The 57,671-nt window shown below is 39.5% G+C and carries 59 protein-coding genes and 2 other annotated features (2 of these 61 cut by a window edge); of the genes, 40 read left to right on the forward strand and 19 right to left on the reverse strand.

Annotated features, from left to right (window positions below; genetic code table 11):
* From F0342_RS09305 to F0342_RS09315, 3 genes are all read right to left on the reverse strand, one after another.
* On the reverse strand, window positions 1–292 hold the start of the coding sequence (locus tag F0342_RS09305) for an aromatic amino acid hydroxylase (protein ID WP_149155679.1). The gene continues 1,436 nt to the left of window position 1, outside the view; 292 of the gene's 1,728 nt are visible here — the first part of the coding sequence; it begins with the start codon at window positions 290–292; its stop codon lies off the left edge, out of view.
* 93 nt (window positions 293–385) lie between these two features.
* Window positions 386–595 (reverse strand) — a binding site (T-box leader).
* A gap of 211 nt (window positions 596–806) precedes the next feature.
* A complete protein-coding gene (locus tag F0342_RS09310; RefSeq protein ID WP_148969181.1) occupies window positions 807–1,031 on the reverse strand; it encodes a hypothetical protein in 225 nt (74 codons plus the stop codon).
* Between the two features lie 234 nt (window positions 1,032–1,265).
* A complete protein-coding gene (locus F0342_RS09315) occupies window positions 1,266–1,733 on the reverse strand; it encodes a DUF2062 domain-containing protein (protein WP_149155680.1) in 468 nt (155 codons plus the stop codon).
* 178 nt (window positions 1,734–1,911) lie between these two features.
* On the opposite strand from F0342_RS09315, the gene pssA reads away from it, so the two are divergent.
* On the forward strand, window positions 1,912–2,586 hold the full coding sequence (gene pssA / locus F0342_RS09320) for a CDP-diacylglycerol--serine O-phosphatidyltransferase (RefSeq protein ID WP_149155681.1): 675 nt from the start codon (window positions 1,912–1,914) through the stop codon (window positions 2,584–2,586).
* Between the two features lie 102 nt (window positions 2,587–2,688).
* Here the strand turns inward: pssA and F0342_RS09325 are convergent, their stop codons facing one another.
* From F0342_RS09325 to F0342_RS09335, 3 genes are all read right to left on the reverse strand, one after another.
* Window positions 2,689–3,873, reverse strand: coding sequence for a chromate transporter (locus tag F0342_RS09325; RefSeq protein WP_395940671.1), 1,185 nt, complete (start codon window positions 3,871–3,873; stop codon window positions 2,689–2,691).
* A 19-nt stretch (window positions 3,874–3,892) separates the two neighbouring features.
* A complete protein-coding gene (locus tag F0342_RS09330; protein ID WP_149155683.1) occupies window positions 3,893–4,201 on the reverse strand; it encodes a PadR family transcriptional regulator in 309 nt (102 codons plus the stop codon).
* A gap of 203 nt (window positions 4,202–4,404) precedes the next feature.
* The gene (locus F0342_RS09335; protein WP_316252595.1) at window positions 4,405–6,123 is read right to left on the reverse strand and encodes a dihydroorotate dehydrogenase; all 1,719 of its coding nucleotides are present in this window, start codon (window positions 6,121–6,123) and stop codon (window positions 4,405–4,407) included.
* 298 nt (window positions 6,124–6,421) lie between these two features.
* Here F0342_RS09335 and F0342_RS09340 point away from each other — a divergent pair, with 298 nt between their 5' ends.
* A complete protein-coding gene (locus F0342_RS09340; protein WP_262481684.1) occupies window positions 6,422–7,903 on the forward strand; it encodes an esterase/lipase family protein in 1,482 nt (493 codons plus the stop codon).
* Window positions 7,904–8,261: 358 nt separating this feature from the next.
* Here the strand turns inward: F0342_RS09340 and F0342_RS09345 are convergent, their stop codons facing one another.
* Window positions 8,262–8,678 carry a universal stress protein gene (locus F0342_RS09345; protein WP_149155685.1) on the reverse strand — a complete coding sequence of 139 codons (417 nt, stop codon included), beginning with the start codon at window positions 8,676–8,678 and terminating at the stop codon, window positions 8,262–8,264.
* Window positions 8,679–8,945: 267 nt separating this feature from the next.
* On the opposite strand from F0342_RS09345, the gene F0342_RS09350 reads away from it, so the two are divergent.
* From F0342_RS09350 to F0342_RS09385, 8 genes are all read left to right on the forward strand, one after another.
* A complete protein-coding gene (locus tag F0342_RS09350; protein ID WP_149155686.1) occupies window positions 8,946–10,427 on the forward strand; it encodes a SulP family inorganic anion transporter in 1,482 nt (493 codons plus the stop codon).
* A gap of 234 nt (window positions 10,428–10,661) precedes the next feature.
* Window positions 10,662–11,006 (forward strand): ArsR/SmtB family transcription factor, encoded by a 345-nt coding sequence (locus F0342_RS09355; RefSeq protein WP_148969171.1) that lies wholly within the window; start codon window positions 10,662–10,664, stop codon window positions 11,004–11,006.
* Between the two features lie 14 nt (window positions 11,007–11,020).
* Window positions 11,021–12,319, forward strand: a complete 1,299-nt coding sequence (locus tag F0342_RS09360) for an arsenic transporter (RefSeq protein WP_149155687.1) — start codon at window positions 11,021–11,023, stop codon at window positions 12,317–12,319.
* 28 nt (window positions 12,320–12,347) lie between these two features.
* Window positions 12,348–12,767, forward strand: a complete 420-nt coding sequence (arsC, locus tag F0342_RS09365; RefSeq protein ID WP_149155688.1) for an arsenate reductase (thioredoxin) — start codon at window positions 12,348–12,350, stop codon at window positions 12,765–12,767.
* Window positions 12,768–12,901: 134 nt separating this feature from the next.
* Window positions 12,902–13,264, forward strand: a complete 363-nt coding sequence (arsD, locus tag F0342_RS09370; protein WP_149155689.1) for an arsenite efflux transporter metallochaperone ArsD — start codon at window positions 12,902–12,904, stop codon at window positions 13,262–13,264.
* 15 nt (window positions 13,265–13,279) lie between these two features.
* A complete protein-coding gene (gene arsA, locus F0342_RS09375) occupies window positions 13,280–15,052 on the forward strand; it encodes an arsenical pump-driving ATPase (protein WP_149155690.1) in 1,773 nt (590 codons plus the stop codon).
* An 11-nt stretch (window positions 15,053–15,063) separates the two neighbouring features.
* A complete protein-coding gene (locus F0342_RS09380; RefSeq protein WP_316252596.1) occupies window positions 15,064–15,480 on the forward strand; it encodes a protein-tyrosine phosphatase family protein in 417 nt (138 codons plus the stop codon).
* 36 nt (window positions 15,481–15,516) lie between these two features.
* The gene (locus F0342_RS09385) at window positions 15,517–15,792 is read left to right on the forward strand and encodes an adhesin (protein ID WP_149155692.1); all 276 of its coding nucleotides are present in this window, start codon (window positions 15,517–15,519) and stop codon (window positions 15,790–15,792) included.
* Between the two features lie 135 nt (window positions 15,793–15,927).
* On the opposite strand, the gene F0342_RS09390 is transcribed toward F0342_RS09385, so the two are convergent.
* The 3 genes from F0342_RS09390 to F0342_RS09400 all read right to left on the reverse strand — a co-directional run bounded on the left by F0342_RS09390 (window position 15,928) and on the right by F0342_RS09400 (window position 21,098).
* Window positions 15,928–17,505 carry a M4 family metallopeptidase gene (locus F0342_RS09390; RefSeq protein ID WP_149156067.1) on the reverse strand — a complete coding sequence of 526 codons (1,578 nt, stop codon included), beginning with the start codon at window positions 17,503–17,505 and terminating at the stop codon, window positions 15,928–15,930.
* Window positions 17,506–18,442: 937 nt separating this feature from the next.
* Window positions 18,443–19,657 (reverse strand): S8 family serine peptidase, encoded by a 1,215-nt coding sequence (locus F0342_RS09395; RefSeq protein ID WP_149155693.1) that lies wholly within the window; start codon window positions 19,655–19,657, stop codon window positions 18,443–18,445.
* A gap of 610 nt (window positions 19,658–20,267) precedes the next feature.
* Window positions 20,268–21,098 (reverse strand): STAS domain-containing protein, encoded by an 831-nt coding sequence (locus F0342_RS09400; RefSeq protein WP_149155694.1) that lies wholly within the window; start codon window positions 21,096–21,098, stop codon window positions 20,268–20,270.
* A gap of 138 nt (window positions 21,099–21,236) precedes the next feature.
* On the opposite strand from F0342_RS09400, the gene F0342_RS09405 reads away from it, so the two are divergent.
* Window positions 21,237–21,794, forward strand: coding sequence for a GNAT family N-acetyltransferase (locus tag F0342_RS09405; protein WP_149155695.1), 558 nt, complete (start codon window positions 21,237–21,239; stop codon window positions 21,792–21,794).
* A 72-nt stretch (window positions 21,795–21,866) separates the two neighbouring features.
* On the opposite strand, the gene F0342_RS09410 is transcribed toward F0342_RS09405, so the two are convergent.
* The gene (locus F0342_RS09410; RefSeq protein WP_149155696.1) at window positions 21,867–23,435 is read right to left on the reverse strand and encodes a sodium/solute symporter; all 1,569 of its coding nucleotides are present in this window, start codon (window positions 23,433–23,435) and stop codon (window positions 21,867–21,869) included.
* Entirely contained in the window at window positions 23,432–23,800 is a 369-nt protein-coding gene (locus F0342_RS09415; RefSeq protein ID WP_149155697.1) for a hypothetical protein, read from the reverse strand. The genes F0342_RS09410 and F0342_RS09415 overlap by 4 nt, the downstream gene beginning before the upstream one ends.
* Before the next feature lie 216 nt (window positions 23,801–24,016).
* Between F0342_RS09415 and F0342_RS09420 the strand changes: the two genes are divergently transcribed.
* Window positions 24,017–25,267, forward strand: coding sequence for a helix-turn-helix transcriptional regulator (locus F0342_RS09420; protein ID WP_149155698.1), 1,251 nt, complete (start codon window positions 24,017–24,019; stop codon window positions 25,265–25,267).
* Between the two features lie 138 nt (window positions 25,268–25,405).
* Here the strand turns inward: F0342_RS09420 and F0342_RS09425 are convergent, their stop codons facing one another.
* A complete protein-coding gene (locus F0342_RS09425; RefSeq protein WP_149155699.1) occupies window positions 25,406–25,951 on the reverse strand; it encodes a GNAT family N-acetyltransferase in 546 nt (181 codons plus the stop codon).
* Window positions 25,952–26,288: 337 nt separating this feature from the next.
* Between F0342_RS09425 and F0342_RS09430 the strand changes: the two genes are divergently transcribed.
* The 14 genes from F0342_RS09430 (at window position 26,289) to F0342_RS09495 (ending at window position 36,663) form a co-directional block, all read left to right on the forward strand.
* Complete coding sequence (locus F0342_RS09430) at window positions 26,289–26,555, forward strand: CD3324 family protein (RefSeq protein WP_149155700.1); 267 nt, start codon at window positions 26,289–26,291, stop codon at window positions 26,553–26,555.
* Window positions 26,556–26,735: 180 nt separating this feature from the next.
* Complete coding sequence (locus tag F0342_RS09435) at window positions 26,736–27,374, forward strand: FusB/FusC family EF-G-binding protein (RefSeq protein ID WP_149155701.1); 639 nt, start codon at window positions 26,736–26,738, stop codon at window positions 27,372–27,374.
* 160 nt (window positions 27,375–27,534) lie between these two features.
* The gene (gene rlmN / locus F0342_RS09440; protein WP_044337210.1) at window positions 27,535–28,605 is read left to right on the forward strand and encodes a dual-specificity RNA methyltransferase RlmN; all 1,071 of its coding nucleotides are present in this window, start codon (window positions 27,535–27,537) and stop codon (window positions 28,603–28,605) included.
* A 167-nt stretch (window positions 28,606–28,772) separates the two neighbouring features.
* Window positions 28,773–29,819, forward strand: coding sequence for an ArsR/SmtB family transcription factor (locus tag F0342_RS09445; protein ID WP_149155702.1), 1,047 nt, complete (start codon window positions 28,773–28,775; stop codon window positions 29,817–29,819).
* Window positions 29,820–29,833: 14 nt separating this feature from the next.
* Window positions 29,834–31,060, forward strand: a complete 1,227-nt coding sequence (locus F0342_RS09450) for an MFS transporter (protein WP_149155703.1) — start codon at window positions 29,834–29,836, stop codon at window positions 31,058–31,060.
* A 180-nt stretch (window positions 31,061–31,240) separates the two neighbouring features.
* Window positions 31,241–32,590 carry an NAD(FAD)-utilizing dehydrogenase gene (locus F0342_RS09455; RefSeq protein WP_149155704.1) on the forward strand — a complete coding sequence of 450 codons (1,350 nt, stop codon included), beginning with the start codon at window positions 31,241–31,243 and terminating at the stop codon, window positions 32,588–32,590.
* A gap of 94 nt (window positions 32,591–32,684) precedes the next feature.
* Entirely contained in the window at window positions 32,685–33,050 is a 366-nt protein-coding gene (locus F0342_RS09460) for a hypothetical protein (RefSeq protein WP_149155705.1), read from the forward strand.
* Window positions 33,051–33,100: 50 nt separating this feature from the next.
* Window positions 33,101–33,535 carry a hypothetical protein gene (locus F0342_RS09465; protein WP_149155706.1) on the forward strand — a complete coding sequence of 145 codons (435 nt, stop codon included), beginning with the start codon at window positions 33,101–33,103 and terminating at the stop codon, window positions 33,533–33,535.
* A gap of 53 nt (window positions 33,536–33,588) precedes the next feature.
* On the forward strand, window positions 33,589–33,831 hold the full coding sequence (locus F0342_RS09470; RefSeq protein ID WP_149155707.1) for a hypothetical protein: 243 nt from the start codon (window positions 33,589–33,591) through the stop codon (window positions 33,829–33,831).
* A 94-nt stretch (window positions 33,832–33,925) separates the two neighbouring features.
* On the forward strand, window positions 33,926–34,660 hold the full coding sequence (locus F0342_RS09475) for a GNAT family N-acetyltransferase (RefSeq protein ID WP_149155708.1): 735 nt from the start codon (window positions 33,926–33,928) through the stop codon (window positions 34,658–34,660).
* A gap of 63 nt (window positions 34,661–34,723) precedes the next feature.
* The gene (locus F0342_RS09480; protein ID WP_149155709.1) at window positions 34,724–34,915 is read left to right on the forward strand and encodes a hypothetical protein; all 192 of its coding nucleotides are present in this window, start codon (window positions 34,724–34,726) and stop codon (window positions 34,913–34,915) included.
* 318 nt (window positions 34,916–35,233) lie between these two features.
* Window positions 35,234–35,668, forward strand: a complete 435-nt coding sequence (locus F0342_RS09485; RefSeq protein ID WP_188048467.1) for a MarR family winged helix-turn-helix transcriptional regulator — start codon at window positions 35,234–35,236, stop codon at window positions 35,666–35,668.
* Window positions 35,669–35,706: 38 nt separating this feature from the next.
* Window positions 35,707–36,342, forward strand: a complete 636-nt coding sequence (locus F0342_RS09490; protein ID WP_149155710.1) for a nitroreductase family protein — start codon at window positions 35,707–35,709, stop codon at window positions 36,340–36,342.
* Between the two features lie 24 nt (window positions 36,343–36,366).
* Window positions 36,367–36,663, forward strand: a complete 297-nt coding sequence (locus F0342_RS09495; protein ID WP_149155711.1) for a putative quinol monooxygenase — start codon at window positions 36,367–36,369, stop codon at window positions 36,661–36,663.
* 83 nt (window positions 36,664–36,746) lie between these two features.
* On the opposite strand, the gene F0342_RS09500 is transcribed toward F0342_RS09495, so the two are convergent.
* Entirely contained in the window at window positions 36,747–38,420 is a 1,674-nt protein-coding gene (locus F0342_RS09500) for a ribonuclease J (RefSeq protein WP_149155712.1), read from the reverse strand.
* Window positions 38,421–38,585: 165 nt separating this feature from the next.
* Between F0342_RS09500 and F0342_RS09505 the strand changes: the two genes are divergently transcribed.
* The 4 genes from F0342_RS09505 to F0342_RS09520 all read left to right on the forward strand — a co-directional run bounded on the left by F0342_RS09505 (window position 38,586) and on the right by F0342_RS09520 (window position 42,474).
* On the forward strand, window positions 38,586–39,245 hold the full coding sequence (locus tag F0342_RS09505; RefSeq protein WP_149155713.1) for an O-methyltransferase: 660 nt from the start codon (window positions 38,586–38,588) through the stop codon (window positions 39,243–39,245).
* A gap of 58 nt (window positions 39,246–39,303) precedes the next feature.
* Window positions 39,304–39,511, forward strand: a binding site (T-box leader).
* Between the two features lie 268 nt (window positions 39,512–39,779).
* Window positions 39,780–41,027 (forward strand): tyrosine--tRNA ligase, encoded by a 1,248-nt coding sequence (tyrS, locus tag F0342_RS09510; RefSeq protein WP_149155714.1) that lies wholly within the window; start codon window positions 39,780–39,782, stop codon window positions 41,025–41,027.
* 154 nt (window positions 41,028–41,181) lie between these two features.
* Window positions 41,182–41,502: an ArsR/SmtB family transcription factor gene (locus tag F0342_RS09515; protein ID WP_149156069.1), complete on the forward strand. Its 321-nt coding sequence runs from the start codon at window positions 41,182–41,184 to the stop codon at window positions 41,500–41,502.
* 111 nt (window positions 41,503–41,613) lie between these two features.
* A complete protein-coding gene (locus tag F0342_RS09520) occupies window positions 41,614–42,474 on the forward strand; it encodes a permease (protein ID WP_149155715.1) in 861 nt (286 codons plus the stop codon).
* Between the two features lie 213 nt (window positions 42,475–42,687).
* On the opposite strand, the gene F0342_RS09525 is transcribed toward F0342_RS09520, so the two are convergent.
* Complete coding sequence (locus tag F0342_RS09525; protein ID WP_149155716.1) at window positions 42,688–42,942, reverse strand: STAS domain-containing protein; 255 nt, start codon at window positions 42,940–42,942, stop codon at window positions 42,688–42,690.
* A gap of 124 nt (window positions 42,943–43,066) precedes the next feature.
* Here F0342_RS09525 and F0342_RS09530 point away from each other — a divergent pair, with 124 nt between their 5' ends.
* From F0342_RS09530 to F0342_RS09545, 3 genes are all read left to right on the forward strand, one after another.
* Window positions 43,067–43,342: a GNAT family N-acetyltransferase gene (locus tag F0342_RS09530; protein WP_188048469.1), complete on the forward strand. Its 276-nt coding sequence runs from the start codon at window positions 43,067–43,069 to the stop codon at window positions 43,340–43,342.
* Between the two features lie 113 nt (window positions 43,343–43,455).
* Window positions 43,456–43,632 carry a pentapeptide repeat-containing protein gene (locus F0342_RS25700; protein ID WP_426892923.1) on the forward strand — a complete coding sequence of 59 codons (177 nt, stop codon included), beginning with the start codon at window positions 43,456–43,458 and terminating at the stop codon, window positions 43,630–43,632.
* 340 nt (window positions 43,633–43,972) lie between these two features.
* Window positions 43,973–44,461 carry a GyrI-like domain-containing protein gene (locus tag F0342_RS09545; protein ID WP_149155720.1) on the forward strand — a complete coding sequence of 163 codons (489 nt, stop codon included), beginning with the start codon at window positions 43,973–43,975 and terminating at the stop codon, window positions 44,459–44,461.
* 46 nt (window positions 44,462–44,507) lie between these two features.
* Here the strand turns inward: F0342_RS09545 and F0342_RS09550 are convergent, their stop codons facing one another.
* Window positions 44,508–45,125, reverse strand: coding sequence for an acetate uptake transporter (locus tag F0342_RS09550; RefSeq protein ID WP_395940672.1), 618 nt, complete (start codon window positions 45,123–45,125; stop codon window positions 44,508–44,510).
* 485 nt (window positions 45,126–45,610) lie between these two features.
* Here F0342_RS09550 and F0342_RS25815 point away from each other — a divergent pair, with 485 nt between their 5' ends.
* From F0342_RS25815 to F0342_RS09580, 7 genes are all read left to right on the forward strand, one after another.
* The gene (locus F0342_RS25815) at window positions 45,611–45,691 is read left to right on the forward strand and encodes a putative holin-like toxin (protein WP_482632549.1); all 81 of its coding nucleotides are present in this window, start codon (window positions 45,611–45,613) and stop codon (window positions 45,689–45,691) included.
* A 237-nt stretch (window positions 45,692–45,928) separates the two neighbouring features.
* Window positions 45,929–49,093 (forward strand): DEAD/DEAH box helicase, encoded by a 3,165-nt coding sequence (locus tag F0342_RS09555; protein ID WP_149155722.1) that lies wholly within the window; start codon window positions 45,929–45,931, stop codon window positions 49,091–49,093.
* Between the two features lie 492 nt (window positions 49,094–49,585).
* Window positions 49,586–50,944, forward strand: a complete 1,359-nt coding sequence (gene mgtE, locus F0342_RS09560; protein WP_149155723.1) for a magnesium transporter — start codon at window positions 49,586–49,588, stop codon at window positions 50,942–50,944.
* A gap of 296 nt (window positions 50,945–51,240) precedes the next feature.
* Entirely contained in the window at window positions 51,241–51,861 is a 621-nt protein-coding gene (locus F0342_RS09565; RefSeq protein ID WP_262481686.1) for a TetR/AcrR family transcriptional regulator, read from the forward strand.
* A gap of 27 nt (window positions 51,862–51,888) precedes the next feature.
* Window positions 51,889–52,773: an ABC transporter ATP-binding protein gene (locus F0342_RS09570; protein WP_149155724.1), complete on the forward strand. Its 885-nt coding sequence runs from the start codon at window positions 51,889–51,891 to the stop codon at window positions 52,771–52,773.
* A gap of 6 nt (window positions 52,774–52,779) precedes the next feature.
* Complete coding sequence (locus F0342_RS09575) at window positions 52,780–53,571, forward strand: ABC transporter permease subunit (protein ID WP_149155725.1); 792 nt, start codon at window positions 52,780–52,782, stop codon at window positions 53,569–53,571.
* A 15-nt stretch (window positions 53,572–53,586) separates the two neighbouring features.
* Window positions 53,587–54,381 carry an ABC transporter permease subunit gene (locus F0342_RS09580; RefSeq protein ID WP_149155726.1) on the forward strand — a complete coding sequence of 265 codons (795 nt, stop codon included), beginning with the start codon at window positions 53,587–53,589 and terminating at the stop codon, window positions 54,379–54,381.
* A gap of 364 nt (window positions 54,382–54,745) precedes the next feature.
* On the opposite strand, the gene F0342_RS09585 is transcribed toward F0342_RS09580, so the two are convergent.
* The 3 genes from F0342_RS09585 to F0342_RS09595 all read right to left on the reverse strand — a co-directional run.
* Window positions 54,746–55,240, reverse strand: coding sequence for a DinB family protein (locus F0342_RS09585; protein ID WP_149155727.1), 495 nt, complete (start codon window positions 55,238–55,240; stop codon window positions 54,746–54,748).
* 126 nt (window positions 55,241–55,366) lie between these two features.
* On the reverse strand, window positions 55,367–56,818 hold the full coding sequence (locus F0342_RS09590) for an MDR family MFS transporter (protein ID WP_149155728.1): 1,452 nt from the start codon (window positions 56,816–56,818) through the stop codon (window positions 55,367–55,369).
* Window positions 56,819–56,947: 129 nt separating this feature from the next.
* A protein-coding gene (locus F0342_RS09595) for an efflux RND transporter permease subunit (protein ID WP_149155729.1) crosses the window boundary here: on the reverse strand, window positions 56,948–57,671 show its final stretch. 2,336 nt of this gene lie beyond the right edge of the window; 724 of the gene's 3,060 nt are visible here — the last part of the coding sequence; its start codon lies off the right edge, out of view; it ends in the stop codon at window positions 56,948–56,950.

The following is a 57,671-nucleotide window of genomic DNA, read 5'->3' on the forward strand; positions in this document are numbered from 1 at the left end:
CGTGAGCTTGGAAATCAAAGAACGCTGTACCGGGGATCAAGCCGTCTACAATTGCTGCCCCCCAGCCAATTTTCGCTAAGTGCCGGTGCATATCACTCACCTTAGGAATTTCGTGTATGTTAATTCCGGAGGCTTTTAATCCTTCAGTGAATGATTCATGCGCAGTATCTTCCAGGAAGTGATGATTCTGTCTCATCACATAACGCCACACGGCATGATCGATAGGGGTGTATGAATGGTAATGCTGTTCAGCTACAAATGGGCGTAAATGACTCGGAATGGTTTGTTTCATATTAAATTCTCCTTATTTCAAGAAATTATTTAGCGCTTAAACGCTTTTGTGCACGAAAGCAGATACATACAAAAAATCCCTGCTGAATAAATCAGCAGGGACGAAAAAGATCGCGGTACCACCCTTGTTGTAAGCAAATAGCTTACCACTCAAATTGATAACGGACAATAACCGTCTTGTTCGACTATAGAACAAGAAGCTCAAGAAACGTAATTCATGATTTTCCTATGTACTAGTTCCCAGCACCACTAGCTCTCTATAACAGGGAGGAGATCACTACTTCAAATCCATCACAGCTCTTCACAAATATGTATGATCAAGATGCTTTATATCTTAAACGCTTTTAAGCGTTAAAGTCAAGTGGATTTTTTACGGGGAATATGATGCTTATCTAAAAATGAATAAAGGTGTTGGTAATTTCACTTAAAGGAATATGTCAGAAATAAAACTGAAGTGAACGTGCATAATAATAGCTTCACAGATAAAAAACGCCAGGAAATCCTGGCGCTATTCGTTATAAAATTTGTGTTTTTTCCTGATGATCCTGAAGTTTCATCTGTTCTAATTCTAGTCTCATTTTCTGGGTTTCGATCACAAAATTTTCGTGTTTCAGTTTTTCCAGTTCGAGTTGGTCTTCTATCATTTTTTGTTTTAGCTTGGATTGTTTTTGGAAATGGTCCGTTATGATTCCGAGGATGGGTATTGAAAAGATCATGATAACAGCAATGGTTCCAGTCATGACAATCCTCCTTTTTCTCCAAATCGTATTCGTTACTTAATAGTTAAATTATAACAAAACACGCGGTGGATTAGTATATAGTGTGGTAATGTTAAGATAGAATCTTCATAGAAGAATATACGAATAAAAACATAAAAGAGTTTCATGTTTTCAAAAAAAGGGGAGTTACAGGATTAAGCATTTTTTTCGCGGAGAATTCCACGACCTCCGATGTTAAAGACAGAATGGAATAGACTATAAGTTCCACTTCTTATGCACATACATAAGCATCGTCTCCCGGTATTTTCTAACAAAGGAATTCATGATGAAGTATGTGAGGATGCCGAATAAGGGGATATTGATGAACATCCCAATAAAGAATGCTTTTCCCAATTGCAGCCCTACATCTACTGCTTCACTGGTGTAGTACGTGGACGGATCGATTACATCAATGGGGTAGAAGAGATATCCTACAACAAGATTCAAGTAGAAGAAAAAAGGGAAAGCCCAAATCAAGGAGACGCCACCTACTAATCCAGCAAAAGAGTTCCCTTTAAACACCTTTGCAATTGCTGTGGAAATGAATGGACCTATGCCAAAAGAGGGGACAAAGTTGATTAATAATCCAACTGTGAATCCTAATGCAATACTGTGGGAGTTATCTTTGAGACGCAATAGTTTAAGAGTAAGACATTTACATTCTCGAAGCTTTTTTCTAATCATGAGATCAACACCAATTATCGTTTACTTTCATACTCAGTAAATAGTATGGTCAAGTTTCAGTATTCTAAATAAAATAATTAATAAGATTTCATGAAGTTTTTTCACAACATTTCTTTAAGAAAATCTGTAACATGGTATCCTAGTAGTAACAGAATTTTTGGTAGAGTGAGGATAAAAGATGAAACTAACGAAAAAAATACCCAATATGGTTACGTTGGGAAATCTGTATTGCGGTTTCTTATCAATTGGGTTTGCCGCTAGCGGACAATTTAAAAACGCAGCAATTCTAATTATTATTGGCATGATGCTTGATAGCATGGACGGCAGACTGGCAAGGATGCTTCAAGCAGATAGTGTATTAGGAAAGGAATTGGATTCATTAGCCGATATTGTTACGTTTGGGGTCGCACCTTCCTTTCTAGTGTATTATACATACTTCTTTCAATTTGGATTATTAGGGTTTATCGTTGCGGGGTTATTTCCATTATTCGGAGCTTATCGCCTCGCGAGATTTAATACCAGTCCACCGAAATCATCCCTTCATTATTTCGTTGGCGTCCCGATTACGGCAGCAGGTGGGATCCTTGCGATTCTCACTCTGTTTGGAAACTTTATACCAAACATCGTGACAACGGTCATCTTCACAGCAATGTGTTTTCTAATGGTGAGCCGTATACGAATCCCTAGCCTCAAGGAAGTGCCTTTACCGAAATACGGAACGATTGTGACGCTCTTCATTGGAGCATTACTATTTGTCATCTATAAAGGGACTTATGAGCAGTTTCCCTATTTGATATACATTGCTACACCTATGTATATCGCATATCTGGCGTATCGATTTATAAAAAGATAAAATGTAAAAAGATCCAGGCATTCACTGCCTGGATCTTTATCATTTTTCGGCACTATGATACATGGTTTACTGCCATTTAAGATAACGTAAATAACAAATGAATTAAATGAAACCCATAACGAGTCCACCGACTGCTCCGGTGACCACGACGATCCAAGGTGGAAGTTTCCAGAAGACCAGCATGCTAAACAAAACCGCAGCAAAGGCAAAATCCAGTGGAGCAAGGATGGATGAAGTCCATATCGGGTGGTAGAATGCTGCAATCAGAATTCCAACCACAGCGGCATTGACTCCCATCAGCGCACCTTTTATTTTAGGATTCCGACGGAGGGACTCCCAGAATGGAAGCGTCCCTGAAAGGAGTAGAAAGGCTGGTAGGAAAATCGCGAAAGTCGCAAGCAATCCGCCTTGCCACCCATTAATCACAGCACCAATATACGCTGCAAAAGTGAAGAGAGGACCTGGAACCGCCTGGGCTGCACCATATCCTGCTAAAAAGGCTTCTTCTGTTAACCATCCTGTAGGAACAAACTCTCTTTCAAGGAGTGGTAGTACAACATGGCCACCACCAAAAACCAATGAACCAGAACGGTAGAAGCTATCGAATAACGCGACCCACTCGAGAGATGTCAATTCCCTCAAGAACGGAAGAAGAAACAGTAATCCGAAGAAAAGAACTAAACAGATCACTGCAAATCTACGAGAAATCGGGAAGTCAATTCGGGCTTCATCGTCGGTGTTATGGTGTTTAAAGAGCAAGAATCCGATGACAGCTGAAAGAAGAATGACCCCAACTTGTGAAAAGGCCGTTTGCCATAATAGAATGACCACTAAAGCCAACAGTGCAATCGCTTTTCGTGCTAAATCAGGCGTCAGCTTTTTGGCCATCCCTAAGATCGCATGAGCAACCACGGCAACAGCGACAATCTTTAACCCATGTATCCACCCGGCATCTGCTACATCCAGTCCTTGCAGAATGATGGCGAAAAGTATCAATGCAATGACTGAAGGTAAGGTAAAGCCTATAAATGAGACAATTCCACCTAACACTCCAGCCCGCATTATTCCAATGCCCATTCCGACTTGGCTGCTGGCCGGCCCAGGCAGGAATTGACAAAGAGCTACGAGATCCGCGTAACTTTTCTCATCCATCCATTTTCTTCTGCGAATATATTCTTCATGAAAGTATCCCAAATGGGCAACTGGCCCACCAAACGATGTAAGACCCAGCCTTGTTGAAATAATCAGTATTTCAATCAAGTACTTTAATCGGCTTGATGTTTTCATCATAATTTCCCCTTCTTTGTTACTCTTTGATTTCTTTAAATAGCTCATAAGCTTTATCGCGTGCTTCACTCAGAACTACACTACCTTTATCAGTGGTGGTATAATATTTTCTTATTTTGCCGTCAACGTTTTTATCCTCTTTTGTCAGGAGACCATCCATCTCCATTGAGTGAAGAATAGGGTACAGTGTACCGGAGCTTATGCTATACCCATGCTCTCTTAATTCTTCTAACATCCACGTACCGTAAATGGGCTCTTCTTTGGCATGGTGGAGAATATGGATTTGAATAAACCCGAGAAAGAGTTTCCGTAATACTTTGTCTTCCAATGTAAGTAACCCCTCCTTATCTATAAGTCGAAAGCCGATATCGAAAGTCGATATCGGTATTTTATACACAGACTATAACATGAAAAATGTACTGATTCAATGATCTTACGGTAAATTTACAAACTCTTAACACGAGGGACTTACGGATGGTTTTCTTAGTAGATAAAGTCCCATCAAAAAAGCCATATCCACTATGGAAACAGCTAAAGTTCATCATTATCCCTATCACTATGGAAAAAAGAATAGGTTTTGACTATTCCATTCAAAAATAAGCTAATGGCAAAGTAGGCAGGCAGAAGATGGGTAAACGAGGTGTACCCGATAGCAAAATGAATATATATCCCTGAAATAAAGGCGGGAATGCCCCCGATCAATAACGTCCACCAAACCCACTTATTTCCTTGCTGAAAGCCCCAAAGCGAAAGAGTTAAGACTAGTAATCCGACACTTAATAAAGCACTGCCGAACCCTGCTCGATCATGTGCAATAACGGGAATGAGGTTCTGATTGAACTCATGAAGAATCTCCGGTGGCATACAGAGGTAAAGGAGGTCCGTCGGAACAAAAACAGAAGTAACCCCAAAGTAAGAAATGACAAGACCTCCAAGAACAAAAGAAATTCCAAGTACGACAAATGCAAGCTGACCATACAGGGATTGTAACCATATATTATGATTTCCTCGATTTCCAGATGAAGGAGTTCCTTTTATTCCCTTTGTATGAATCCAGCCATAAACGTAAAAGGGTAGCAAAACGAGCCAAAATATAAGATGAAGCCAGTCAAAATAACCATACCCAATAAATAAGAAAATTCCCAGAAATCCTGTAATGGCGGCAATGTCTATTGATTGTTTTGCCCATAGGAGACCTCTCCTGACACCATGGAAGGAGAGCTGCATATACACTATTCCACCAGAAATCATTGTACCTGCCAATGTCATCCGGTCATGAGCCATAAATTTTACAATCCGGTCGTTGAAGCCAGCAATCGATTCCCTTTTCATCCCCAAGTAATGTTCATCATAGGGCAGAATCACCGACGTTAGACTAAAAAGGAGGGCTAAGAGTCCCCCTATAAAAATAAATAAACCAAAATACCAGTAAGATTGCCACCCCTTTTGAGGAGGTAGCTGATCGTTCAAATCATCCAGTAATGCTTCGTTAATGCGTTTGGATAAACCAGGACCCGAAAAGACATACCCATCTGAAAGAAGAAGTAGGTCTGCACCCGCATTAAGTAGAGATAGTGCCTGACTTGGTTCACGAACTCCACCTGAAGTGATGATTGTTAGAGCAGGTATTGCTTTTTTGTATGAACGAACAGTTGAAATGAGAGGGTTGAATTCATCCTCTTCCAATACGATTCCTGAAATATTTTCAACGTTCAATTTGTAGAGGAGTTCTAAAGTCGGATTTGAGATGAAAATCGGTTTGTCACTATGTAACGTAGGATGTATTTCATCACCTTCGACAATATAACCATCTGCAAATCCATCTAATCTATTCATCATCATAGATAATTCTTGCGGTGTCCCTGACAAGCGTATGATGAAAGGCTGTTTTTTTCTAATCTTCTTTAATTTCTCTAGAGTCCTGTCTAATCCAATAGATTCAAGGGGATCCGAGAACTTTATACGCTGCTCATAATGATCCGAATCAGGGTAAGTGGATTCTGATGAAGTCTGTAAAGTCACCGGACCAATTTCAATAAAGCCAAAGCCCAAATGAACAAAGGCAGATGTACCTGTAAGTAAGGGATCAATTTTACCGGAAAGACCAACAGGATTTGTAAAGTTCATCCGTTTGATTTGTTGATACAGGAGAGGGGAGCACTCTTCCCTTCCTAGGAAATGGATGATGTTAGGACCCAGGGGGAGATAAGCGATCGTACTCATTCCTCTATGGATAAACTCTCTCGACATGTAAGCAGGGAGTTTGGATAAAACTGGTTTGAATATTCCGTGGTAGGACCAATCAGGCATAGCACATTCCTCGCAATTTATTGTAATACCATTATTTTAACAGGGATTTTATAAGATCGGGTGGTGAATTTTGAGCAGAAGTTAGTATGTGAAAATTAAATGGAAGTAAGAAATACAAAAATGGCACATTGTGAACTTTTTATAGTTCATTCCTCTCATATTCTGTTTTGCCAGTTATATATCATAAAATAAGTCGATATACTTTACAGGTTTATTTCAACGGAAAAGGAGAGAGTGTATGATTAAAAAGATTTGTATGACCGTTTTTGCACTATTTCTATTGCTGCCGTCCTGGAGCCAGGCCGGTTCATTTGGTAAGGATGATCCCTCTGGAGTTCCCGGACAGTGGTATGTAGGTACAACTCCCTCGTATGTAGCCCCTTCCAAGCATCCGCTCCTCTTTGTTCATGGATTAAATAGCTCTTCTAACACATGGTGGAATGAAAATAATATGTATGACACAGCCTATCAAAATGGTTATGAAACCGCTTTTATCGATCTTTATCCAACAAAGAATATGTGGGATAACGGAGCCCTCCTGGCCCAGAAAATTCGTGACATACACAATTACTACGGTGAAAAGGTAGTGGTTGTGGCCCATAGTAAAGGTGGCATCGATACTCAATCAGCTCTTGTACACTATGGTGCTTTTCCATATGTCGCAAGGGTGATCACCCTTTCCACTCCCCATTATGGTTCTCAATTGGCAGATCTTGCTTATAGCAGCTGGGCAGGATGGTTGACAGGCATTCTCGGAAGTAAGAATGATGCCACCTATTCATTGCAAACAGGGTATATGAGTTATTTCCGCTCTGAAACGGATCATCATCAGAATGTTAATAGAAATCCAGTCTATACATTTGGCGGCACAACATGGGGAAGCTTTGGAAGCTCTCTTTATTGGGGTGGTTTGTATCTTAGTGCTTATAATAGCAACGATGGAGCCGTTACAGTCAATAGTTCGAGACTTCCCTATGGGACAGAACTGAGAGTGGGGGATTGGAATCATTCGACTATCAAAGAAGGTTCCTCTACCTTTAATTTGTTCGAAAATTATTTGAATGAAGCGACCAATACTTCGGGTTTTAATTCTCATAGTGTGGTCGAGTCAAAAGAAGCAGATAATGCTGCCTCTTTTATTAGAGGAGGAGAATATAGTGGAAAGAAACAAGAAGTGGTCTTAGTAGAACAGGGGGCTCAGTCCGTAACATTTGATTGGATTAGCAATAGCCCTTCGTCACAATTAATCCTAAAAGATCCTGGTCAGAAAGCAGATTCAATATTCAAGGTGGAAAAGGATGAAAGTGAATATTTTAACGGTGCGTATCACCATACGGTCACCGTCAAAGATCCGGCACCAGGGGAGTGGAAAGTTGAAGCATCGTCGTCTTCAGCAGAAAAGTATCTCTTACATGTGTCTTTTGAAAGTGCGATGAATGATGCAATGAGAATTCATTTAGCACAGAATGGAATCAGCTTGAAAACCAACAGCAGTAACCTGAAATTCAAACAGAACATGACAATTGAATATTACAAGGATGGTAAGTTGAAGAAGAGTAAAGTGAAAACAAAGAACGACTCATTAAAACTTCCAAAGCTTGGAGAAGGAGTCTACAACGTTACGGTTGACATAGAAGGAAGCAAGGACAAAAATGCTTTCAAAAGATCTTTCATTAAATCTGTTTATATTGATGATTCAGGGAAGGTTTATGGGCAGTAGGATAGGTTGGAGTACATTGGGTGAGGAGCTAATATTTTATTAGCTTCTCATTTTGATAAATAAAAAGAACTGAACATTTAGAAGCTACTGTAAAGCCATTAATGATGAGGAGGTAATGTACTTTTAGAATGTTTAGGTAATAATCTTTAAATGCATCATGATCTTTTGCAACTGGCCGGGACTGAACCTTTAACAGTTTGGAGTATACATCGTTTACGCCGATCCAGAGGAATGTAAGATTTGAGCTTCTAGAAGGTGCTGTTCATAATAAATTTGCTTGGAGAGAGAGGGTACCGATGATTTTTAAATAGTTGTATAAGGATGAAATGGAGAAAGACTTCCAATTGGGAAGTCTTTCTTATTTCACGATCATCACGGGACATTTAGCCCTCTTTGCGACTTTATGGCTAACACTTCCTAAGACCATTTCTTGAAATGCATTTAATCCCCGGCTTCCAATGACTACTGCATCGAAGTTGTTTTTGTTCGCATGCTCAACAATCGTCGGCCCCGGTTCTCCGTGTAAAAAGATAATCTCATAGTCGATGCCTTCATGCCTGGCTTTTTGTTCTATCATTTGCAGTTTCTGCTTCCGTTTATCTGTTGCATCCAGTCCCCAATGATGCAGAACATCTTCCTTGGATTGCTTCCCGTCTACTACATAAACAATATCTATTTTAGAGCCTTCATTGCATCTCGCGAGAGCGATCGCTTTTTCTCCTGCCCTTAGAGAGTGTTCAGATCCATCTGTTGCGAGAAGAATGTGTTTGAACATTGCTTTTCCTCCATCCAATGAAAGCGTTTAGTATTTAGTTCTATATTATTATTCAATATCCTCTAAAGAAATTTAAGATTTTTTACATGTGTTTGAACTGAAGTAGATTAACAGTGAAATTAAGAGTAAATGAAAGATAATACGTTATGTTCGCGCTTTCATAACTGTTTCACAAATTGAATCATCCATTATATAATGTCCCTTGTGTTAAACGGCCCCGACTTTCATGAGAGTTGAAAGTCATAAATAAACAGGAAGAGGTGCATTATGAGTTTAAGTCAAAAAATTAAATATGAGTGGTTTGGTAATATTCGTGGAGATGTATTAGCCGGTTTAGTCGTGGCTATGGCATTGATCCCGGAAGCGATTGCGTTTTCTATTATCGCAGGTGTCGATCCAATGGTCGGGTTATATGCTTCCTTCTGTATTGCAGTAGTGATTGCATTTGTAGGCGGTCGTCCGGGGATGATTTCTGCCGCAACGGGTGCTACAGCCCTGGTCATGGTGACGTTAGTTGCGGATCATGGTTTACAGTATCTGTTAGCAGCGACCATCTTAACAGGTGTGATTCAAATTATCATGGGTGTCCTTAAACTAGGCCGCTTAATGAAATTTGTCCCACGTTCCGTTATGGTTGGATTTGTGAACTCACTTGCCATCTTGATTTTCACTTCACAGTTACCACACTTTGTTGGTGAATCGTGGATCATGTATGCTATGGTGGCTGGTGCATTGGGGATCATATATATTTTACCCCGCTTTACAAAAGCAGTTCCATCACCATTAGTGGCAATTATCGCTGTTACTATTTTCGCGGTGCTGACAGGAAGTGGAGTACGTACAGTTGGAGATATGGGTGAGCTTACTCAAGCATTACCAATCTTCTTGATTCCTGATATTCCATTTAACTTCGAGACATTGCAAATCATTTTCCCATATTCTTTATCAATTGCAATTGTAGGGTTAGTTGAGTCTCTATTAACTGCGTCTATTGTTGATGATATGACAGATACCACAAGTGATAAAAATAAAGAAGCAAAAGGTCAAGGGATTGCGAATATCGTATCTGGTCTTTTCGGTGGAATGGCTGGTTGTGCGATGATCGGACAATCTGTTATTAATGTTAAGTCAGGTGGACGAGGACGTTTATCAGCTTTTGTGGCTGGTACATTCTTGATGATTTTAATCTTATTGCTCAATGATTTCTTGGTTCAAATTCCAATGGCGGCTTTGGTTGGAGTTATGATCATGGTATCCGTTGGGACCTTTGATTGGTCTTCAGTGAAGAACTTACACAAAACGCCGATTACAGACTCTCTTGTTATGATAGCAACAGTTGTCACTGTATTGTTTACTCATGATTTATCTAAAGGTGTTCTTGTCGGGATTATCTTAAGCGCTATATTCTTCGCTTCAAAAATATCAAAAGTGAAGATTACCACGATGGCGTCTGAAGAAACTCATAAGAAGGTATACCGTGTGTCAGGTCAATTGTTCTTTGCTTCTGTTACGGAATTTGTTGAAAGCTTTAATTTCAATGAAGATGTGAAGGAAGTAACGCTGGATTTAACTCACACACATTTATGGGATGATTCTGCCGTGGGAGCGATTGATAAAATCGTTATTAAGTACCATCAGAATGGTGTGAAAGTAAATCTGATTGGTCTGAACACTGAAAGTAATAAATTAATTGACAAATTGGCTGTGCATAATAAGCCCGGTGGATTAGATAAAGCCGTTAACCATTAAGTAAGATCTGAAAAGTCCTTGGTCAAGTGATCAAGGACTTTTCTATATATACTTATTTATACCATTTGCGCCCAAAAACCAAAGAATTATGAAAAAAGGTTGAAATAAGCATATAAGTATTTTATTATATAAGCAAGATCTTATATAAGAGCCTTTAGAAAGGTTCTTATTTTTTCTTATTATATAAGTAAATAATAATATGCTAATAATATAAGTGATTGAGGAGGTGTTTACATGCTTAAATCAAAAGTTGATATTGAAAGGGCGGCAACAATGTTAAAGCTTTTAGGGGATAAAACCCGTCTTACCATGGTGAAACTATTAGAATCCAATGACTGCTGTGTGTGTGAATTTGTCGAGATTTTCAAAATGAGTCAGCCTGCCATCTCACAGCATGTTCGTAAATTGAAAGATGCAGGACTTGTGAGGGAATTAAGAAGGGGTCAATGGGTCTTTTACTCTCTTAACAAAGAAAGTGATGCGTATCCGTTTGTTCAAAGCTTGATGGAACACTTGCCTAATCAGGATGATCGATTAACAGCATTAGAAAAGCAAGGATTACGCATTTCTTGTAATTAGGAGGAGGGTTTCCCGTGTTATCAGTTATTTTAGCTACCATGATTTTTGTGGCCACATTGGTACTTGTGATTTGGCAGCCTAAAGGATTGTCTATAGGCTGGTCTGCTTGTGGAGGAGCGGTTCTTGCCTTAATGGTAGGGGTTGTCGACTTCCAGGATGTTGTGGCAGTGACAGGAATAGTATGGAATGCGACTTTAGCATTCATTGCTATTATCATTATCTCTTTAATCCTGGATGAAATTGGATTTTTTGAATGGTCCGCTCTACATATGGCGAGAGCAGCAAAGGGGAATGGCGTTAAAATGTTTGTTTACGTTTCCCTATTAGGAGCAGTTGTCGCAGCATTTTTTGCGAATGATGGAGCAGCGTTGATATTGACTCCGATTGTTTTAGCAATGGTGAGAAACTTGAATTTTGAAGAAAAAATGGTTTTTCCATTTATCATGGCAAGTGGATTCATTGCCGATACGACTTCATTGCCGCTTGTCGTCAGTAACCTTGTGAACATCGTGTCAGCCGATTTCTTTGATATCGGGTTTGTAGAATATGCATCACGAATGATTATCCCAAACTTCTTCTCACTGTTCGCAAGCATTCTGGTACTGTATCTGTTCTTTAGAAAAAGCATTCCAAAGAATTATGATGCCAGCCAGCTAAAGAAACCGGTTGAAGCAATTAAAGATCAGCGTATGTTCAAGCTATCATGGATTGTACTGGGTATCTTACTTGTTGGTTATTTTATCAGTGAATCACTGCACATCCCTGTATCGATTATCGCTGGAATTGTGTCGATCTTCTTCTTATTAATGGCTAGAAGAAGCTCAGCCGTCAACACTAAAACTGTCATTAAAGGTGCTCCCTGGGCGATTGTATTCTTTTCGATCGGTATGTACGTAGTGGTGTATGGCTTACGTAACGTAGGACTGACCAATGTGTTAACAGATGTTATCCAAGTGGCCGCTGATCAGGGGTTGTTTGTCGCTACGATTTCCATGGGATTCATTGCAGCGATACTGTCTTCGGTCATGAACAATATGCCGACCGTTATGATCGATGCGATTGCGATCATGGATACGAATACTACTGGTGTTATTCGTGAGTCACTTATTTATTCCAATGTCATCGGTTCTGATTTGGGTCCGAAGATCACCCCGATTGGTTCACTGGCAACCCTCTTATGGTTACACGTTTTATCATTAAAAGGCGTGAAAATTTCATGGGGGCAATATTTTAAAACAGGAATCATTTTAACCGTACCAACATTACTCATTACCCTTACTGGTTTATATATCTGGTTAATGATCATATCTTAAAACTTACAACAAAAGGAGCTCGATTATTATGTCTAAAAAAACACTATACTTCTTATGTACAGGTAACTCATGCCGCAGCCAAATGGCAGAAGGTTGGGCAAAGCATCATTTAGGAGAAGATTGGGATGTGAAAAGTGCAGGTATTGAAGCACATGGATTAAATCCCAACGCAGTAAAAGCAATGAAAGAAGCGGGAATAGATATTTCAAACCAAACTTCTGACATCATCGATCCAGACATTTTGAACAATGCAGATTTAGTCGTAACGCTTTGTGGCGATGCAGCTGATAAATGCCCAATGACCCCTCCGCATGTCAAGCGTGAGCACTGGGGCTTTGATGACCCGGCGAAAGCCGAAGGAACGGATGAAGAAAAATGGGCATTCTTCCAACGCGTACGTGATGAAATCAGCGATCGCATCAAAACGTTTGCTGAGACCGGGAAGTAAAGTATAAATAGAGGGACGGACCTCACGGCAATATTAAAAAAACCCTGCACAATAGGTCCGTCCCTCTTTTATAATGCCGAGAGAAGCTTCTCGGCTATTTTTTATATAAATTTATGAATGGGAGTGGGATTTTGATGGCAAAGGTTGAAATTTTTGATCCGGCTATGTGTTGTTCGACGGGGGTTTGTGGTCCTAGTATTGATCCTGAGCTTACTCGCGTCGCGAATGCTGTATATTCACTTGAAAAACGAGGGTTTGATATTAGCCGATACAATTTAGCGAATGATCCAGGGGCATTTGCTAACCATGAGGTGATCAACCGTATTTTACACGATGAAGGTCCGGATGTTTTACCTGTCACGCTTGTTGATGGGAAACAAGCCGCTGTTGGAAAATATCCTTCAAATGAAGAGTTTTCACAATGGTTTGAAGTACCAGCTGAGGAATTGAATGAGAAAAGAAAAGTACGAATGACATTGGATATTAATAAAAAATAAGAAAGTTGGGGTACAATGTTCACATCGTTTCAATTAGATGCTGTCTATCATACACCATTCCTCTTTTTTACAGGAAAAGGTGGAGTGGGGAAAACGTCTACGGCGAGTGCAACAGCCATTGCCCTTGCAGATGAAGGAAAAAGGGTGCTGATCGTCAGTACGGATCCAGCTTCCAATTTACAGGATGTATTAGAAATCGATCTAACCAACAATCCTAAACAAGTTCCGGGATTACCGACATTGTTCGCTTGTAATCTTGACCCGGAAGAAGCAGCCGCTTCATACCGTGAAAAAGTCATTGGACCATATAGAGGGAAGCTTCCAGAATCTGTAGTGAGTAATATGGAGGAACAACTGTCCGGTGCTTGTACAGTTGAAATTGCCGCTTTTGATGAGTTTACAAGCTTGCTTTCGGACCCTGCCATTGTAGATCAGTTTGATCATATTGTATTTGATACGGCACCGACAGGTCATACACTCCGTTTATTGCAGCTTCCAACAGCTTGGACGGGGTTTTTAGAAGAGAGTACACATGGAGCGTCATGTTTGGGACCTCTTTCAGGGCTTGGAGATAAAAAAGATCTGTATTCTTTGACTGTTAACGTATTATCCGATAATGAAAAGACGAAGCTTGTACTTGTTGCCCGGCCGGATTCTTCATCGTTAACGGAAGCCGACCGGGCATCTACAGAACTCCAGGACATCGGAATAAAGAATCAGATGTTGATTGTGAATGGATTCATGGGTAGGCATCAATCGGATGACCCGATTGCATCGGCCTTTTACAACCGTCAGCAAGAAGCATTACGTTCAATGCCGATTGCTCTTAAGGAAATTCAAACTTATTCGCTGCCTTATGTAGCGTATTCCTTAACGGGAACGACTTCCTTGAGGCAATTATTCTCTCATGTAGAGGTTAGCCCGAATGCCGTAACTGTTGATGACGAGAAATCAATAGAAATCCCAGGTTTAAAAGAAGTGATAGATGATTTCTCCAAGAACAACACCCGTGTCATTTTCACAATGGGAAAAGGTGGAGTAGGGAAAACCACTATTGCATCTGCCATTGCTGTTGGATTGGTTGACAGGGGACATAAAGTACATTTAACTACAACAGATCCCGCAGCCCACTTAACTCATATGTTTCAAGAAGAACCTGGGAAGGTCGACTTAAGAATCAGTAGGATCGATCCGAAAGAAACGGTTGAGTCGTATAAAAAGTCCGTTCTTTCTAAAGCTGCAGAGGGTCTCGATGAAGAAGGAATGGCGTACTTGGAGGAAGATTTAAACTCCCCTTGTACCGAAGAAATCGCCATCTTCCAATCTTTTGCTGAGATCGTAGGGAAAGCGGATGAAGAAATAGTCGTGATCGATACTGCTCCAACAGGACACACTCTGCTTTTACTGGATGCGACTGAATCTTATACGAAAGAAGTATCGCGTTCAAAAGGAGAGGTGGAAGCCCACGTGAAAAATCTACTGCCACGTCTTCGTAATCCAAACGAAACGAGTGTAGTGATAGTGACATTGCCTGAGGCTACCCCTGTTTTCGAAGCGAAACGACTTCAGGAAGATTTGAATCGAGCGGAGATTCACCCAAAATGGTGGGTCATCAATCAAAGTTTATCTGCAACGGACACAACAGATCCACTGTTAAGAGGCAGGTCTGTCTCAGAGCGGGAATGGATACAAAAAGTGCATAACGACTACGCAGACAAAACAGCTCTAATTCCATGGATGAGTGAAGAAAAGATAGGCTACAAAAAACTGATGGACTTCTCTAAGTAAAGGTGGATACAATGAATTATAATGAACTATTGAAAGATCGAATTTATATCGGGGGTTTCGAAGATGCAGACTCAGTTCGTGATAAAGTGGATATAATCGTCGACTTGCGAGCTGAAGCACCTGAAGTGGAATTTGATGATGTGACCCGTGTGCATCGCCCGATCGTAGAGGATGCTGATCAACAAGAAGCGTCCGTAAGACGTGCAATCAATGAAGTGGTAACAGCCTATCAAAATGGCAAAAACGTCTACTTCCACTGTAACGGAGGAAGTAACCGAACAGGCACAGTGGCAGCAGGAACTCTCCTGTCACTGGGAGAAGCATCCACACTTGAAGAAGCCGAAACGAAAGCCAAAAACGTCCGACCAAAAATCAACATCAAACCAGAACTGAAAAATGTATTAAAAGTACTATATTCAAACAATTGAGGGACGGACCTCAAAAAGAAAAGGGGATTGTATACAATGAATATTACGAATGAAGCAAAAGAAGTACTGTTGAATGCAATGGCAGAGAACAATTCGGAAGGTATCAGATTTTTTCTTAATCAAGGTGGATGCTGTGGACCACAAATTGGAGTTTCTTTAGATTCAGCTCAAGCAATGGATAAAGTGGAAGAAATTAATGGCGTTTCGGTTGCATTTGATACGAATGTGATTTCTATGACTGATGAAATCACACTTGATGTGCAAGATGGGGGATTAGTATTAGTGGGTGTCCCGGATAGCGGCTGCTGTTAAAATCATTTTAAATAGAATAAGCCTGTTCTGGATACTTTTCGACCTTAAGAAACAGGCTTTTTTTGATGATGAATGAAGAAATTACAACGTAGAAAACCAGCAAAGGACATAATCCCTGCTGGTCTGGCAAACTCTTTAGTTAATTCCAACTGCATCAAATGATAGTTTGACAGCATTAACTTCTGCTGAAGTGCTTCCATATAAATCGGTTGCAGACTGTACAGCTGCAGCTCTTGCCTGACTGAAGGTTGAGGAAGCTGTCAGATACACTGTATTCATACGATAATAAATATCCCCAAGCTTTTCACGGCCAATTCCGGGAACGGTTATTCCATAATGACTACCGCCTTCACTTAAAAGGTAAGCCTGCTTGTTGATGATTCCACTGTTTGTATGAACACCGCCGTTATCTTCTGTACCAGTATAACGTTTAGAGTAGTGGTCTGGGTCACCGTATTTAGCAGGGTCGCTCATGGAGCGGAGGGCATCACCTGATGTGCCAGGTGTATATATATCTTCTCCAATCTCGAAATCTGGATTCGCTCCATTCTCATACTCTACCAATGTTCCAAAAATATCTGAAATCGCTTCGTTTAAGGCTCCCGATTCATTCTGATACACAAGATCAGAAGTAAAGTCTGTCACCGCATGAGTTAATTCATGGGCCACAACGTCTATGCCGCCTGAAAGTGGGGCGAAAGTCGTGCCATCTCCATCTCCATACACCATTTGAGATCCGTTCCAGAAGGCGTTATTGTACCCGCTGCTGTAGTGAACGGAAGACACCAGGCGTGCGCCTTGATTATCATAAGAATTACGGTTGTAGTTATCCTTGTAGAAGTCATACGTGACACCTGCGAAATAATGAGCATCAACTGCTGGAGCATCATATGAAGCATTTAGTACATTATCGCTATCTGACCACAAAGTGCCCGGTAAGAAAAATTGAGGGAAGAAAGTACGATTGTTCATGTTGTATGTATACACACCATTGCCCCGAGTATTATCCTGCAAATAGTACTTTCCACTTGAAAGGGTTGTGTTCAACGGTTTAGAGTCACCTAATACGCCTTTACCGGTTCCTACTTGATTCGTTCCTGTGACTTCATGCATGTCATTGTATTTATTTAAAATCTTTGCGGTTTTCGCATCAATAAAATAGTTCCAGTTACCAGGAGACGGTTCTAAATAATTCAGATTTACAAAATATGCATATGAAGCAGAATCACCATCTGTATAGACGACTAATTCCGGTTTAGCCTCTTTTTCTAATTTTGGATCAAGTCCAAGATCTTTCTTAGCGATCTTTAAGGCTTTTTTCGCGTTCACTTTCTTATTTGATGAGGTTATCTTTTGATCCAAGTCAGCTACGACAGTGCCGGAAAATGCTTGAAGGGTGCCATCTTCCTTTACAACTGCTGATTGTGTGGAACCCCAAACAGGTACTCCATGGTAGGTTTGCTGAATGCGAACGACTCTATTTCCAAGTTCATCTTTTTCAACAGACAGCACTTTAAACTGCTCATCGGATTTCTTATCAGAAAGCTTGAATTTCGCCTTGTTTTTCTCTAAAAAGGAAAGAACGATTGTCTCCGCTTTTTTCCCGGATGGAGCAGATAATAGTCCTGAAACAAATTCCGGTGTTCCTTCTTTTTTATTCATTTGAAAGAGAGCGTTGTTCGATGGTGCAGCTAAACTCCCCGTAGCCATCATTCCAGACAGTAAACCAATGGATAACCCAACGCTAATGATTTTATTCTTTTTCAAAACAATTCCTCCTTTTTTTCTAAAAATTCTGTCAAAAATAGATTATCATAGGAAAGGAGAAGAAGGTATTGAGAAAATGCAGGACTTTTTGAGGGTATAGAGTAGACCATTAATGGTAGTATTCAGGAAAATTTTCATGAAAACGAATCTTTTTATAAGATATAAATCTGTTGTTGGAATTTGTTATTTTTTTCTAGTATTTATATTATAGGCGAGTGGTTTTTCTAATTTTGTTGGAGAGATAGAAGAGGCTGGGACAAAAGTGTTTTAGCGTAACTAAAACCCGAACTAATTTGCATTCTAAGTGGCAAATTAGTTCGGGTTTTTAATTTGTTCAAATGGACATTTAGATGTAGCTCTTTCTAGCGGTTGATTGGAGTGCAAGACGAAGACTCCTGCGGGAAGAGTAGCTTATGTGAGACTTGTCCAGCTATAGGGCTTAGAGGCAAATGTCATAAGGCAGATCGTCCATGAAGGCAAAGAACGCCTTCAAGCCCGCTCCGCCTTATGCCAACCGCCTCTGAGCGAAGCCCTTCCGCTTTCCAACCCGCAGGCTTGCCGAGNATTGGAGTGCAAGACGAAGACTCCTGCGGGAAGAGTAGCTTATGTGAGACTTGTCCAGCTATAGGGCTTAGAGGCAAATGTCATAAGGCAGATCGTCCATGAAGGCAAAGAACGCCTTCAAGCCCGCTCCGCCTTATGCCAACCGCCTCTGAGCGAAGCCCTTCCGCTTTCCAACCCGCAGGCTTGCCGAGGAGGCTCACGGGCTACCCGCGGAAAGCGAAGTCTTGCACGGAAATCATTAGCGGTATTAAGTGCCTACACTGAAATGTTCGTCTTTATTTGGTGGTTTTTTAGTTTTGTCCCAGCCTCTTTACAATTATTAGTATCTTACAGCATCGTAAGAGTTAATTCTTCCATGTTGGAAGTAAGAGCCTGTACCGCTGATAGGATCAGCTGTTTGTTCGATCGCTTGACGGATCTGAACATTGTTTCGTCCTTGCCCTGCAAGTAATCCTGCTAAACCTGCAACGTGAGGGGAAGCCATCGATGTACCTGACATGTATGAGTATCCATTGTTAGGTACGGTAGAAGCAATGTCAACTCCTGGAGCAGTTACATCCACCCATGTTCCATAGTTTGAGAAAGAAGCTTTACGGTCTCTGGAATCAACTGCTCCTACGGCAATCGCGTTAGGATAAGAAGCTGGCTCAAACGTTGTTGATACTCCGTCATTTCCAGCCGCGGCAATGACAACAGATCCTTTGTTCCACGCATAATCGACGGCACTTTTTAACGTTGTTGTATTACAGTCACAACCAAGAGAAAGGTTTAGAACTTCTGCGCCTTGATCTGCAGCGTAGCGTATACCTGCCGCGATATCATCGAGCGATCCACTTCCGTTGGCATCCAGTACACGAACGGCAAGAATCTTTGTATTAGGAGCCATACCTGCAATCCCGGTTCCATTGTTCGTTTCAGCCGCTGCCGTACCCGCAACATGTGTACCATGTCCATTTAAATCCATTGGATAATAATCATTGTCGACGAAATCATATCCACGAATCGTTTTGCCGTCTAAGTCAGGGTGGTTATAATCTACTCCTGTATCAAGAACGGCGATTTCCTGACCGCTGCTCCCACGTGCAAGATCCCATGCACTTGGTGTATACGTGTTCTGGGGTCCATATTGATATCCTTGGTAGTAATAATCATTTGGGGTCCAGGTGGCTGAGAAGGTATAGTTCGGTTCTACGTATTCCACATTCGGGTTTTTGCTTAAAGCTTTTACGGTTGCTTCTACATTTCCTACTTTTAGCACTTCGAAGGGCTTCTTTTTACTAGTTTTTTCTTTTACTGCAGAGGCATTCACTTTTTTGAGGGTGTTTCCTTTATCAGACTCTGCCACACCGTCTTTAAATTTGACTATAACCTCACCTTTTACATAACTGCCTTTTTCGAGGTTTTTACTGACAGTTGTTTTTTTTGGGGCTTTCTCTAGGGGGTTTTGATCTTGTGCAAAGGCACTTCCTCCGAAACTAGGTACGAGAGCAAGTGATGCAGCAAGAGATAAAGCAGCAATTTTTTTAAACTTCATAATAGCATTCCTCCGTTTTTCTTTTTTTGAATGATGTGGTTCAACGACAAATGAATTGAGTGGTAGATCGTTTGGCTTGTGGAATTACCCCCTCTTATGAAAATTCACAAGAATAATTAAGATTGTGTATGAGAAACTATGTATATGATTCTTGCTAACTAGGATTCTAGCAGACCCTTCCAAAAAACTGAATAGGGCAAGTATTTAGATTTTGTAAGTTTTTGGAAGGTGTAGCAAACCAAATTCAAAAATTAGCGAGAATCAAGAAAACTTTCCTCCAAACTCCCTCAAAACCAAAAATAAACATAGGAAAACAGTCCCGTATTTTCCCAACATCATTTTGAAAATATTTGAGGGACGGACCTCCATTTTTAATGAAATAGAATGGTGATCAAGCTTAAATGCTATAATTAAGCATTATTAGAAGGGTGAATTGTGAGGTCCGTCCCTCTAGGGAAGTGGTGAAAATCATGGAAACATCAACAATCATAATGATACAGAAAAGATCCCAGAGGATGTGATTTCCACTGGGATCTTAGCATTAGGAAGGTGAGAGAGGGGGCATCATCACTGATAAGAAAAAGGACTTCTGTCAGGGAGGTCTTTTCGGTTATGCCAAATCATTTAAATGATTTTCTACTGCTTTATTTAATGATTGATAGATTTTCATACTTGAAATGTTTATACCCATCTGTACAAATTCGATACTCATTTCTGGGCGCATACCTGATAAAATTGGTTCGATTCCCAATAATTTAAGGCTATCAATCAGTTTCATGATTCCTTGTTGGAACAATGGATTCACTTCATACACACCGGAAAGATCGATGATTAATTTATGAATGGATAGCTTTTTACACTCAAGAAGAACATGCTCAGCCATCATTTCTCCACGTACTTCATCCACTTGTCCAATCAGAGGCAATACAGCCAAGTCGGAGAATATTGGAACGACTGGAGTGGATAAGGACAAATACTTTTCTTCAGATAATTTCAGCTGTTCTCCTGCATGCTCACCATATGCTTCACAGAAAGCAGAAATCATAGTAGTGAATGTGTGATCGATATCGTTTGTGATTTGCAGTAGGATTTCTTTAGAAATGGTTGCTTCATTGTGCAAAACGATATCTTCTAGTATCACATTTTTATATAAAGAGGATTTACTTATAGACATATGCAAAGGGACTCCTTGGCCTGAAGCAAGCCTTCCAACTTCTTTTCCCCACTGACTTGAATTGTCTAAGTTATTTTCTCCTCTTAGCAAGCCTTCACCTATAAGTTCGATAAGCTGCTCAAAATAAGGGAGGCTTTCAATTCTTCGTGCTTCCACGTAAAGTGTTGGATAAGCAGCTAAAAGCGCTGAGAAAATGTTATTGGCGATTTCATGCTTTCTCTCAATCAGTTGGTCCCCAATAGAAGTAGTGATTGTGTGGTGAGTCATTTTTCTCCTCCAGATGTATGATTTTCCTTTATTATAAAGTATTATTAATTTTTAGTATAGGATGGAAAGACTAGAATAATAGTATACCAGGTATATTGACAATAGAGAGTTTTTATTTTTATAAAAGGAGTGTTTTGTATGAACCCTGTATTACTTGAAGTTCCAGCAGTGATAGAAACGGAAAGATTATTATTAAGAATGCCTCAGCCAGGTGATGGCAGATCAGTGAATGCAGCCATTATGGCTTCTCTATCTGAATTAAAACCGTGGTTAGGATTTGTACAAAATGACCCTTCAGTAGAAGATACGGAAACGAACACCCGTGAAGCTCACGCAAAATTTCTAACAAGGGAAAGTTTGAGGTATCTCATCTTCCTAAAAGATACAAATGAATTCGTCGGTTCAACAGGCTTTCACAACATTGATTGGAGTGTTCCGAAATTCGAAATCGGTTATTGGATTGATACAAGAATGAGTGGGCATGGTTACATGGTGGAAGCTGTTGGGAAATTGACCGATTTTGCCTTAACTGAATTAAAAGGAAAAAGAGTGGAAATCAGGTGTGAATCCACAAATGGGAGGAGCAGGGCGATTCCAGAAAGACTTGGCTATATATTGGAAGGAATTCTGCGCAATGAGGATCTTTCGGTTGATGGGGAACGGTTAACCGATACGTGTGTGTATGGAAAAATATAAATAGATGAAGGAGGGTCTTAATTAAGCACCTCCTTCATCTATTGTAACCGTTATTTTATTGATTACTTATTTTTAAGCTGCTTCTGATTCTTTCGAATGAACTTTTTTCATGAATTCGTTTACATCACCAGGGACTCTGCGGTCGATCTTTGAAACGATATATACAGAAAGGAATCCAATCGGAACCGTGATTAACCCGGGTACATTAAACTGTAAGAATTCAGGTAGGGTAGACTTAAAGAAAATCATGTACATTGAAGTAATTAGGCCGATAACAAGTCCGCCAATTGCACCTTTCTCTGTCATTCCCCTCCACCATATACCCAGGATGAAGATTGGTGTAAACGTACTCGCTGCAACCGTAAATGCCAGTGCTACCAGATGACCGATGGAAGCTTCTTTTACCATTAGACCAAGAACACCGTATAAAATACCAAGAATGATAATCGAAACCTTTCCTGCTAATACACGTTCTTTTTCTGTAATATTTTTCCGGAAGAATGTTGCATATAAATCATGAGCCAATGCACCGGAGCTTGCAATGAATAAACCGGATAGGTTTGAAAAGACGGCAGCAAATGCGCCCGCAATTACAAGACCAAGCAACCACTCCCCACCAAGGGCCTGCGCAGTAGAAGGAACAACCATATTGTTTCCTCCGGCTATCAGGTCTTTCATAACACCTGGATCTGTGTCCCCGCTTAGAAAAATCGAGCGCCCGACCACTCCAAGATATACGGCGAAGAAAAAGAATACACTTGCAATACCTATTGCCATAAGAGCGGACTTACGAGCTGCTTTAGCACTAGGATTTGTGTAGAAACGAAGCAAAATATGCGGAAGTCCAATCGTTCCGAGTGAAAGTCCGATTGTCATTGATATGGTTTGCCAGAATGATGGGAAGTAATTGCCGGTACCTGTCCAAGCTGCACCATCAAAAGGTATATCCTTTCCATCAGTAGAAAAACCAGCAGTTCCTGAAATAACCCCTTTAAATTCATTAATCGAAGCCAGGATTTCCTGGTAATGGAGTCCACCATAGATAGCAGCACCAACCATAAGGAGAAAGGCACCTAGACGAATCCATAGTTCGAGAGCCTGGTTAAGTGTAGTCCCCTTCATGCCACCGATTCCAACGTAAAAAATCATTACAGAACAAGTGAAAATGATTCCAAATTCATAGCTTGTCCCGAAGAACATACTTAAAATTTGAGCAGCACCAAGTAACTGGGGGGCTGCATAGAATCCGGAAATGGCTAAAACAACAGCAACTGCTGCGAGGCGTGCACGTTTGCTGTGAAAACGATACGCTAAAAAGTCCGCCACTGTATAGGCTCCGAATCGACGAAGTGGACCTGCTACGAAAATAGCTAAAAGAGTTAGACCTATAGAAAAGCAAAATGCATAATAAGCACCATCATAGCCAAGCTGATAGGTTAAACCGGCAATACCAAGAAAGGTTGCTGCGCTTAAATAGTCTCCTCCTATAGCTGAACCGTTAGTAAACCAGCTAAAGCTTCTACCTCCAACAAAATAATCAGAAGCAGTGGCATTTCTTTTTGATAAATAGGTGATATAAACGATCGTCCCCATTAAGAGGAGCGTTAATAGGAACTTTGGTTCTAGTAAAACACCCATCAATTGATTCTCCTTTCCTCAGAAGATGTACTGGAGTGGGTGGGAATGGGGCGATCATTATTTAAACGTTTTTCATAAAGAGTAGTATGTACATAGGCAATGATGAAAGCCATCGCCATGGCAACGATACTTGTGAAAAACCAACTATACGTCATACCACCCCACATACGTGAGAACATAAAACCATCTGCATACCAATTCAATATCGGGATTGATAAGATAAAAACATAATAAAATAGCGTAAGTTTAATTCCAGTACTGAATTCACCCTTCATGATTTTTCTTGTTTCCGGATCGAGTGGCTCAAGTTCACTGACATCTATAGTTTCTGCAGCCACATAATCATATTCTGAATACTCTCCAGCCATAAAAGACCCCTCCTTAAGGTTTGAGCTTTTGCTGATTTTTGATTACTGTCCTCCTTTACCAATGCTAAGATAGTATAAAATTGATTTTACGATATAAGAAGAAAATATACCTTACAATAAATTATCAGAAATATACAAATATTTAATATAATCTAATTTATATTCTATAATTTAGTTTAGAATTAGACATCATTATGTATATCATAGGAAGGCAGGATGGACGAAAAAGTGTATTCAATGAAGCTAGTCGTAAGAGATCAAATGGAATATGAAAAGCTGGAAGACTGGATTACAGAAGAATTTATGGGAAACATTGCTCTGGTGGAGGAGGAAGTGAAACCGACTTATATACATATAGCAATTTTTGAAGTAAGTACATGGCATGATTGGGTGAAAATACATCGATTTCATAAACGTAATAAAGAATGCAAAATCATTCCTTTGCTGGAGCCAACATTATTATATACATCACCCCTTGCAGTTGAGTTGAAATTAAGCAGTTTAATAGTCAAATCTGTAAAAAAACATAAATTTATTCGAATATTAAAACAGGTTATAGGGGGGATTTCAAGTGAGGGTCATGTATTGACTAGTGACAATGTCATTGGGCTTCATGAGGAACCAAAGAAAGGAAACCACATGTTTCCTTTTCAAGAAGCATTTTTACGAAGATTACTTTCTGGGGAAATAAATTCTGAAGAGGAATTGATTCAATCCCGATCTCTCTTTCCAGTTGATGGACTGCCAAGTGTGGTATGTTTTATACAGGGATTTATCAGATGCCCATCCTTTCAAGAAGAGCAAGAGTGGCATGCATCAATGATTATTCAAGATCACTTTAGAAAGCGCTTTCGTGAAGGTTGGGTTTCGTTTCTATCATATCGTAAACACTTACTTATGCTCATTAGGATTCCATCGAAGTATGGATCTTTAAAGCAATGGAAAGAAGGAGAAGAAAGTATTCTTGATGCGATTGAGGGATTAGAAAGGGAATATGGGATCCATCTTTATATTGGTGTAGGGTCCATCTATCGAGAACCACTTCTCCTTCATCATTCATACCGGGAAGCATATAAAGCCAGGCGTACGTCACCATATGAGAGGTTATCCCTTCGTTATTACGAAGAAATCACAAAGGACCAGCAGATACAGAAATGTACGGACTATATAGCTCATTGTTGCACAGATAATCTTTCAATAAAACAAGTAGCTGAACAGATTAATTTTAGTGTACCGTATTTCAGTAGATTTTTTAAACAAGAAACGGGACGGAATTTTGTTGAATATGTCACCTTTGTTCGTCTTCAGCGTGCTGTGTGGCTCTTACGTCATACCAACCATACTATTGAGTACATTGCTGAAGAGCTTGGGTTCAATACACCCAATTATTTTAGTGGTACCTTCAAAAAATATGTTGGTCTTCCTCCAAGAGAATACAGAAGGACGGAAGAAATTATTTTTATTTAATAATCCAGGGGACCAGACTATCTTTTCTGACTATTCAGATGGATTGGGAGTATTTCTGTCCCAACGTAATAGTACACCTTAAATGATCTCAAGAGGAGGCGATTCTCAATGAGAATCGCCTTTGTAATGAGTGATCCCTTAAGAAAAAACCCAATCTTTCCTCAACAAACTATACGTTACAAGATCCTCATAATGATCATATAACCATTGACCATCTCTCGTTACGCCTTCCTTTGTAAATCCTAATCGCTCTGGTATGCCAATACTTTTCGTGTTGTTAACGGCGCATTGAATTTCTACACGATTGAGCTCCATTTGTATAAATAAATAGTTTAATAGAGAAGAGATTGAAAGGCTTATAATTCCTTTACCTTGTGCATCTTGAGAAAGAAAATATCCGATACTAGTGCTTTTAGTTTTCCAGTCAACAAAATGAAGACCAATCATACCAACCAATTTGCCATGAAAACGAATGCCTGCATCAAAACCATTATTATCCGCGTAATTCCGGATCCAGATAGGAATGATCGCTTCAAAATCCTGTGGTGACTGGCGCTTGTCCACCCATAGCAACCATTGCCGAAGATGCTCCCGGTTGGAATCAATTAGTTCATATAGTTCATCTTTGTGGTGTTGCTGCAAGATCTCAATTGAAATATTATCATTAACATTGAATGAAAACATGTAAACATCTCCTTGAAAATATTTTAGAAAATTATACCATGTTATAAAGTGGTTTGAATTTATTGTTTTAGAAAAAATAATATAATTTTTGTTAAATGATGTGAAAGAAAGTGGAATTATTTTATAATAGAAGAAATTGAATTTTTTCTTAGAGGAGGTGGTGACATGGTAACGAAAACAATCTTACCAGAGTCCCAAGCGTCTCATGCAAAGCCTGTTATTAGAAAGGCGATACTTTGCATGGGGCGGAATCAAACTTAATCGCCCTTAAAGTTCATTTCTAGTAAGTCGGCTTTGCACCTTATTTATTTAATTAGAAAATAAGGGGCTGACTGAAATGAAATATGTGAAAGCGGAGAGTGTTTTACCACAATCCCTTCTTGTTGAAATCCAGAAATATGTACAGGGTGAAACCCTTTATATACCTAAACCTAAGGTTAAATACCGAAAATGGGGAAGCCGTTCTGGAAGTAGAAAAGAAATTGATGAACGAAATGTTGAAATCAAAGAGGCTTTTTTGAATGGAAAGACAATTCAAGAATTAGCCGATCATCATTACCTATCAACAGAAACAATTAAGAAGATAGTGTATAGAAAGCGCTGATGTTTATGTCAGTGCTTTTTTTATGTATAGATTGATTCTTAACTAAACTGTACATATCTTTCTGAGATGTACCGGTATATAGTAGAAATAGGGTTGCACGGAATACCTGTGCTCCTTGACTCATCTTGAAAAGCCCATTTAAGATGATGATAATGACAAATGTTTTTAGGAGCGATTAACATGGAACCATTTATTCGGAATGATCAATATAATTTCATAACGTATCAGACACAAGTGCTGATCAATGGGTATTCAACAGTGAATGATCTAAGTGTCCTTCAAGCCTTGAAAGGACTTGTGAAAGATAAGGTCACAAATTTGTTCGATGAACTGTCTCAAGCTCAACAGAACATACTTGATCCAATCGGGAATATCAGGGATTCTGACCAGGCGGAGGATTATTTAATTGGATTAAAACCTTATGTATTTCCATTTCCATCTGTATCTGATGCCTCATTGAAAAAATTATTCCCGAAAGTGAAAAAACTAAAGACTCCCGATTGGGAATATGTCGATTTCAGGGATCTCTCCTATTTAGGCTGGAATGATTACGGACAGGAGCGAAAATATATCGTCGCTGAGTATGAGGGGAAATTGAAAGGATTTAAGGGTACCTTCAAAAACAGCAGCAAAAAAGGAATTTGCACGATTTGCAACACCTTTGGAAGCATAGGGTTTTACATGTCTGAATCGAAAACATCATCTCAAGGAAACTTTGTGAAGAAAGGAAATTACATCTGCCAGGATAGTGATGAGTGTAATGAAAAGCTTAAAGACAAAGAGAAGTTGGATGATTTTATTCAAAGAATCAATCATTAAAGGATGCGCCGAGCAAGGGTTTTGGCGTATTTATATTCTATTTATACTTTATTACGGAATTCCAATTCTTCTCAACACTTATAAATCCCTTGAAACATTACCATACTTTAAGTAGTATAGATAAGTAGAAAATTGTAGAGTTTCGAAATGAGGGTTTTAAATGGAAAAGAAGTCCATATACGGATTAACATTAGATCAACTGACAACATGGCTGGTCGAGCATGGGCAAAAGAAGTTCCGTGCGGCTCAGGTGTGGGATTGGTTATATAAAAAGAGAGTGACAAACTTTGCGGATATGAAGAATCTAAACGCTGATTGTGTACAATTGCTGGACGATCACTTCTATCTTCATACACTCACTCAAGAGGTAAAACAGGAATCGAAGGACGGCACAATCAAATTCTTGTTCAAACTCGAGGATGGAAACCTGATAGAAACAGTTCTTATGCGTTTTAATTACGGTCTGAGTGTGTGTGTGACGACTCAGGTCGGATGCAACATCGGTTGTACATTCTGTGCGAGTGGACTACTCAAGAAGAACCGGGACCTATCGAGCGGTGAAATTGTCGAACAAATCATGAACGTCCAACATCACTTGGATGAAGCAGGAAATGGAGAACGAGTCAGTCATATCGTCGTAATGGGAATTGGTGAACCATTCGATAACTACGATAACATGATGGACTTCTTCCGAGTAGTGAATGATCAAAAAGGTCTTTCCATCGGTGCTCGTCACATCACTGTATCAACAAGTGGTCTGGCAGATAAGATTTACAAATTTGCCGACGAAAACATTCAAATCAACCTGGCTGTTTCCTTGCACGCACCAAACAACGAATTGCGTACGAAGATCATGAAGATCAACCGCGCGTATCCTTTAGAGAAGTTAATGCCCGCCATTGATTACTATTTAGAAAAAACCAATCGACGCATCACCTTTGAGTATATTTTATTGAGCGATGTGAACGATCATAAAGAAGAAGCTATACAGCTGGCCAAATTGTTAAAGAATAAGCGTCATCTTTCTTATGTGAATTTGATTCCTTATAATCCAGTTGACGAGCATAACCAATATCAAAGAAGTACGAAAGAAGCGATTGTTGAATTCTACGGTACGTTACTTGAACATGGAATCAACTGTGGAGTCCGTGTGGAACAAGGGACGGACATTGATGCAGCATGCGGTCAATTGAGAAGTAAGCAGATCAAGAAGGATAAGGTTAAATCTTAATACTTTATTGATAGAGCACACGAATTCCTGAGTGGGATTTGTGTGCTTTTTTTGTTTGTAAAAGTTGCTTATACTTTAAAAGAATATTCTAAAAATATTGAATATACAATTCTGAAAGTATAGAATTGTTTGCAAGGATCAAATTTTTGGAAATGAGGTGTCTCTATATGGATGTGCTCCATATGACCAGTCGGAAAAGAGAAACGTATGAGGTAAGAATCGAGGCTTCTCTTCTTTGGGAATGCGCTTTGGGGATTGCTGCAGTCACAAATACAAGGCTTATTTATACTTTAGAAAAACCAAAAGAGTCATGGGACAGGTTAAAGAAATCTTTATCTGAACCATTGATAGAGGACTTGAAATTTGTTGAAAAGAATAATACGTGGAAATCCCTACTCCTTTTGCTGCATCAAAAAGAGTTTCAGGATTTGTCTGAATTTCTCACGTTTCTGGATGAGTTGGATGATGAAAAGCTCAGATTCAACAGCATTCCATACATAGGGATTAAATTTGAAGATCTTCGAATGCTTGCTGCAGAAGGGGATCAGTCATCACGAAACAGATTGAAAAAGCAGACAGAAGGTAACCGGTTTTTTCCTGATTATATTGAGTTTGTCTGCACAACCCAAGTAAATACCCTTAGGGATCACCTGAAGAGCGTCATGTCCCGGTGGTATGAAGAAGTGATTGTTCCACAGAGAGAAACATTATCTCAAATACTGAGAAGAGATAAACAAGCCAAAGAAAAGATGAATGGAAATCTGAAGTCCGAGGCCATGGTAGAATGGGCAACCGGAGGAATTACCTATCTTCCGGAGCCGAGTGTTCATACAGTTCTGTTGATCCCTCAGTCGATTTATCGCCCTTGGAACGTAGAAGGGGATGTTGAAGGAGTAAAGGTGTTTTATTATCCCGTAGCCAATGAAAGCATCTATCCGGATGATAAGGATATGCCAAACTATTTTCTGGTACAAAAGCATAAAGCCCTTGGGGATGAAGCGCGCCTCCGAATGGTGAAATTACTGAAGGGGTCAAATCGTACTCTCCAGGAAATCACGAATGTGCTGAACATGGGGAAATCAACGGTCCACCACCATTTGAAAATTCTCAGGTCCGCAAGGCTGGTCGAAACGCAGGATGGAAAGTATCGGCTGAAAGAGAATGCGGTTCAATCTTTATCGAATGAATTGATGCAGTATTTAACTAAGGATTAAAAGGGGTGACCGGTATGGAAGAGCGTGCGTTCAGACTAAATCAAGTGGAGGAATTCCCACCTTTAAAGAAAAACTATTCTGTTTTCAGATTTATGGGTGGTAATCTGATTTCATTTTTCGGGGATCAAATTTATTTAATCGCGATTCCACTAATGGTATTAACCATCACTGGATCACCGGTGAGTATGGGGATTGTGGCGGCGCTTGAACGGTTACCGATTCTATTGCAACCCTTCGCAGGTATCATGTCCGACAAATTCAACAGGAAGCACCTGCTCCTTTTATGCGATTTAGGACGATGTTTAATGGTTGGTATGATGGGGGTTCTATTTATCTTGGAGGTACTCGAGATGTGGATCGTATATCCAGTTGTGTTTGGCATCGGATTATTAAGCCAAATATACAATACATCTCAATTTGCTTCAGTACCGAGCCTGGTGAGAAGAGAAGACCTTCAGGCAGTGAATTCACTGAATTCCGGGATATTTAACTTAGCGGTTTTTTTAGCACCCGGTTTAGGTGGGTTAATCATTTCCTTTTTTAATCCCGGATATGCCCTGATGGTGAACAGCATCAGCTTCCTGGTCTCTTTTCTTGCCATTGCGAGTCTCCGGATGAAGATGAATGAGAGAGATTCATCAAGGTATTCCATATGGGGAGAGATCAGGGAGGGATTTGAATTCGTTGCAAAGACCAAGCCGATTTTGTATACCAATCTAGCCATGGTATCTTCTGTGTTCGGAACCACATTATTTCTCACTTTATTGGTGTTTCACCTTAAGGATTCAATCAATGTAAATACGGTCATGATTGGTTGGTTATTATCGATGGGAGGAGTAGGTGCGATTGCAGGCGCGATAACTTCAAACCTTTTTCGGAAGCGGTTTTCTTATCGGAGCATTTTATTTACTGCCTCTGTCATTGGAGGGCTTTCGATCCTGTGTTTTGGCTTGCTAGAAACCTATTTTTGGCTTGTGATCATGAATGCAGTCGGGACCTTCTGTGCTTCGATGATGAGCCCGTGCATCATTACGATCCGGCAAACGTTGACACCCGATCACTTATTAGGAAGGGTCCAGGCCACTAGCCGCCTCATGACATGGGTATTCATGCCCCTGGCCGCATTTCTTGCAGGAATATTGGCTGACTCTATTGGTACAGACCTAACCATCATGCTCGCTGGAGCTATCTCTACACTGGCCTCCATTCCTTATCTCCATCACAGTTTGAAAGATAAATAGAGGGACGGACCTCTCACAACTCTGTTTTATGGTAGGATGGAAATGGAAATCATATTGGTGAGGAGAATTCAGATATGATCACTGAAAGTCAATTGAAAGAGAAATTAAAAAAGATCGATTTTAACCGTTTTAATATAAAGTGGCATAAGCAACATTACAACTAAGAAAGGGGAGCAGAGGATGCAATCGAATCATTATGACATCACGATTATCGGAGCAGGAGTGAGCAGTGTGTTTCTCGCTTACACCTTGATGAAGCACAATGAACATATCTCCATCCACATGATTGATCTCGGAAAAAAACTGAGTGAACGTACATGTGGTTTAGATGAAGGAGGAGTATGTACTTGTGAAGGCATGTGCAGTAAATACATTGGGTTTGCAGGTCTAGGCAAATCAGAGGGGAAATTTAATTATACGAATGATTTCGGAGGAGGGCTTGGTAGGAAAATTGGAGAACAAACGACAATTGATTTGATGAAGGTAGTAGACGACATTCTCTGCGAGTTTGGCGGTGACATCATCCCCTCCTATAGCACGAAAAACGAGTCACTCTCGAACAGAGCAGGGATGGTTGATTTAAAGGTGCTTTCAACAGAGGTCCGTCATTTAGGAACACGTTTAGCGAGTGATATTTTTCAAAGAATGTATGATGTGCTGGAAAACCGTGTTACGTTTAGTTTTGAGACTCAAGTTGAAACGATTTCTAAGATTGAAGAGGGCTTTCATCTAAAATCCAATTGCGGTGATTTTACGACAGGAAAACTAGTGATTGGTACAGGAATGAGTGGGAGCACATGGCTGAAAGAACAAGCAGGATCACTTGGACTTTATCCAGGAGAAACCCGTCTGGATTTGGGGATGCGTGTGGAAATGAAAGGAGATCAGCTTCAATCGATATTAAAAGATACATTTGAATCGAAGCTGAAGATCGAAAGGGAATCATTCAGTGCGACTACCTATTGTATGAATCCAAGAGGGAGGATCATAAGGAAGCACCAGCATGGCTTAGTGATGCCAGACGGACAAAATGCCCGTGAAGAGGATACACCAAGTACGAATCTGAACTTCAGCTTGTTCATTCCACGCTATTTTCTCTCCCATGATGAGGCAATGGAATATGCAATGAACATCATAGGTGGAATCAATCAAGGACGAGAGCGTATCGTCGTTCAGAAGTTGGAAGATTTCAAATTACATAGGAACACAGTAACGTTGCAGGGGAATCTGGTAGGTCCGTCCCTCAAAGCGGATTATGGGAATCTTCGGGAAGAGGTTCCGGAATTGTATGTGATAGCGCTCGAGGAGTTTTTTGCTTCTTTGGAAAGGCTCATTGGTGAGACTATACATCCTGATACACTTTTGTACGGTTTGGATGCGAAGTTCTATGAACCTAAATTACCGACGGATCAGAACTTTGAAACAGGCGTGTCAAATTTGTATCTGATTGGTGACTGCTCGGGAGAAACCCATTCATTATCGCAGGCAGCGGCAAGTGGTATTTATTTAGGAAAACATCTGGGAATATAGGATGTACCATTTAATGATAAAACTGGAATATTTTGAAACCTTTCTGTTTGTTTTTTCGTATTAGTAGAAAAAAACAAGCAGAAAGGATTTTTTTATGGGATTAAGAGTAGAAAAAAACGAATTTGAATATGAAACGATTGTAGATTATCATCCAAAAAAGCAGATGAGTATGTACTCCTTCCTTCGCCTGTTGGGAATTTTTATTTTCGCAGGGTGGGGATTCATGTTCTTCACTGTCCCGCTAGATCTCAATCATAAATTCGAATTGGTTCAAGTGAAGGGGATTCATGTAGATGTGCAAAAGACGAAAGAATTCTTTCTATGTCTAATCACTGTAGGATTTATATATTTTGGATTGCTATATTTATATTTTGAAAGAATGTGGGGAAGGACGTTTTTATTGATAACTTTATTAAGTCTGGGGGTAATCAATGGCATCTTATTTTTCCTTTCATTTTAATTCTTCTAATCTAATATGATGGGAATAATCTATGAATGGAGGCAACCCAAATGAATTACTATCTTAATATTTTATTAACCATTGTCATCCTGATTGCAGGGACTGGCCTTGCATTCTTCATTGACCAATTCAGTAAACAATTAGAAAAGTTCATTCCTTCTAGGTACTTATCATTTACGATCATCGTGATCCTCTTCACACTAATGACTGGCGCAACGGCAATGACGAGCTCTTTGGGAGGATGGAGCTTAATGGATACGGCTTTCATTTCCAGCCTCTGCTTTTTTGCCCTTGGTTGGCTCACTAATATTTCAAAACGAGCTGGCATTAATCAGGCATCAACGGCTGCTAAGTTCATCACGAATAATCAATTTAAATATGAATATGAATCAGCGAGTTCTTCTAATAAGAGTCCTTATTTTACTGCGAGTCTGCTGTTTCTCGTTTTGAGTTGGGGGATTTCATTTTGGATGGCTTATAGTTAATTGGATGAGGAGGGATGTTTTTTGTCTGATTGGAGTGTCTTGTTTCAATTATCATGATCATTATGACAGTTCTAGCTTTGACTGTTTTTACGATTATGAAAGTTACAGGACAGGATAAAAAGAAGAGAATTTGGGCGGGGGTTATATGTTTACTCCTTACACCTGTTGTATTTATCTTGACTGGTTTATCCGTAAGTCCATTTGATCCTTCTGGTTTTGGAACAGGCATGGTCATGATGATTTACGGTAAGAATGGTTTGAATGGTGCAGGGAAATTGACCCGGTTGAACTGTTGATTGCTGCAGGGATTACTACTGAAAAGAAGAAATAGACTTAGCTTCCTATAACTTTCACGGTGTACTCATTACATTGAGAAAAGGAGGATTTTCAATGAATAAGGAACAAAAGCAACTCATCGAAAAAGTGAAAATCATTCAAGGTGATAATTATGCGACCATCGAGGATACGAGTGATTTGACCATTGAAGAACTGAAAGAACTCGTCAGTTATTTGGATCAGAGCCCGCCCTATCATTCTCTATCTAACTTGAAGATTCTTGTGAATCAAATATTCTCCCCGGAAGTGGATGAGTATTTAGAGGTAAAAGGATATGACTTGGTTGATGAATTTGTGACTGTGCATAAAAAGCTTGAGAACTCGGAAGTCAAACATTCATTTACATTGAAAAATTTACATATGATTCCAGAAGAAGAGTTTGCTCATATTTGGATGCAATCTATGGAGGGCTCCCTTAATGCTCCATCTTGTTTAACCATGCCAGAGCATATGAAAAGTGTAGCAGTCGAATTGGGTCACAGCTATAAGAATTCTTGTATTGCGATTTATGAAGGAGATCAGCCTATCGGTGTCATGATGCCACATATAGAACCGGGCACGGTAGATGAGGGAAGGTTGTTTTATTTCGGGTTGATTCCTGATGAAAGAAGCAAAGGAAAGAGTAAGGTTCTTCATAAATTGGCACTTAATCTGTTAGAAAAAGAGTTTCATGCAAAAAATTATATTGGGGGGACAAGTAAGCATAACGCTCCGATGATCCGAACATTTATTGCAAATGGATGTGAAGTGAAGGATGTGAATAGGGTGTTCTATAAGAAATCCCTTTAGTACTGTGACCAGCAGTGTTATAATTGATGAATTGTTCAAGTAGAAAAGGAGAGTTAACACCTTATGAAATATATGAAATCACAAATGAAACTGTTAATCAGAGATAATAAAGAATTGCAAGCCCGTCTGAAAGTATTGATGGATGAGATGAATTTGGAGCGTACGTTTGCTCTTAAAGCATTGTATCATTCAGAGGTAGCAGAAGGCGGAAAATTTCAGGCTGCCTATCAAGCGTTAGACCAACCAAAGGAGTAAGTCTTTTATCTGTGAAATCCCGTATAGTAAACTCATACAAGTGACGAGCCCTGAGTTTAGTTTGTTTAAGAAATAATAGAGCATATTGAAGGCCAGGTAGGAGAGGACTTTCCTTATAACCTGGCTTTTTTCTTTTTCACCCAGCAAAAATCTCCTGTTTTCACTCACTCTTCACTTTCCACATTTGTCAGAAAGATTCGTTTAAATCATTACGGTTTTCTCCCAAGAGCCAAATGTTTGACTTATAAATCAATATGTAATATATTAATTGACAGGTCAACGATTGACCCCTCAATTAATGAAAAGGAGGAGGATGCTTTGTCCATCACGGGTCGTGAAGAGGAGAAGATAATCGTTCAACTAAATGATATATATAGGCAAATGAGTCCTAAGTTTGAGCGCTGTACCGGAATTAGTCAGTCTCGTTTGGATCTTTTGCACAAGTTGTTTGAAGTGGAAGAAATCAGTCAAACGGCTCTACAAAGAGAAGTGAATATTGATAGTGCAGCCGTGACGAGGCACTTAAAGCAGCTTGAAGGAAAAGGGATGGTCTCCCGCCGGAAAAATCCTGATGATAACAGATTTACATTTGTCCGGTTGACAGAAGAAGGCCGTAAAAAAATAGAGGCTTATCGTGAAGAGAAAGAGATCTTTATCTCAAAAGTCTTTAGAAGGTTTACAAAAGAAGAACGTTCGGTTTTATCGGAAATGCTAAATCGTATTCAGGATAATGTTTCGGAGATCGAATACTAGAAAGTTTAGACTTATCTATATAAAAAGGAGAATGCACCATGAATCAAACAAAAATCAATAACTTTAACCAAATCATAACAGGCCGTCGTTCCATCCGTAATTATGACCCGTCTGTGAAAATCAGTAAAGAAGAAATGACAGAGATACTAACCGAAGCCACTCTTGCACCATCATCTGTAAACTTGCAGCCATGGCGTTTTGTTGTCATCGACAGTCCAGAAGGGAAAGAAAAACTTGCACCTCTTGCGAAATTCAATCAGACGCAAGTCAAAACTTCTTCTGCAGTGATTGCGGTATTTGTGGATATGAACAGCCTTGACTATGCGGATGAGATTTACAATAAAGCTGTAGAAGAAGGATATATGCCTGCAGAAGTAAGAGACAGACAGCTACCATCTATTAAAGGATTACTACAAATGATGACAACTGAACAGTTCAGGGAAATGAACCTCATCGATGCAGGGTTAGTATCCATGCAACTCATGCTTGCTGCACGTGCTCACGGATTTGATACAAATCCCATCGGGGGATATGAAAAGGATCAAATTGCTGAAGCATACGGTATGGACAAAGACCGTTACTATCCAGTCATGCTGATTTCAATCGGAAAAGCGGCAGATGCAGGCTACAAATCTGTTCGCCTGCCAGTAGAATCCATCACAGAATGGAAATAAAAATAAGATAAGAGGAGAAATTATATGATTATTATACATGCAGAATTTCATATTAATCCAACCAAAGAACAAGCATTTTTAGAAGAGATTCGCCCACTTGTAGGAGCATCCAGAGCAGAAGAGGGAAACATTTCATATGACTTAATGAAAGATACTGAAAGAGAAAGTGTCTATACAATGGTAGAGGTGTGGAGGGATGCTGCTGCCGTTGAAAATCACAATGCGAGTGAGCATTTTGCTTCATTTGTTGGAAGAGCGCCTGAGTATTTAGCGGCTCCTTTAGATGTGAAGATTTATGAAGGAAACAAGGTAGAGAAATAATTCATTTAATGGGCACCTGACTTTTGGTTAGGTGCTTTTTTTCATTAAAAAATGCCAGGCGCATAAGCACCCGACATTTCGAATTACACTTCAATAATGATCGGTAAAATCATAGGTTTCCTCTTTAAATGCTTGAATAGGTATTGACCTACGTCTTTTTTGATCGCCTGTTTCATTTCTTTCCAGTCCCTTATATTTTCTGCAGACAATTCATCTACGACTTTTTTAACGAGATGGTTTACGTCCTTTAATAGGTCTTCTGAGTTTCGTACAAAAACGAATCCCCGTGAAATGGTATCAGGTCCAGAAATGATAGAATGCTCCGACTTACTAAGGGTAATAACAATGATAAGCATTCCATCTTCAGAAAGTTGCTTTCGATCACGTAAAACAATTGATCCGATATCTCCGACGCTCAAGCCATCTACAAAGGTATCTCCTGCAGGAATGGCACGCGTTTGCCGGGCAACGGAATTCTCAATATCGACGACTTCACCGTTTTTTATTATAAAAGTGTTTCCTGCTTCTACTCCTACCGATTCAGCCAAGATTTGGTGATGATGCAGCATTCGGTATTCACCATGTATAGGAATAAAATAAGTCGGCTTCATTAATGTTAGCATTAGTTTTAAGTCTTCTTGATACCCGTGTCCAGACACATGCATGCCTGTTGTACTTCCACTTCCATAAATCACGTCGGCACCAAGTTGAAATAAATTATCCAGAATACGTGATACGTCCTTTTCGTTTCCTGGTATAGGTGAAGCAGCCAGAATGACAGTGTCACCTGGATAAACGTATACGTCCCGGAAGCTTCCTGTCGAAAGGCGACCTAGTGCAGCCCTGGGTTCCCCTTGACTTCCCGTACATAAAATCGCTACCTTTTCGGGAGGTAATGCATCGATTTCACGAGCATCAATCAGCATCCCGTCAGGCACGGTTAAATAACCCCGTTCAATGGCAACTGAAACTACATTGATCATGCTCCTTCCTAATAATGCCAGCCTCCTGTTTGTCTTGATGGAAGCATCGACTACCTGTTGTACCCGGTTGACATTGGAAGCAAAGGTTGAGACAAAGATCTTTCCAGTGGCTTTCAAGAACGCTTCATCCATATGATTCCCCACCATTTGTTCAGAAGGGGTCAAGCCGCCCCGCTCCGCATTCGTGCTTTCAGAAAGTAAGACCAATACCCCTTCATCACCGATCCTGGCCATTTTATGAATGTCTGAGTATTGATGATTGGCAGGGGTTAAGTCGAATTTAAAGTCTCCAGTATGTACGACATTTCCTTCCGGCGTATGAAATACGATACCTAAACAATCCGGAATGCTGTGACTTACCTTGAAGAACGAAACATCGATCGTTCCGAAATTCAGGTTGGAATTTGAGTCGATGGTTACAAGTTTTGTCTCTCTTATAAGCCTGTGCTCTTCTACTTTTAGTTCGATTAATCCTAAAGTGAAATGTGTAGCATAAATGGGCATGTTAATTTTTTTTAGAAGATAGGGAATGCCACCTATGTGATCCTCGTGGCCATGAGTGACAATTAATCCCCGTATTTTATCTTTGTTTTTTTCCAGATAAGTAACATCAGGAATGATTAAGTCGATTCCTAAAAGACTTTCATCAGGAAACTTACCTCCACAATCAATGATGACAATATCATCACGATGTTGAATGACATACATATTTTTTCCGATTTCGTTGATTCCGCCAAGTGCAAAAATGGATAATGCCTGTTCATTGGTATGCAAGAATGAACCCTCCATGAGAAATTGTTTTGGTTATTATGCCCGAATAGGTTGATTTCATTAAGGTATATTTTGTTTTAAGCAATAAAATGTTACATGAAATGGTTATTTATATGGTAAATTATGCTACTATTGTTTATGAATGATACATACTAAGGAGAGATGATGATGACATCAACAAATGCATGGACAGAAGTAGATCAATATTTCACGAGTAAACTTCAAGTATCAGATCCACTTATGGATTCTGTATTGAAAGCAAATAGTGAAGCAAAACTTCCTGCAATCGATGTATCTCCGAATCAGGGGAAGTTTCTCTCACTGCTTGCACAGCTTAAAGGAGCGAGACGTATATTGGAAATCGGGACCCTTGGAGGCTATAGTACGATCTGGCTTGCCCGTGCACTGCCCGAGGACGGCCATCTTGTAACCTTGGAATATAGTGAAAAACATGCAAAAGTAGCCGCAAAAAACATTCAAAATGCTGGAATGGATCAAAAGGTGGAAGTTAAGGTAGGTGCTGCATTGGATACGTTGCCGACTATTGAGGGTAAGTTTGACTTTATTTTCATTGATGCAGACAAACAAAACAATGCAAATTATTTAAAATGGGCACTCGAGCTTTCTCAACCTGGAGCTGTCATCATTACAGATAATGTGGTACGAGGTGGAAGAGTAATCGATGAGAACAGCGTAGATGAAAGCGTTCAGGGAGTTCGCTATTTTATTGATATGTTGTCTAAAGAGCCCCGTATTGATTCAACGGTTGTTCAAACCGTCGGGTCTAAAGGTTACGACGGGTTTGTAATGGGTATTGTGAAGGGATAAAAAATTATTATTGTATTTTATTGGATTCTTATGTAAAATAAATGAAAATTCATAAATCCTAAATGTCATGATAGGAACGAGTAGTGACTTATCTCCCTGGTGAAGAGAGCTGATGGCTGGTGGGAATCAGTACAAAGATAAGCGCGAATTACCTCCTTAAACATTCTCTGTGAACCTTAGTAGCAGAGAACGGCCGGTCCGTTAATCGAATGAAGTGGAAGAGAAATCTTCAATGAGGGTGGTACCGCGTTAACCACGTCCCTTTTTTAGGGACGTGGTTTTTTGGTGTGATTTTTGTTGAGAGAGTAGATAACGGCGAAATCTGAAATATAACGGCGGAATTTTCATTTTAACGGCAAATTTCGAATTATAACGGTGAAATCACAAATGCTTCGTCCGCAATCAAAATATATAAGCGGAATCTTTGTTTTATCAGCGAAATCCAGGATTTATCATCGAAATTAGATGATTTCAAAGATGACGACCAACCTGACAAGTATATAAACGAGTCATATCAATGAAGGAGGAATGATCATGCAACACAAATGGGAAGCACTTTCACAAGAACAACAGGCAGAAGTGGAAAGGCAGTTAACCGTATACAAAAATGGAGTTCATGAAATCATCCCAGAAGCAGAATTAAGGCAAAAACTAGTCAAGTCAATTGCAACTGGAGTACCATTGAAAATCAAGCTTGGTCTAGACCCGACCGCTCCCGATGTTCACTTGGGTCATACGGTTGTTCTGAACAAATTAAGGCAGTTCCAAGAAAACGGTCATATCATTCAGCTCATTATTGGGGATTTCACCGGTAAAATCGGTGATCCGTCTGGTAAGTCTGTCGCAAGGAAGCAGCTGACAGATGAAGAGGTGAAGAGAAATGCCCAAACTTACTTTGAGCAATTTGGGAAAGTCCTCGACAAAGAGAAGGTGGAGCTTCATTACAATTCCAAATGGTTGTCATCGTTGAATCTTGAAGATGTGATTCATTTATCATCGAAGATCACAGTTGCTCGATTAATTGAAAGAAAAGATTTTTCTAATCGGTTGTCAACAGGGAAGCCAGTCTCGCTTCATGAGTTTTTCTACCCGTTAATGCAAGGATACGATTCCGTCGCATTAGAAAGTGATGTGGAACTTGGCGGGACGGATCAGCAGTTCAATGTGTTGATGGGAAGACATCTTCAGGAGCAGTACAACCAGGAGAAACAAGTGGTCATATTACTTCCTTTACTTGAAGGCCTTGACGGCGTAGATAAAATGTCAAAATCAAAACATAATTACATTGGAATTGATGAAGATCCTAACCAAATGTTTGGGAAGACGATGTCGATTCCGGATGAATTGATTATTAAATACTTCAATCTGATAACGGACTTATCTTTAGATGAGAAATCGAAAATAGAGAAGGAATTAATCGAAAGGACTCTCCATCCTAGAGACGCCAAAATACGATTAGGAAAAACCATCGTGTCCATGTACCACGGAGAAGAAGCAGCCGGGCAAGCCGAGAACAATTTTAAGAAAGTATTCCAAAAAGGCGCCATTCCTGATGACATTCCAGAGATACAGTGGACAGGTGAAAGTAGGGTGTCCATTATCGACTTACTTGTTGAGTTAAATATGCAAGCTTCAAAGAGTGAAGCGCGGCGGATGATTCAAAATGGAGGAATCAGAATCAATTCAGAAAAGGTTCTGGATATGCAATTAGAAGTAGAAATTGAAGATGGGCTGATTGTGCAGGTAGGGAAGAGGAAGTATAAAAAGCTGAGAATTATGTAACTCCGTAAGAAAGTCGTCTAATCAGCATGAATAGATGGCTTTTTTATTTTATTATAATAAATCAAATATTTTCGATTTATCAGTTGACTTAATGGAAAACCTTGCATATAGTAAGGATATATCAAATAAATTTGATTTAAAAGGAGCAGATAGCATGAATAAACAAATTCCGTTTAAAGATATATCACTGGATTCAACCTTCAGTAAATACGAAAAAAAATTCAAAGCACTTGCAGATCAAAAAAGGTTATTTATCCTGCACCAAATTACTGAAATGGGAGAAGTGTGTGTATGTGACTTATCGGATAAATTAGACTTACCCCAATCTAAACTTTCCTACCATCTGAAGATTTTAATGGACGCTGAGTTGATCTTGAAAGAAACGCGAGGCACGTGGAGTTACTATACATTAAATCACACTGAATTGAATCACTTGTTATCCGAACAACTTTGCTGCTTGTTTAGGCGTGAATAAAGTGATTAATTTGCATAGTGACATCTTATGATTTATTAATCAAAATAATTTGATGTATAATTTTCGATGATTAATCAAGAAAAATTGATTTAACATAAGGAGGCAGTCAAATTGACTATATTAAAAGATTTTATCAGTATTGCCCTTGAATTAACGGCACTATTTGTTGGAATATCCTTTGTGATTCATTTACTTCAAGGCTTTATTCCTTATAAAAAGATGGAGGAGCTGATGGATAGGAGCCATCCACTATTTAGTGCTCTGGTAGCTGTAGGTTTTGCATTCGTCACACCTTTTTGTTCCTGTTCAACCATCCCTATTGTTGTAAATCTATTGCGAAATAAAGTCCGTTTTCCGATTGTGATGGTTTTCCTTTTCGCCTCACCTGTACTGGATTTAACGATTCTTTCCTTAATGACGTACTTACTGGGGTGGAAAGTAGCTATTGCATATACAATTTTAACCACATCTTTTTCTATTATCATTGGATTTACGTTGAGTGCATTTGGATTTGAAACACAACTAAAGAATGTCATGGTAGAAAATTTCTCACCACCTGAGAATGGATTCAATATTAAGAGGGCTATAAGAGAAACACACTCTCTCATGAAAAACGTGTATCCTTTTCTTATTATCGGGGCAGGGATTGGTTCGGTTATTCATGGTTCTGTTCCAACAGAATGGATTACAACCTATTTAGGAGGCGAGAATTGGTGGATGGTGCCGATAGCTGCGATTATCGGGATTCCTTTATACATCCGTCTATCTACAATGATCCCGATCTCTCAGATTCTTATTGCTAAAGGAATGGCACTGGGACCAGTAATGGCTCTAATGATTGCATCAGCAGGTGCAAGCCTTCCGGAAGTGACTTTACTCCATAGCATTTTTAAAAAGAAGCTTGTACTTGCATTTATTGGCTCTGTCCTCATCATGTCCACTATGTCGGGGTTCTTATTTTACTTTATATAAGGAGGTGAAAAAAATGAATTGGTTAAAAAGTTTGATTGGTCAGAAAGTACAGGAGGATTGCTGCAAAGTGAAATTGGTTGAAGTAAAAGATGAAAATGTTAAAAAGGAATGTTGTCAAAAATGAAAAATGAAGCCCTCGTTTTCTAACGTAGGGCTTCATCTTCTTTTGAGGTAAATTTAAGTAAAGAGAGTTTGCGACTATCTTCTTTCAAATCAATGAGTCGGCGTTTCGGTTAAATTAAAGCCAATATACTTCAACGCAGATTCTAAATTGCGTACTTTAACAATAGGTAGTTGGGATAATTTTCCGTTCTCCTTTTCGTGAATCGCAATATCAGGTGTAATTCCTGTAAGAATCGACTCAAAGCCCATGATCTTCAGTGATTTTGATTTTACTAAGTTGATAAATACCGTTGGGAAAACTCCATCTAAAATGAGCAGACCGGATAAGTCAATAATAAAGTACACCGTATCATGAGTGGAGCCATAATCGAGAACTTTATTAATTATTTTTTCTGCACGTATTTCATCGAGGACTCCTTGAATACTAAGACAGCCACCAGGCTACGACTCCATCGAGATGGGGAAGTATTTGAATTATTTCAAAATCATTTATCAAGAAGAGCTTGTAGGAGGTGTGATTGTCACGTTAGAGGGAAAGCGCCATGGAAGAGTCGACCGTATCTTTGTTGATCCAAATTACCAGGGAAAAGGAATTGGTTCATCTACCATAAGATTAATAGAAGAGAAGTTTCCAAAGGTGAGATTGTGGGAACTTGAGACATCTCGAAGGCGGCTGAATAATCATGCCTTTTACGAGAAGATGGGGTACAAGAAAATCTTTGAATCAGAAGATGAATTCTGCTAGGAGAAAAGGATACAGCCTGATACTACAGAAGAGGTTGAGACGAGGGAAATTCCATTCAAGGTGACACCTTGAGACAAGTTGACCTTTCTCGGATGCAAGTGGAACAGAGCGAGATGACGGAGACAGATTTCTATGGTATCGCAGGGAGTCACTCCACATTTAGCAACAGCAAGCTAATGGGAGCTCAATTTAGCAATTGCAATCTAAGGGAATCACGCTTTCAAAATATAAATTTCAAAAAATCCCTGTTTGCTGATTTGAATCTTCACATAGTGAATTCGCCCATGTGACTTTCGGGGGCGTGTATGTTCATGACACGACTCTTGGAGAAGAGGATGAACCTGTAAGATTTGAGCGCTGTGACCTTAATGGGAGCCAGTTTAAAGATTGCAATCTGAATAATGTTGAATTAGTAGATTGTGAGACGGAGGGAATGAGGAGCAATAATATTTTGGTGAAGGATCTTTTAGAGGCGTATAAAGTAGTACGAAGGAACAAATAAACTATTGAATATTCTGGATCAATGATCAAATGCAATCACCAATATTATATTTTTAAAGGGTTCCGGAGACTCAATATCGAATAATACCCACGATAGCCAAAACATTATTTATTATAAAGGGGAAAACTATGGAGAAATTTGATTTTGAAATTGTTGAGATACCTTCATACAAAGCCGTCGGATTAAAGTGGGAAGGTTCTTACAACGAAATTCCTGAGCTAAAACGTATCATCCATCATATGAGTCAGCGGGTAAATGAGCTAGAAGGTGCACTTCATCCCAAAATCCAGCTTGGCTTATCCTATCATGTACGACCGGATGGTTTTCTTCATTACTCAGCCTATGAAGTATGTGAAGATCAAGCGATCCCGGAAGATATGGAGGAGATCACGATTCCAGCAATGAGTTATTTGATCACTCACCATAAAAAAGGTGATGATATCGGTCATACTTACCATCGTATTTATCAATGGTTCAAAGAGAGCGAATACCAACCTTATAGCGAACCGAACGTTGAATACTTCGATGACCTTCCCATCAAGCATGAAAGATATCCCAGTGACCGAGATTTAAAGGATCCTCATTTTGACATCTTGATTCCTGTTTTGAAAAAATAATGGAAGAAAAGAGATAGGTGAGCATTTCATCTATCTCTTTCTTCACTTACTTAAATATCCCGAATGGTTTTCCTACAGGAAGTGTTTCTCTCCCAAAGTGGGTGTTCAACACACTTGCAGCAGAGCCGTAGAAGCTGAATAATGCAATAAACAACTCAGAAATGGCCGCTAATTTATGCATGGCTTCAGGTGCAATCCCAAGTGTAGACAGGGAAAGGCCGATAAATAAGAAATCAATCAAGACAAAAATAATGAATAATACCTTATGTGTTTCCATGGCACCAAAGGTCATAAAAATACTGAAAATCAGGTAACCAATATACGCAATCCCCAGTTGGTGTGGGTCAACTGCAGCAGCCGCTGCTTCTCCAAATACACCGAATGAAATTAACCAGGATGTTCCGACTCCAAGCCAAAATAGGCCGAATGCTCCAAATGCAGTGGATCCGAACGTATTATTATGCTTTGCATCCCCAAAGCATGCGATCAGCTGTGCAATTCCACCAAGGAATATCGCCCATGGTAATACAAATGAAACGCCATCCGTCCATCCAAGTTTCGCTGAAGAAGCGACAAGGGTAACCATAGCTAATCCAAAAAGTCCAAGAGCAGATGGATCGGCTGTTGCTATTTGAACTCGTTGAGTGTTTAGTGTTTGATTCATGATGATACCTCCTATTAAACATACTTGACTAATTTACATAAAAAAGTCTTCATATGCAATAGAAAATATTATGTAAGCATAACTTTCATAAATATAGGCGGTTTTAGATGTAGTTGAGTTCTAAAAGTGGGTTTAGCTGATAAAATCAAAATTTCGCTGATATATTTTGGATTTCGCTGATAAATTGAAAAATTCGCTGATATATTTAATATATCGCTGATAAAATTCTCCTACGCTAATCCAGCTCAACATCAAAAGAGTCGATTTCAACAAGATTACCACTCATCAAATGAAAAATTATCCAACACCTCTTACCTAACAAATAAACTCCCGGATTATCCGCAAAAAGATAATCCAGGAGTCCTTCCTTCTGTCCATACATCCAATTCACAACAAAAAAACGCATGAATTGAGTCTATCCTACATACATATCAACAGGGGACAAATATTTTACTCGAGCGATCCTCAAGAAGGGGGTGAGGGTGGTGGAGAACTACTTTATTTTCATGCTGATGTTTCAAGCAGGAAGTTTCATCATTTCGTTGTTGAATCATATTGAAAAGTAGAGGGCTCCTTAAGGACTTTCCGGACTATGACTGGCCTCATAGTTCGGTTTTTTTCTGTCGGATCGCTTCCCTTATAGTCTATGTAGATCATCTCGCGAATATACGTTTCTATTAATATAGTAATCGATGCCGTACAGTTTCTAAATTTCCTTATTGTTGTTATCATAGGATTATTGAAGAAATCCAATTAGGCAACTTTCGCTTACATACAAACATTTCCAGGAAGGGACCAGACACTTGAAGGGCATACATCAAAAACTAATAAAAGAACGATGCGGTACCGTTTCTTTCAAAAGGGGAGAGAGCTATTACCGTTCCAATAAAGTGAAAATGGACGAATTCAGTTCAAATTATTGTGAAGCGACCGTTATGGGGGAGGAGGATTTCCACGTAACCGTTACAGGGGGAATTAATGGAGAACTCCACGCAAAGTGCAGTTGTCCCAAACTAGCATCGTTTGAAAAAGATTGTCAACATATCGCTGCTGTCCTCATCGCCATTCATTATGAGCAGCGTAATGGAAACAACAAAGGAAAGGAAGTAACAGAAGAATTTTTCACATTGTTTCGGGATGAATCCATACGAACCACTGGTCACCAGAGGCATTTTGAAAACAGACTAGTACTGCCATGTGAAATATTGATTAGGCCTGTAAGCTTAAAGACAGGTGGAGTTATGATCGGGATCGAATTAACGATACACTCTATTAAGGTCCAACAGGTTAGAGGGTTTCTACAGAGCATCAAAGAAGGAGATCCCTTCCATCTTTCAGAATCATTCATTTTCAATCAACAAATTCATTGCTTTGAAATCGATAGCGATTCTGTAATGCAACAGCTTATAAAAGTGGCCCAGGAAGAGACAATTTACTCTACATCTGAAGTGGACAATAATGAACAATTGCTCATTCCACCCTCTTCATGGGAGCGGCTTTTACCATTACTAATAAAAGCGCCAAGGGTTAAAATAGAGCAAAGCCAGCACACCGTAAAGGGGATCAAGTTATTGAAGACCCCGCTTCCTTTGAAGTTCCGATTTGGTCAAAATGAGAATGGAAGCTATCGCTTACACATTACCGGGTTGAAAAATATGGTCGTCCTGTATGAATATCAAGCCGTTCTTCATGAAGGAACATTGACCCAACTGGAAACCAGGGATTGCAAGCGTCTTTCTGAATTAAAGCGACTTCTCACCAAATCAGGAACAGACTCGATTCCCATTCCTCAAACCCAGATAGGCTTCTTTCTAGAGAAAGTAGCGCTGGGTTTAAAGAAATTAGGGAAGGTCACAATCTCGGACGAAATTTCCAAAAGGTTGGGAATGGCGCCTCTTGTTGCAAAGTTGTATCTTGACCGAGTGAAGAATCGTTTGCTGGCAGGTCTTGAATTTCATTACGAAAATGTGGTCATTCACCCATTAGAAAATCGCGAACCACCCTCGGGATCCTTACTAATTAGAGAGGTGGAGAAAGAAGATACCATCCTTGAATTAATGGAAGAGTTCTCTTTTGGAAAAACAGAAGGCGGTTACTTTTTACACAATGAGGATTTAGAATATGAGTTTTTAACCTATGGTGTGACGAAGATTCAGAAGCTTGTCCAAATCTATGCAACTACAGCAGTGAGAAACCGTATCTTTAAAGGGAATAATAGTCCAAAAATCCGTGTCAAAGTGAAGAAAGAACGAATGAACTGGCTAGAATTCAAGTTTGAAATGGATGGGATTCCTGACCGACAGATCATGGAGATCCTTGAGGCATTAGAGGAAAAACGTAAATATTACCGGATGCGAAACGGATCACTTCTGTCACTGGAGTCCAATGAATTTCAAGATATTCAGCGATTTCTTCATACGTCACAAGCGGAGAAAAATGATTTAATCAAGGGACTCGAACTCCCATTGCATCAAAGTCTCCAATTCTTTGAATCAGTTGATGCGATCCCCACATTTAAATTAGGGGAATCGTATAAAGAGTTCCTACAACATATCATGAACCCCGGCAGTATGGAGATTTCCATACCACCAACCTTGAACACACTGTTGAGAGAGTATCAAAAAGACGGCTATCGATGGATGAAAACTCTGGCCTTTTATGGTCTGGGCGGGATCTTAGCGGACGATATGGGATTAGGGAAAACCATCCAAAGCATTTCTTTTATTGTTTCTGAGTTAGATGAGATTAGGACTCAGAAACTTCCGGCTCTGATTGTTTGTCCTTCGTCCCTCACCTATAACTGGCAAAGTGAATTTACGAAGTTTGCTCCTGAAATACAAGCAGTAATCCTGGATGGAAATAAATCAGAACGAATGAAGAAACAGAATGGATTAAAGGATATCGATGTAATCATCATTTCCTATCCGTTACTTCGAAGTGACATCAAGTGGTACGAGCAACAGAAATTTCACACGGTGTTTTATGATGAGGCCCAGGCGTTCAAAAATCCAATAACGCAAACAGCAAGAAGCGTAAAGAAAATCGAAGCTAATCACCGTTTCGCATTAACCGGCACCCCTGTTGAGAACTCACTCGAAGAGCTGTGGTCAATCTTTCACGTAGTATTTCCGGGGTTATTTCGTGGTCTAAAGGATTACAGTCGTCTTACTAAAAAAGATATCGCCAAAAGAATTCGTCCGTTTGTCCTGCGCAGGATGAAGGAAGATGTATTATCAGAACTTCCGGAAAAACGCGAGATCATAGAATCGGCGGAATTGCTGCCGCCTCAAAAGGAATTGTACGCTGCTTATTTATCCAAGCTTCGTCACGATACGCTTAAGCATCTGGATAAAAATACTTTGAGGAAAAACAGAATCAAAATTCTTGCTGGTTTAACCAGACTTCGACAAATATGCTGTCATCCAGGTTTATTTGTAGAGGGCTACCAGGGAACATCAGCAAAATCCATTCAGTTGATGGGAATTTTGGAAGAATCAAGGCTTTCTGGCAGAAGGGTGTTAATTTTTTCACAGTTTACCAAGATGCTTGAGTTGATTGGAAGGGAGCTTTCGGCAGAGGGAAAGTCCTTCTTTTACCTTAATGGCTTAACGCCTTCTGAAGAGAGGGTAGGCATGTGCAACAGGTTTAATGAAGGTGAACGTGACCTTTTTCTTATTTCATTGAAAGCGGGAGGTACGGGACTCAACCTAACAAGCGCTGATACCGTCATCCTCTATGATACATGGTGGAATCCCGCTGTTGAAGAGCAGGCAGCTGATCGAGCACACCGCATGGGGCAAAAAAATAAAGTACAAGTCATCAAGCTCATTTCACGCGGAACCATTGAAGAAAAAATGAATGAGCTACAAGAAAAAAAGAGACACCTCATTCAAGAGGTGATCGACCCCGAAGATAAAATCGTTTCTTCCATGACGGAAGATGAGCTTAGAGAAATATTATCGTTTTAGTCAATATAAAGGTGGAGCTTCTATGTAAATGAAGCTTCACCTTTTATTTATTCCAAATGGATTTCACAGAGAAGGCTCACCTCGAACGAATAAATAATATATAACTAAGCATGATAAATGGGAAAGATTAGAAAGTTTAAGGCGATAAAGGTATTGTTATTTTTTCAAAGTGCCAGTGATCAATTAAATGAAATGAAAGTAACAAATAATGATAAAAATTACTAACGGGTACAGCTCTTCTAGCAATCTCGGATTTTTATGGCTGAAGGGTTACATACTATGTACAAATAGGTCTGAAAGTTGTTCCGATATATGTACATATGCCATTTCAGGTATATATTCCATTATTATTATTTCTAATTTTGGTAGTGAGAAGATAAATTAAACAAGGGAGTCAGTCATTGCAATAGGTCAATGTAAGTTAATTCAAGTTAATAACATGAATAAGCCTTAATTTGAGCAGAAATAGACTCTTTAGCAAGGAGTAACCATATGACGATGGCTATGACAGAAAACGAAATCACGCTTGCGATTATACAAAGCCTTAAAGATGGTAAAAAAAATGTGTTTCTTGAAATAATAGAAGAATTGCAGCCTTATGACATAGCTCAGCAATACTTAAATGTGCCATCCAAACATCAAAATAAATTCCTATTATATTTACCTTTAGAGCAATTAACTGAATTCATTCAGGAAATTGATAAAGAAATTCAATTAGTAGTGCTACAAAAGCTGGGAATTGAAAAATCAACCAAGGTTTTAGACTTAATGGAAAACGATAATCTGGCTACTTTATTAACCGACCTTAAACCTGAGAAGATTGAAGAACTCTTGTCTGAAATGAATCAAGAGGAATCTCAAGTAGTTATGAATTTAATGAATTACCCTCCAGAGACGGCAGGTAGAATGATGAACAACCGCTATGTATGGATTCCGAAGCATTATACAGTCCGTGAGGCAGTTGATAAATTGAAGGATTTTGCCGAATTGGCTGAATATCTTAACTACCTGTATGTTATCGATGAGGAAAAGAAACTAATTGGCGTTGTTTCTTACAGGGATTTGTTACTAGGGGAACTACAGGATAAAATTGAAACAATTATGTACAGCAGAGTGGTAAAAGTAGATGTGTATACTGATCAGGAAGAAGTAGCTAAATTGATTAGTCGGTATGATTTCATTACGATGCCGGTCATTGAGGAAGATGGGAAATTGGTTGGTGTAATTACCGTTGACGATATTATCGATGTGGTCATTCAGGAAGCAAACGAAGACATCGAAAAGTTGTCAGCTTCCGGAAAATCGATTGACTTTCACACCAAACCATTAATTGCCGCTTATCGTCGATTACCATGGTTGATTTTGCTGTTATTCATTGGACTTGTTTCAGGAAGTATCATTAATATGTTTTCTGCTACACTCGAGCAAGTCGTGGCACTCGCTTTCTTTATGCCCATGATTGCTGGAATGACGGGTAATACCGGAACTCAATCACTTGCTGTAGTCGTAAGGGGCCTTGTTTCAAACGAATTAGACTTCGGGCAAGTGTTGAAGCTAATCATACGTGAGTTATCGGTTGGTATCATCATTGGAGTGACATGCGCCGTTATGATTGCTATCATTGCATTTGTTTGGCAAGGAAATATCATCCTAGGTCTAGTAGTTGGGAGCTCTTTACTCATCACTCTGATTATTGGGACGTTGGCAGGGACAATTATTCCGCTCATCCTATACAAGTTTAAGGTTGATCCTGCTGTTGCATCTGGTCCTTTAATTACTACAATCAACGATATCTTGTCTCTGATGATCTATTTTGGGATTGCTACCATGTTTATAACGAGATTAATGTGAGGTATTTGAGAATGAATTTTATGCTCGTTTTTTATAATGAGATGGAATTCATGAAGAAAAATAGTATGGTTTTGTAGTTTGGGAATAGATGAAAAAGCTCAGAAATTATGAGCTTTTTTCTATTTGACGTTACTCGTTAGGAATATCTTCTAATCGAAATAGTGAAAGAGAAACGTATGCAAAAAGGGGTAAACTATTATACAAAAATAACGTTGACCACGATGGTCAAAAAAGACTATAATAAAATTGACCGGTGTGGTCAAATACCTGTCCCCTTAAAGGAGGAAGAAAATATATTGTTTAAAACATTGAATATAGATCCTGAGAAAGAAGAAAGGATCATTAATGCAGCAACTCAAATTTTTGCAAAGAATGGTTACCGAAATGCCTCAACAAACGCGATCGTGAAGGAAGCAAAAATCTCAAAGGGCATTTTATTTCATTATTTTAATAGCAAAAAGGATTTATATGTTTCACTTTATGAACATCTATCCGACTTATTCACTGAGAAGATTTATGAACGTATTGACTGGAACGAGCGCGATATTTTCGTTACGATCCGTGCAGTAACGTTGATAAAGTTTGAGCTATTTGCCGTTTATCCTCATCTGATAAATTTTCTTACTAGTGCATTTCTCGAAGAAGCACCTGAAGTGAAGGATGATATCGAGCAGATTAAAGCCAAAATGGTGGAGAACAGCTTTGCAAAATTATTCACCGATATGGATACATCAAAATTCAAAGAAGGAGTCGATGTGAAAAAGTCGATTCAAATTATTTATTGGACCTTTGAAGGAATTGCCAATCAACAACAGCAAAAAGCTAAGACACTTTCCGTGGAAGAAATTAACCAAGAAGAAGTGCTGGCCGAAATTGATTCCTACATCGAATTATTAAAGGCATCATTTTATCAATAAGAAATAGGAAAAGGGAGGAAGAGATCCATGAATGTGATAGAAATTAATGAATTAACGAAAACGTACGGAAAGTCTAGAGGGGTTATCGACATCAGTTTTCAAGTGAAAGAAGGGGAGATCTTTGGCTTTATCGGGCCTAACGGGGCAGGGAAATCAACGACGATCAGAACCCTCCTTTCGCTGATCCATCCGACGAGCGGCAGTGCTAAGATATTCGGTAAGGATTGTATTGAGTCCGCTCCAGAGATTGCGAAGGAAGTAGGATATCTACCAGCTGAAGTGTTCTATTACGACAATATGAAGGTGATGGATCTTCTTAAGTATTCTGCAAGCTTCTACAAGAAAGAATGCACGAAGAGAATTAAAGAATTAGCCGAAGTGCTGAACTTAGATTTAACGAAGAAGATTGATGATCTCTCACTTGGAAACAAAAAGAAAGTGGGAATAATTCAAGGGTTGCTTCATGAACCGAAGCTCATTATCCTGGATGAACCAACATCAGGTTTGGATCCTTTAATGCAACAAAAATTCTTCGAACTCCTTCAAGCTGAAAATAAGAAGGGAGCTACCATTCTATTTTCTTCTCATATATTAAGTGAAGTTCAGCGACTATGTGATCGAGTAGCGATCATTAAAGAAGGAAAAATCGTTCAAGTCGAAAAAATCAGCACGTTAAAAGAAAACAATCATAAAAAATTCAAACTTGAAATGAAAAGTGATGTAGATCAATCATACTTCGATCTTGAAGGTGTGAGCAATCTTGAAGTGAATCAAAATCATGTCAGCTTCCTGTTCAGGGGTAATATCAACACGGTGTTGAAGAAGATTGCCGACATCCAAATTGCTAATCTTTGGATCGAGGAGCCGGATTTAGAAGAAATCTTCATGCACTATTACGAAAAGGAGGCTTGATTCTCTATGAATATCTTTTTATATGAATTAAAGGCTTATCGAAAGTCTACGTTTGTTTGGAGCGGTGCACTCGTTGTGTTAGTAATCCTGTTTATGTCGATGTTTCCTTCTATTTCTAAAGAGATTAATGAATTTAAGAAGCTCCTGGAAGGGTTTCCAGAGGGAGTAAGAAAAGCGTTAGGTATTCAGATGGACAGTATAGGCTCACTAAATGGTTATTATTCGTATATATTTTTGTACATCACACTATGCGGTGCGATTCAAGCCATGAATCTGGGAATCTCAATTAGCTCGAAGGAAATTCGTGAAAAGACAGCTGATTTTCTATTGACTAAACCAGTTACCCGTACGAAGATCCTTTCTTCTAAAATACTCGCAGCTTTAACATCGCTGATTTTTACAAATATCGTGTATGTAATTGCAGCAATCACTGTAGCGAATGTGGTAAAAGTGGAGAATTTCTCTCTATATGTATTCTTGCTGATTTCTCTAACCCTCTTATTCACTCAATTGATTATGTTTGCCGTTGGAGTCATTATTGCTGTTGTATTTCCAAAGGTGAAATCGGTAATCAGCTTATCACTTGGTGTCGTGTTTGGCTTTTTTCTAATAGGTATGGTTGCTGCTGCTGAAGTGGCTACTCGTTATTTATCTCCATTTAAGTACTTTGACTATAGCTATATTATGAATCAAGAGGGATATGAATGGTCATTCCTGATCTTAGGGATGTTCTTGATTGTCCTTTCACTGATCGGAAGCTTCGTTATTTACAACAAAAGAGATATTCATACGGTATAAGGGGAGGGGAACAAGATGAACGTATATATAAGAGAAATGAAGGCTCACCGCAAATCCCTCATCATTTGGTGTATAGGGATGATTGCCTTGATCGGTTCGGGAATGGGAAAGTTTGCAGGATTCTCTTCTTCAGGTCAATCCATGAATGAGCTAATGGCTCAAATGCCAAAATCACTCCAAGCATTTCTAGGGGTTGGTAGCCTCGATATGTCGACGGCCAGTGGATATTATGGAGTGCTCTTTCTGTATATAGTGTTGCTCTCAACGATTCATGCAGCAATGATTGGTGCAACAATCATCTCAAAGGAAGAAAGGGATAAAACCGTTGAGTTTTTGTTCGTAAAGCCCTTGCCCAGGAAGAGAATCATTGGGATTAAATTGTTGGCATCTCTCACGCAAGTTGGGATTCTGGCGATCATCACATGGTCAATTTCTTTACTTATAGTAGGAAAGTATAGTGATGGAGAATCCTTTATCAGCGATATCGGGGTGACCATGATAGGAATGTTAATTTTACAAGTGTTATTTTTAGTAATCGGAGCAGCGATTGCAGCTTGGACCAAAAAGCCTGGAAAAGCCGCTACGTTAGGAACAGTCGTTTTATTGGTCACCTTTATCCTTTCTTTTGCCATCGACCTGAGCGAAAAAATCGAAGGCTTGAAATATCTCACACCATTCAAGTACTTTGAAGCGAAGAATGTGATGGATAATGGATTGGAAATGATATTTGTTGGGATTTCAGCTGTTTTGATAGGGGTTCTGACGGTAGCTACCTTTGTTCTTTATGAAAAGCGGGATTTGAATGTATAGAAGAAAGTAATCTAGTGATAAATAATATAGTTACAAGGATAAAGAGGCTGGGACAAAAGTTTTTTATCCTAAGTCAAACCCGAACAAACCTGCTTCTTAGTGTGCAGATTTGTTCGGGTTTATTATTTATTTTCGAATCATTTGATTTTAGCTGTTTCCAGCGGTTGATTGGAGTACAAGACGAAGACTCCTGCGGGAAAGTAGCTTATGTGAGACCCCGCAGGCTTGCCGAGGAGGCTCACGGGCTACCCGCGGAAAGCGTAGTCTTGCACGGAAATCATTAGCGGTATGAAGAACCTACACTTCTATTGTTCGTCTTTTTATCGTGGTTTTTTAGTTTTGTCCCAGTTTCTAAATTGATAGTTTATAATTTTGCTTTTAGTTCTTCAATCTGCTCTAAATGTCTCTTCTCATGATACCCAATAAACGGTATCCATTCATCTAATCGGATAAGTCCGAATATAGGGTGAGGATACGCTTTTTTCAGTAATTCTTCTTTGCTTGTTGTATGAAGAAAGGTGAGAAGATCTTTACGGGAAGCATTCAGTTTCTCCTTCATTTCTTGAAGTGTAAGACTTTCTTCAGCAGGAACGACAAATGGAGGTGCATCTACTTTCGTCGTTCGGTCTACCGTATAGTGGATCGGCTTCGATGGCACTTCCTGTTCTTCACCTTTAGCTAACGTTGTTTGAATTGCTTTCGTCAACGATCTCTCCATTAGATACAGATGGTCCAGCACTTGTATGATTGTCCATCGGTCTTCTTCAATTCTTTTGTTTAAATCATCATTGGTTAAATCGCTCAAACTATTCAATAGGTCAGAACGGATGTCCTCAATTAGTTTGATCTCATTGTCCATATAAGTTCCTCCTCTTGGGTGGTTTCAAGCTCCATTTTACTCTTGAGGAAGATGGACGTACAGTAATAACACTTTTGAAAAAAAGCTCAGGTTCCTGAGCTTTTTAAGTAATTTGTATGCGTAAATCTAACTTTCACTTTCTGCCTTTTCTACTTCTCCGTCAAAATCAGGAGCAACAGCTTTCCGGATGAATAATGAAATAAGGAAAGCGACAGCAGCCAAGGCAAGAGCGAACCAATAAGCATGATGTACACCGTAGGTCATGGCTTTGTTTAAGAGTCCATCTGTTAACTCACCCGATTGCCCTTCAATAAATCCAGCCTGACTTTGTGTCATGATGCTGACAAAGATTGAAACACCTAGAGCTCCTACGACTGGCTGCAGGGTGTTTGCAATGGCGGTTCCATGTGGATATAAATGCTTTGGCAGTTCATTTAAACCATTCGTTTGTGCAGGCATCATGATTGCTGAAATGGATAGCATCAGAACCATATAGACAAGAACGAATAACCAAATCGGTGTAGATGGATTAATCGTGCTAAAGAAAATCATTACTCCGACTAATGTTAAGGTTCCTGGAATGATCAGTTTTCTTGGACCGTATTTATCAAATAACGATCCCATCGTTGGAGACATCAGACCATTTAAGAGTGCCCCAGGAAGTAATAATAATCCTGCTGCTTTTGCAGAATATCCGAGAGGTCCTTGTAAGTACATCGGCATGACGATTTCGGATGCAAACATAGCCATGATGACAATGACGAAGATCGATACTCCTCTCGCATAGCTTTTATATCGGAAAACACGAACATCGAGAAGTGGTTCATCAAGCTTTAACTGACGTAAGACGAATAGTATCAAGCTTATAACCGCAATTGAAATAATCACGATAATTTTCACAGACGTAAACCCGGCAGATTCTTCTCCCGCCGAACTAAATCCGTAAACAATTCCTCCAATACCAATTGAAGAAAGGATAATGGACAAGATATCCACACTCGGACGAGTGATTTCGCCGACATTTTGTAAATATTTTAGAGCGAATAGAATTGAGAACACGGCGAAGGGAATGACCGTAATGAATAACCATCTCCACCCTAACAAGTCGACAATCACACCAGAAAGAGTCGGGCCAATCGCTGGTGCAAACATAATGACCAGTCCGAACGTACCCATGATTTTACCACGGACTTCCGGCCGATAAATTAATAATAAGGCATTCATGATGACCGGAATGAGTAAACCGGTCCCCACCGCCTGAATCATCCGACCAGCAAGTAACATAGGGAAATTTATGGCACATGCAGCAATCACCGTGCCGAGAAGAAACACACTCATCACACCGATAAACATTTGACGTGTCGTGAACCATTGGATAAGCAGGGCGGAGATAGGCATCAGCACACCCATGACGAGCATGAATCCTGTTGCTAACCACTGAACCGTGGGGGCATCGACGTTAAATACAGCCATTAATTCGGTTAGGGCGATATTTAACAACGTTTCATTTAATATGGCAAAAAAAGCACCGATCATAAAAGTAATAAGGATCGCTTTTGTATTGATTTTTGATGACATGTTTTTCCTCCATTAAAGATTAAAATAAAATACTTATCTATAATGCTTGATTTTGAATGATTTCTCAAGGAATTGTTCCTTAAATCACGAAAAAGAGTGGTGTCACATGAACACCACTCTAGACTATTCTTATGCTTCACGCTTTTTTCTTCTAAAGCGGTGGAAGACAAGATACATCATCGGAACTATGATCAACGTTAATACAGCAGAGAACATGATACCTGAAATAATGGTAACAGCAAGTGGTGTAAAAAGGGCATCTCCGCTGACTGCAACAGGAATAAGTGCCACAATTGATGTGAGAGCTGTCAGTAGAATTGGACGAATGCGGGTACGTCCTGATTCAACAACTGCTTCTTTCACGCCCATACCATCCTTCAATCTTTGTTCAACAAACTCAATTAACACGACAGAGTTCCTCACAACAATACCGGTTAATGACACCATCCCCATGACAGCCAGGAAGCTGATCGGAGTTTGAGTAACGAATAACCCGAGAATTGCACCTGCAATCGCAAGATAAACCGCGACAAGAACTAAGAATGGAAGTGATAATGAATTAAATTGAAGAGCAATGACTAAATACACAAGGAAAATGACAATTGTAAATAGTATTGTGATCTCCGCGAAGAAGTCATTCTGAGCTTCATTTTCCCCGCCTAATGTAATGGAATAATTGTTGTCGTCAAGGTTTTCTCGTACATCCTTCACTATATCCTGGACATTTTCTTTATAGTTTTCCTCACTCTCAGGATAAGCACGAATCGTGATTGCACGCTTTCCGTCTTTATGGGGGATGAGTTGAAATTCTTCTTTCTTTTCAGGAGTCACCAGCTCATCAAGGGAAATCAGC

The organism is Bacillus sp. CH30_1T (assembly GCF_008364765.1).
Classification (GTDB): Bacteria; Bacillota; Bacilli; order Bacillales; family Bacillaceae_B; genus Rossellomorea.

Coding starts and splice junctions, on each gene's coding strand:
- F0342_RS09310 (WP_148969181.1), bottom strand. CDS start 1,031: ATGACTGGAACCATTGCTGTTATCATGATCTTTTCAATACCCATCCTC.
- F0342_RS09315 (WP_149155680.1), bottom strand. CDS start 1,733: ATGATTAGAAAAAAGCTTCGAGAATGTAAATGTCTTACTCTTAAACTA.
- pssA (WP_149155681.1), top strand. CDS start 1,912: ATGAAACTAACGAAAAAAATACCCAATATGGTTACGTTGGGAAATCTG.
- F0342_RS09325 (WP_395940671.1), bottom strand. CDS start 3,873: ATGAAAACATCAAGCCGATTAAAGTACTTGATTGAAATACTGATTATT.
- F0342_RS09335 (WP_316252595.1), bottom strand. CDS start 6,123: ATGTCGAGAGAGTTTATCCATAGAGGAATGAGTACGATCGCTTATCTC.
- F0342_RS09340 (WP_262481684.1), top strand. CDS start 6,422: ATGATTAAAAAGATTTGTATGACCGTTTTTGCACTATTTCTATTGCTG.
- F0342_RS09345 (WP_149155685.1), bottom strand. CDS start 8,678: ATGTTCAAACACATTCTTCTCGCAACAGATGGATCTGAACACTCTCTA.
- F0342_RS09350 (WP_149155686.1), top strand. CDS start 8,946: ATGAGTTTAAGTCAAAAAATTAAATATGAGTGGTTTGGTAATATTCGT.
- F0342_RS09355 (WP_148969171.1), top strand. CDS start 10,662: ATGCTTAAATCAAAAGTTGATATTGAAAGGGCGGCAACAATGTTAAAG.
- arsC (WP_149155688.1), top strand. CDS start 12,348: ATGTCTAAAAAAACACTATACTTCTTATGTACAGGTAACTCATGCCGC.
- arsD (WP_149155689.1), top strand. CDS start 12,902: ATGGCAAAGGTTGAAATTTTTGATCCGGCTATGTGTTGTTCGACGGGG.
- arsA (WP_149155690.1), top strand. CDS start 13,280: ATGTTCACATCGTTTCAATTAGATGCTGTCTATCATACACCATTCCTC.
- F0342_RS09380 (WP_316252596.1), top strand. CDS start 15,064: ATGAATTATAATGAACTATTGAAAGATCGAATTTATATCGGGGGTTTC.
- F0342_RS09385 (WP_149155692.1), top strand. CDS start 15,517: ATGAATATTACGAATGAAGCAAAAGAAGTACTGTTGAATGCAATGGCA.
- F0342_RS09390 (WP_149156067.1), bottom strand. CDS start 17,505: ATGATGGCTACGGGGAGTTTAGCTGCACCATCGAACAACGCTCTCTTT.
- F0342_RS09395 (WP_149155693.1), bottom strand. CDS start 19,657: ATGAAGTTTAAAAAAATTGCTGCTTTATCTCTTGCTGCATCACTTGCT.
- F0342_RS09400 (WP_149155694.1), bottom strand. CDS start 21,098: ATGACTCACCACACAATCACTACTTCTATTGGGGACCAACTGATTGAG.
- F0342_RS09405 (WP_149155695.1), top strand. CDS start 21,237: ATGAACCCTGTATTACTTGAAGTTCCAGCAGTGATAGAAACGGAAAGA.
- F0342_RS09415 (WP_149155697.1), bottom strand. CDS start 23,800: ATGGCTGGAGAGTATTCAGAATATGATTATGTGGCTGCAGAAACTATA.
- F0342_RS09420 (WP_149155698.1), top strand. CDS start 24,017: ATGGACGAAAAAGTGTATTCAATGAAGCTAGTCGTAAGAGATCAAATG.
- F0342_RS09425 (WP_149155699.1), bottom strand. CDS start 25,951: ATGTTTTCATTCAATGTTAATGATAATATTTCAATTGAGATCTTGCAG.
- F0342_RS09430 (WP_149155700.1), top strand. CDS start 26,289: ATGAAATATGTGAAAGCGGAGAGTGTTTTACCACAATCCCTTCTTGTT.
- F0342_RS09435 (WP_149155701.1), top strand. CDS start 26,736: ATGGAACCATTTATTCGGAATGATCAATATAATTTCATAACGTATCAG.
- rlmN (WP_044337210.1), top strand. CDS start 27,535: ATGGAAAAGAAGTCCATATACGGATTAACATTAGATCAACTGACAACA.
- F0342_RS09445 (WP_149155702.1), top strand. CDS start 28,773: ATGGATGTGCTCCATATGACCAGTCGGAAAAGAGAAACGTATGAGGTA.
- F0342_RS09450 (WP_149155703.1), top strand. CDS start 29,834: ATGGAAGAGCGTGCGTTCAGACTAAATCAAGTGGAGGAATTCCCACCT.
- F0342_RS09455 (WP_149155704.1), top strand. CDS start 31,241: ATGCAATCGAATCATTATGACATCACGATTATCGGAGCAGGAGTGAGC.
- F0342_RS09460 (WP_149155705.1), top strand. CDS start 32,685: ATGGGATTAAGAGTAGAAAAAAACGAATTTGAATATGAAACGATTGTA.
- F0342_RS09465 (WP_149155706.1), top strand. CDS start 33,101: ATGAATTACTATCTTAATATTTTATTAACCATTGTCATCCTGATTGCA.
- F0342_RS09470 (WP_149155707.1), top strand. CDS start 33,589: ATGATCATTATGACAGTTCTAGCTTTGACTGTTTTTACGATTATGAAA.
- F0342_RS09475 (WP_149155708.1), top strand. CDS start 33,926: ATGAATAAGGAACAAAAGCAACTCATCGAAAAAGTGAAAATCATTCAA.
- F0342_RS09480 (WP_149155709.1), top strand. CDS start 34,724: ATGAAATATATGAAATCACAAATGAAACTGTTAATCAGAGATAATAAA.
- F0342_RS09490 (WP_149155710.1), top strand. CDS start 35,707: ATGAATCAAACAAAAATCAATAACTTTAACCAAATCATAACAGGCCGT.
- F0342_RS09495 (WP_149155711.1), top strand. CDS start 36,367: ATGATTATTATACATGCAGAATTTCATATTAATCCAACCAAAGAACAA.
- F0342_RS09505 (WP_149155713.1), top strand. CDS start 38,586: ATGACATCAACAAATGCATGGACAGAAGTAGATCAATATTTCACGAGT.
- tyrS (WP_149155714.1), top strand. CDS start 39,780: ATGCAACACAAATGGGAAGCACTTTCACAAGAACAACAGGCAGAAGTG.
- F0342_RS09515 (WP_149156069.1), top strand. CDS start 41,182: ATGAATAAACAAATTCCGTTTAAAGATATATCACTGGATTCAACCTTC.
- F0342_RS25700 (WP_426892923.1), top strand. CDS start 43,456: ATGACGGAGACAGATTTCTATGGTATCGCAGGGAGTCACTCCACATTT.
- F0342_RS09545 (WP_149155720.1), top strand. CDS start 43,973: ATGGAGAAATTTGATTTTGAAATTGTTGAGATACCTTCATACAAAGCC.
- F0342_RS09550 (WP_395940672.1), bottom strand. CDS start 45,125: ATGAATCAAACACTAAACACTCAACGAGTTCAAATAGCAACAGCCGAT.
- mgtE (WP_149155723.1), top strand. CDS start 49,586: ATGACGATGGCTATGACAGAAAACGAAATCACGCTTGCGATTATACAA.
- F0342_RS09570 (WP_149155724.1), top strand. CDS start 51,889: ATGAATGTGATAGAAATTAATGAATTAACGAAAACGTACGGAAAGTCT.
- F0342_RS09575 (WP_149155725.1), top strand. CDS start 52,780: ATGAATATCTTTTTATATGAATTAAAGGCTTATCGAAAGTCTACGTTT.
- F0342_RS09580 (WP_149155726.1), top strand. CDS start 53,587: ATGAACGTATATATAAGAGAAATGAAGGCTCACCGCAAATCCCTCATC.
- F0342_RS09585 (WP_149155727.1), bottom strand. CDS start 55,240: ATGGACAATGAGATCAAACTAATTGAGGACATCCGTTCTGACCTATTG.
- F0342_RS09590 (WP_149155728.1), bottom strand. CDS start 56,818: ATGTCATCAAAAATCAATACAAAAGCGATCCTTATTACTTTTATGATC.